This window comes from Halobellus salinus (assembly GCF_014646875.1).
GTDB lineage: Archaea > Halobacteriota > Halobacteria > Halobacteriales > Haloferacaceae > Haloquadratum > Haloquadratum salinum.
The window spans coordinates 1-56,709 of sequence record NZ_BMOC01000012.1 but is presented as its reverse complement, the minus strand read 5'-3'; the positions used below and the strand labels follow the sequence as shown (position 1 = coordinate 56,709).

Annotated in this window: 50 protein-coding genes, 2 tRNA genes and 3 pseudogenes (1 of these 55 only partly in view); 25 read left to right on the top strand and 30 right to left on the bottom strand. The window is 66.2% G+C overall.

The window, feature by feature from the left end:
* The 3 genes from IEX72_RS10130 to IEX72_RS10120 all read left to right on the top strand — a co-directional run.
* Positions 1–210 carry the 3' portion of a DUF5799 family protein gene (locus IEX72_RS10130; protein WP_188787267.1) on the top strand. It extends 237 nt beyond the left edge of the window, so only the last 210 of its 447 coding nucleotides appear in the window; its start codon lies off the left edge, out of view; it ends in the stop codon at positions 208–210.
* 212 nt (positions 211–422) lie between these two features.
* Positions 423–1,532: a DoxX family protein gene (locus tag IEX72_RS10125; RefSeq protein WP_188787266.1), complete on the top strand. Its 1,110-nt coding sequence runs from the start codon at positions 423–425 to the stop codon at positions 1,530–1,532.
* A gap of 87 nt (positions 1,533–1,619) precedes the next feature.
* Positions 1,620–3,137, top strand: coding sequence for an RtcB family protein (locus tag IEX72_RS10120; RefSeq protein WP_188787265.1), 1,518 nt, complete (start codon positions 1,620–1,622; stop codon positions 3,135–3,137).
* A gap of 76 nt (positions 3,138–3,213) precedes the next feature.
* Here the strand turns inward: IEX72_RS10120 and IEX72_RS10115 are convergent, their stop codons facing one another.
* Positions 3,214–4,260, bottom strand: a complete 1,047-nt coding sequence (locus IEX72_RS10115) for a pentapeptide repeat-containing protein (protein WP_188787264.1) — start codon at positions 4,258–4,260, stop codon at positions 3,214–3,216.
* A gap of 247 nt (positions 4,261–4,507) precedes the next feature.
* Here IEX72_RS10115 and IEX72_RS10110 point away from each other — a divergent pair, with 247 nt between their 5' ends.
* The 4 genes from IEX72_RS10110 (at position 4,508) to IEX72_RS10095 (ending at position 7,444) form a co-directional block, all read left to right on the top strand.
* Positions 4,508–6,001, top strand: a complete 1,494-nt coding sequence (locus tag IEX72_RS10110) for a molybdopterin-dependent oxidoreductase (protein WP_188787263.1) — start codon at positions 4,508–4,510, stop codon at positions 5,999–6,001.
* 123 nt (positions 6,002–6,124) lie between these two features.
* Entirely contained in the window at positions 6,125–6,397 is a 273-nt protein-coding gene (locus IEX72_RS10105; protein ID WP_188787262.1) for a winged helix-turn-helix domain-containing protein, read from the top strand.
* A complete protein-coding gene (locus IEX72_RS10100) occupies positions 6,398–6,700 on the top strand; it encodes a hypothetical protein (RefSeq protein ID WP_229663816.1) in 303 nt (100 codons plus the stop codon).
* 21 nt (positions 6,701–6,721) lie between these two features.
* A complete protein-coding gene (locus tag IEX72_RS10095; protein WP_188787261.1) occupies positions 6,722–7,444 on the top strand; it encodes a DUF429 domain-containing protein in 723 nt (240 codons plus the stop codon).
* Between the two features lie 192 nt (positions 7,445–7,636).
* Here the strand turns inward: IEX72_RS10095 and IEX72_RS10090 are convergent, their stop codons facing one another.
* Together IEX72_RS10090 and IEX72_RS10085 are read right to left on the bottom strand one after the other, a co-directional pair.
* Positions 7,637–8,107 (bottom strand): Zn-ribbon domain-containing OB-fold protein, encoded by a 471-nt coding sequence (locus tag IEX72_RS10090; protein WP_188787260.1) that lies wholly within the window; start codon positions 8,105–8,107, stop codon positions 7,637–7,639.
* Positions 8,108–8,127: 20 nt separating this feature from the next.
* Positions 8,128–9,294 (bottom strand): thiolase C-terminal domain-containing protein, encoded by a 1,167-nt coding sequence (locus IEX72_RS10085; protein WP_188787259.1) that lies wholly within the window; start codon positions 9,292–9,294, stop codon positions 8,128–8,130.
* Between the two features lie 172 nt (positions 9,295–9,466).
* On the opposite strand from IEX72_RS10085, the gene IEX72_RS10080 reads away from it, so the two are divergent.
* Both IEX72_RS10080 and IEX72_RS10075 read left to right on the top strand, forming a co-directional pair.
* Positions 9,467–11,047 (top strand): long-chain-fatty-acid--CoA ligase, encoded by a 1,581-nt coding sequence (locus tag IEX72_RS10080; RefSeq protein WP_188787258.1) that lies wholly within the window; start codon positions 9,467–9,469, stop codon positions 11,045–11,047.
* A 553-nt stretch (positions 11,048–11,600) separates the two neighbouring features.
* Positions 11,601–11,831 (top strand): hypothetical protein, encoded by a 231-nt coding sequence (locus IEX72_RS10075; RefSeq protein WP_188787257.1) that lies wholly within the window; start codon positions 11,601–11,603, stop codon positions 11,829–11,831.
* Here the strand turns inward: IEX72_RS10075 and IEX72_RS10070 are convergent.
* Positions 11,818–12,063, bottom strand: a complete 246-nt coding sequence (locus IEX72_RS10070) for a hypothetical protein (protein ID WP_188787256.1) — start codon at positions 12,061–12,063, stop codon at positions 11,818–11,820. The two genes, IEX72_RS10075 and IEX72_RS10070, sit on opposite strands and share 14 nt — an antisense overlap.
* Positions 12,064–12,146: 83 nt before the next feature.
* On the opposite strand from IEX72_RS10070, the gene IEX72_RS10065 reads away from it, so the two are divergent.
* Positions 12,147–12,377 carry a DUF7860 family protein gene (locus IEX72_RS10065; RefSeq protein ID WP_188787255.1) on the top strand — a complete coding sequence of 77 codons (231 nt, stop codon included), beginning with the start codon at positions 12,147–12,149 and terminating at the stop codon, positions 12,375–12,377.
* Between the two features lie 46 nt (positions 12,378–12,423).
* A pseudogene (locus IEX72_RS10060) lies at positions 12,424–12,750 on the top strand (zinc ribbon domain-containing protein); the annotation flags it as partial.
* 77 nt (positions 12,751–12,827) lie between these two features.
* Here IEX72_RS10060 and IEX72_RS10055 read toward each other — a convergent pair.
* The 6 genes from IEX72_RS10055 to IEX72_RS10030 all read right to left on the bottom strand — a co-directional run bounded on the left by IEX72_RS10055 (position 12,828) and on the right by IEX72_RS10030 (position 17,666).
* Positions 12,828–12,900 (bottom strand) — tRNA-Thr (locus IEX72_RS10055).
* Positions 12,901–12,955: 55 nt separating this feature from the next.
* Positions 12,956–13,939, bottom strand: coding sequence for a class I SAM-dependent methyltransferase (locus IEX72_RS10050; RefSeq protein ID WP_188787254.1), 984 nt, complete (start codon positions 13,937–13,939; stop codon positions 12,956–12,958).
* 69 nt (positions 13,940–14,008) lie between these two features.
* Positions 14,009–15,184, bottom strand: a complete 1,176-nt coding sequence (locus IEX72_RS10045; protein ID WP_188787253.1) for an inorganic phosphate transporter — start codon at positions 15,182–15,184, stop codon at positions 14,009–14,011.
* A gap of 67 nt (positions 15,185–15,251) precedes the next feature.
* On the bottom strand, positions 15,252–16,061 hold the full coding sequence (locus IEX72_RS10040) for a hypothetical protein (RefSeq protein WP_188787252.1): 810 nt from the start codon (positions 16,059–16,061) through the stop codon (positions 15,252–15,254).
* Between the two features lie 110 nt (positions 16,062–16,171).
* Entirely contained in the window at positions 16,172–16,558 is a 387-nt protein-coding gene (locus IEX72_RS10035) for a DUF7475 family protein (protein ID WP_188787251.1), read from the bottom strand.
* A 238-nt stretch (positions 16,559–16,796) separates the two neighbouring features.
* Positions 16,797–17,666, bottom strand: a complete 870-nt coding sequence (locus IEX72_RS10030) for a hypothetical protein (protein ID WP_188787250.1) — start codon at positions 17,664–17,666, stop codon at positions 16,797–16,799.
* Positions 17,667–17,811: 145 nt separating this feature from the next.
* Between IEX72_RS10030 and IEX72_RS10025 the strand changes: the two genes are divergently transcribed.
* Complete coding sequence (locus IEX72_RS10025) at positions 17,812–18,363, top strand: phosphatase PAP2 family protein (protein WP_188787249.1); 552 nt, start codon at positions 17,812–17,814, stop codon at positions 18,361–18,363.
* Positions 18,364–18,438: 75 nt separating this feature from the next.
* On the top strand, positions 18,439–18,900 hold the full coding sequence (locus tag IEX72_RS10020; protein WP_188787248.1) for a metal-dependent hydrolase: 462 nt from the start codon (positions 18,439–18,441) through the stop codon (positions 18,898–18,900).
* Positions 18,901–18,973: 73 nt separating this feature from the next.
* Here IEX72_RS10020 and IEX72_RS10015 read toward each other — a convergent pair whose 3' ends face one another.
* From IEX72_RS10015 to IEX72_RS10005, 3 genes and pseudogenes are all read right to left on the bottom strand, one after another.
* Positions 18,974–20,041: a phosphotransferase family protein gene (locus tag IEX72_RS10015; protein ID WP_188787247.1), complete on the bottom strand. Its 1,068-nt coding sequence runs from the start codon at positions 20,039–20,041 to the stop codon at positions 18,974–18,976.
* On the bottom strand, positions 20,041–20,709 hold the full coding sequence (locus IEX72_RS10010) for an HAD family hydrolase (RefSeq protein ID WP_188787246.1): 669 nt from the start codon (positions 20,707–20,709) through the stop codon (positions 20,041–20,043). Before IEX72_RS10010 ends, IEX72_RS10015 begins: the two co-directional genes overlap by 1 nt.
* A 344-nt stretch (positions 20,710–21,053) precedes the next feature.
* Positions 21,054–21,665 (bottom strand): annotated as a pseudogene (locus tag IEX72_RS10005) (ISH3 family transposase); the annotation flags it as partial.
* A gap of 53 nt (positions 21,666–21,718) precedes the next feature.
* Between IEX72_RS10005 and IEX72_RS10000 the strand changes: the two are divergent.
* On the top strand, positions 21,719–22,192 hold the full coding sequence (locus tag IEX72_RS10000; RefSeq protein WP_188787245.1) for a hypothetical protein: 474 nt from the start codon (positions 21,719–21,721) through the stop codon (positions 22,190–22,192).
* A gap of 75 nt (positions 22,193–22,267) precedes the next feature.
* Here IEX72_RS10000 and IEX72_RS09995 read toward each other — a convergent pair whose 3' ends face one another.
* Positions 22,268–22,420, bottom strand: a complete 153-nt coding sequence (locus tag IEX72_RS09995; protein ID WP_188787244.1) for a hypothetical protein — start codon at positions 22,418–22,420, stop codon at positions 22,268–22,270.
* Positions 22,421–22,550: 130 nt separating this feature from the next.
* On the opposite strand from IEX72_RS09995, the gene IEX72_RS09990 reads away from it, so the two are divergent.
* Complete coding sequence (locus IEX72_RS09990; protein WP_188787243.1) at positions 22,551–24,353, top strand: PH domain-containing protein; 1,803 nt, start codon at positions 22,551–22,553, stop codon at positions 24,351–24,353.
* 438 nt (positions 24,354–24,791) lie between these two features.
* Here IEX72_RS09990 and IEX72_RS09985 read toward each other — a convergent pair whose 3' ends face one another.
* Positions 24,792–25,106: a DUF7526 family protein gene (locus IEX72_RS09985; protein ID WP_188787242.1), complete on the bottom strand. Its 315-nt coding sequence runs from the start codon at positions 25,104–25,106 to the stop codon at positions 24,792–24,794.
* Between the two features lie 58 nt (positions 25,107–25,164).
* Here IEX72_RS09985 and IEX72_RS15370 point away from each other — a divergent pair, with 58 nt between their 5' ends.
* Positions 25,165–25,293 (top strand): hypothetical protein, encoded by a 129-nt coding sequence (locus IEX72_RS15370; RefSeq protein WP_268238884.1) that lies wholly within the window; start codon positions 25,165–25,167, stop codon positions 25,291–25,293.
* A gap of 453 nt (positions 25,294–25,746) precedes the next feature.
* Here the strand turns inward: IEX72_RS15370 and IEX72_RS09980 are convergent, their stop codons facing one another.
* On the bottom strand, positions 25,747–34,062 hold the full coding sequence (locus IEX72_RS09980) for a DUF5797 family protein (protein WP_188787241.1): 8,316 nt from the start codon (positions 34,060–34,062) through the stop codon (positions 25,747–25,749).
* 448 nt (positions 34,063–34,510) lie between these two features.
* On the opposite strand from IEX72_RS09980, the pseudogene IEX72_RS09975 reads away from it, so the two are divergent.
* Positions 34,511–34,841: pseudogene (locus IEX72_RS09975) on the top strand (restriction endonuclease); the annotation flags it as partial.
* Positions 34,842–34,941: 100 nt separating this feature from the next.
* On the opposite strand, the gene IEX72_RS09970 reads toward IEX72_RS09975, so the two are convergent.
* The 3 genes from IEX72_RS09970 to IEX72_RS09960 all read right to left on the bottom strand — a co-directional run bounded on the left by IEX72_RS09970 (position 34,942) and on the right by IEX72_RS09960 (position 36,509).
* Positions 34,942–35,120 (bottom strand) — tRNA-Trp (locus tag IEX72_RS09970).
* 53 nt (positions 35,121–35,173) lie between these two features.
* Positions 35,174–35,395: a DUF5795 family protein gene (locus IEX72_RS09965; protein ID WP_188787239.1), complete on the bottom strand. Its 222-nt coding sequence runs from the start codon at positions 35,393–35,395 to the stop codon at positions 35,174–35,176.
* Between the two features lie 139 nt (positions 35,396–35,534).
* Positions 35,535–36,509, bottom strand: a complete 975-nt coding sequence (locus tag IEX72_RS09960) for a DUF5794 domain-containing protein (protein ID WP_229663815.1) — start codon at positions 36,507–36,509, stop codon at positions 35,535–35,537.
* Positions 36,510–36,939: 430 nt separating this feature from the next.
* On the opposite strand from IEX72_RS09960, the gene guaB reads away from it, so the two are divergent.
* Positions 36,940–38,439: an IMP dehydrogenase gene (gene guaB / locus IEX72_RS09955; RefSeq protein ID WP_188787238.1), complete on the top strand. Its 1,500-nt coding sequence runs from the start codon at positions 36,940–36,942 to the stop codon at positions 38,437–38,439.
* Between the two features lie 69 nt (positions 38,440–38,508).
* Positions 38,509–39,693, top strand: coding sequence for an MFS transporter (locus IEX72_RS09950; RefSeq protein ID WP_188787237.1), 1,185 nt, complete (start codon positions 38,509–38,511; stop codon positions 39,691–39,693).
* A 267-nt stretch (positions 39,694–39,960) separates the two neighbouring features.
* Here the strand turns inward: IEX72_RS09950 and IEX72_RS09945 are convergent, their stop codons facing one another.
* From IEX72_RS09945 to IEX72_RS09910, 8 genes are all read right to left on the bottom strand, one after another.
* Positions 39,961–40,524, bottom strand: coding sequence for a thioredoxin family protein (locus IEX72_RS09945; protein WP_188787236.1), 564 nt, complete (start codon positions 40,522–40,524; stop codon positions 39,961–39,963).
* 55 nt (positions 40,525–40,579) lie between these two features.
* Positions 40,580–41,005 (bottom strand): EamA family transporter, encoded by a 426-nt coding sequence (locus tag IEX72_RS09940; RefSeq protein WP_188787235.1) that lies wholly within the window; start codon positions 41,003–41,005, stop codon positions 40,580–40,582.
* Between the two features lie 126 nt (positions 41,006–41,131).
* The gene (locus IEX72_RS09935; RefSeq protein WP_188787234.1) at positions 41,132–42,025 is read right to left on the bottom strand and encodes a DUF58 domain-containing protein; all 894 of its coding nucleotides are present in this window, start codon (positions 42,023–42,025) and stop codon (positions 41,132–41,134) included.
* A gap of 2 nt (positions 42,026–42,027) precedes the next feature.
* Positions 42,028–42,969 (bottom strand): AAA family ATPase, encoded by a 942-nt coding sequence (locus IEX72_RS09930; protein WP_188787233.1) that lies wholly within the window; start codon positions 42,967–42,969, stop codon positions 42,028–42,030.
* Positions 42,970–43,010: 41 nt separating this feature from the next.
* On the bottom strand, positions 43,011–44,156 hold the full coding sequence (locus IEX72_RS09925) for a DUF7502 family protein (RefSeq protein ID WP_188787232.1): 1,146 nt from the start codon (positions 44,154–44,156) through the stop codon (positions 43,011–43,013).
* Positions 44,140–44,505, bottom strand: a complete 366-nt coding sequence (locus tag IEX72_RS09920) for a hypothetical protein (protein ID WP_188787231.1) — start codon at positions 44,503–44,505, stop codon at positions 44,140–44,142. Before IEX72_RS09920 ends, IEX72_RS09925 begins: the two co-directional genes overlap by 17 nt.
* Positions 44,502–46,859, bottom strand: coding sequence for a vWA domain-containing protein (locus tag IEX72_RS09915; RefSeq protein ID WP_188787230.1), 2,358 nt, complete (start codon positions 46,857–46,859; stop codon positions 44,502–44,504). The genes IEX72_RS09920 and IEX72_RS09915 overlap by 4 nt, the downstream gene beginning before the upstream one ends.
* Positions 46,859–48,670 carry a DUF7408 domain-containing protein gene (locus IEX72_RS09910; protein WP_188787229.1) on the bottom strand — a complete coding sequence of 604 codons (1,812 nt, stop codon included), beginning with the start codon at positions 48,668–48,670 and terminating at the stop codon, positions 46,859–46,861. The genes IEX72_RS09915 and IEX72_RS09910 overlap by 1 nt, the downstream gene beginning before the upstream one ends.
* 139 nt (positions 48,671–48,809) lie before the next feature.
* Between IEX72_RS09910 and IEX72_RS09905 the strand changes: the two genes are divergently transcribed.
* The 4 genes from IEX72_RS09905 (at position 48,810) to IEX72_RS09890 (ending at position 52,361) form a co-directional block, all read left to right on the top strand.
* Complete coding sequence (locus IEX72_RS09905) at positions 48,810–49,298, top strand: Lrp/AsnC family transcriptional regulator (RefSeq protein ID WP_188787228.1); 489 nt, start codon at positions 48,810–48,812, stop codon at positions 49,296–49,298.
* Positions 49,295–50,491 carry a pyridoxal phosphate-dependent aminotransferase gene (locus IEX72_RS09900; protein ID WP_188787227.1) on the top strand — a complete coding sequence of 399 codons (1,197 nt, stop codon included), beginning with the start codon at positions 49,295–49,297 and terminating at the stop codon, positions 50,489–50,491. Before IEX72_RS09905 ends, IEX72_RS09900 begins: the two co-directional genes overlap by 4 nt.
* 167 nt (positions 50,492–50,658) lie before the next feature.
* Entirely contained in the window at positions 50,659–51,435 is a 777-nt protein-coding gene (locus IEX72_RS09895) for a DUF7504 family protein (protein WP_188787226.1), read from the top strand.
* A 17-nt stretch (positions 51,436–51,452) separates the two neighbouring features.
* Complete coding sequence (locus tag IEX72_RS09890) at positions 51,453–52,361, top strand: hypothetical protein (protein WP_188787225.1); 909 nt, start codon at positions 51,453–51,455, stop codon at positions 52,359–52,361.
* Between the two features lie 71 nt (positions 52,362–52,432).
* Here the strand turns inward: IEX72_RS09890 and IEX72_RS09885 are convergent, their stop codons facing one another.
* The 3 genes from IEX72_RS09885 to IEX72_RS09875 all read right to left on the bottom strand — a co-directional run bounded on the left by IEX72_RS09885 (position 52,433) and on the right by IEX72_RS09875 (position 53,884).
* A complete protein-coding gene (locus tag IEX72_RS09885) occupies positions 52,433–53,035 on the bottom strand; it encodes a HalX domain-containing protein (RefSeq protein ID WP_188787224.1) in 603 nt (200 codons plus the stop codon).
* Between the two features lie 157 nt (positions 53,036–53,192).
* Positions 53,193–53,648 carry an RNA-binding protein gene (locus IEX72_RS09880; protein WP_188787223.1) on the bottom strand — a complete coding sequence of 152 codons (456 nt, stop codon included), beginning with the start codon at positions 53,646–53,648 and terminating at the stop codon, positions 53,193–53,195.
* Positions 53,649–53,683: 35 nt separating this feature from the next.
* A complete protein-coding gene (locus IEX72_RS09875; protein WP_188787222.1) occupies positions 53,684–53,884 on the bottom strand; it encodes a DUF1918 domain-containing protein in 201 nt (66 codons plus the stop codon).
* A 330-nt stretch (positions 53,885–54,214) separates the two neighbouring features.
* On the opposite strand from IEX72_RS09875, the gene IEX72_RS09870 reads away from it, so the two are divergent.
* On the top strand, positions 54,215–55,651 hold the full coding sequence (locus IEX72_RS09870; protein ID WP_188787221.1) for a PAS domain S-box protein: 1,437 nt from the start codon (positions 54,215–54,217) through the stop codon (positions 55,649–55,651).
* A gap of 254 nt (positions 55,652–55,905) precedes the next feature.
* Positions 55,906–56,568 (top strand): DsbA family protein, encoded by a 663-nt coding sequence (locus tag IEX72_RS09865; protein ID WP_188787220.1) that lies wholly within the window; start codon positions 55,906–55,908, stop codon positions 56,566–56,568.
* Positions 56,569–56,709 lie beyond the last annotated feature (141 nt).

Genomic DNA, 56,709 nt, shown 5'->3' with positions numbered 1-56,709 from the left:
GGGGGCGCATCCGGCGGCGAACCCGGCTCGAGCGGCGGTGGAATCGTGGATTCTCTGAAAGGCGCGCTCGGATTGGGCGGCGGTGGCGGCGTGGATCAGGACCGAGTCAACGCCGCGGAGGAACTCACCCAGGCGTACGCCGACGCCCTCCAGAGCCAACTCGCGTCGAAGAACAAGTGGGAACAGGTCCGGATCGCCTACCAGGAGTGACGGCGAGGTCGATCGCCTACCAGGAGTGACGGCGAGGTCGATCGCCTACCAGGAGTGACGGCGAGGTCGATCGCCCCCTTCGAGCGCGTGGCGGCGGTCCCCTGTCGGTTCTCCCCCGGGGCGGTTCACTGACCCTGTATCCGCACCCGACCGTGGGCCGGCTCCTCCGGTGTGTCGGTGTCTCTTTCACCCCCGGGGACGAACGGATCAGTATGTGTATTCGGGCCCTCCACAGACGCGTCGTCGTCGCGCTTGCGGTCGTCCTCGTGACGCTCAGCCTCGCCGGGCGAGCCGCTGCGCACGTCCGGTACGTCACGCCCGGCGGCGACCCCCTGGCCGTCGCGGAGTTCCTTCGCACGGCGCTGACGAACCCGTTCAATATCGCGCTGCTCGCGGCCGGCGGCGTCGGGGGCGTTGCGGTCGCGGCGGTGTACCTCCGGCTCAGACCCTTCCAGCGCGACCTCGCGGTCTTCCGCGACACGATGGCGGGCTACCGCGACCTGCTGCCGTGGCTCCTCCGGTTGAGCGTGGGGTTACCCCTTGTGGGGGCTGGGTTTGCGGGCTACTACTTCTCGCCGGCGGTGACGCTTCCGTCGCCCACGTTCGTCCGACTGTTCGGGATCGCAGTCGGCTTTCTCCTGCTCTTCGGATTCGGGACACGTCTCATCGCGTTCGTGGGGCTGGTTGGGTATCTCGGCGGGCTGGCGTTCGAGCCGGCGTTGCTCTTGGCCGTCGAGTACGTCCCCGCGTTCGCCGCAATCGCACTCCTCGGCGGGGGACGGCCGAGCGCGGACCACGTGGTTTCCCGGCTCGCCGACGCCGACACGGTCTACTCGCGGATCGATCCCTTCTACCGCGCGGTGGCGGTCCCGTTCGTCGACCGGGTAGATCCCTACCGGGCGCTCGTCCCCGTGATCGTCCGGGTCGGACTGGGGGTCTCGTTCGTGTACTTGGGGATCACGCAGAAACTGATGAACCCCGGCAACGCGACCGCGGTGGTTGCAAAATACAACCTGACCGCCGTCGTCCCCGTGAGTCCCGAACTCTGGGTCGTCGGCGCGGGGGTCACCGAGGCGGCGGTCGGCACGCTCCTAATTCTGGGTGCGTTCACCCGCGGCGCCTCCGCGGTCGCCTTTCTGCTGTTTACCACCACCCTGTTCGGGCTCCCCGACGACCCGGTGCTCGCACACATCTCGCTGTTCGGGCTGGCGTCGGCGCTTCTCGTGACCGGCGCCGGCGAGTGGTCGGTCGACGCGTGGCTCCGCGGCCGAACCGAGTCGGCAGCGGAGTGGGTCGATCGGGTGTCCGAACGGGCGGCGTGAGCGCGGGGTCGCTCCCGCTTCGGTCCCCGGTGTCGACCGCGACCCGCGAAGGGAACCCTTTCCTCCGACCCCGACGTGGATCCGGACATGACCGACGACGCTGCGGTTCGCGAGTTCGACGGGATCCGGCTCGAACGAGTTCGCGAGCACGTCTGGGAGATCCCTCGCGAGGGCGATATGGGCGTCGCTGCCCGGGTGCTGGCCAGCGAGGAGCTCTTAGAACAGATCGGCGACGACGAGACGCTCCAGCAACTGCGGAACGTGACCCACCTGCCGGGGATCACCGAGCCCGCGGTGTGTATGCCCGACGGCCACCAGGGGTACGGCTTCCCGGTCGGCGGTGTGGGGGCGACTGACGCCGAGACCGGGTGTATCTCGCCGGGAGCGGTGGGCTATGATCTCAACTGCGGCGTCCGAATGGTCCGGACGAACCTGACCTACGACGACCTCCGGGGCCGAGAGGCCGAACTCGTCGACGCGCTCTTCGCGAACGTCCCGTCGGGACTCGGCGGCGGCGGCATCGTCGAAACCGACCGCGACACCGTCGAGGCGATCCTCGAACGCGGCGTCGACTGGGCGCTTGAGCACGGCTACGCGGTCCGGGCGGACCTCGAACACTGCGAGGACGGCGGGCGGCGCCCCGACGCCGACGCCGATGCGGTCTCGGACAAAGCGAAGGACCGCGGCCGCAACCAGGTCGGCAGCCTCGGCTCGGGCAACCACTTCCTGGAGGTCCAGCGCGTCACCGACATCTACCGACCGGACGTTGCTGACGCATACGGACTGGAGCCCGACCAGGTCGTCGTGCTCATCCACTGCGGCTCCCGAGGGCTCGGCCACCAGGTGTGCTCGGACTACCTCCGGGACATCGAGCGCGAACACGCCGACCTGCTCGAAGACCTCCCGGACAAGGAACTCGCGGCCGCGCCTGCGGGTTCCGAGTTGGCGGAGGCGTACTACGGCGCGATGTGTGCGGCGATCAACTTCGCGTGGGTGAACCGCCAGTTGATCACCCACCGGACCCGGCGGGTCTTCGAGCGAGTGTTCGACGCCGACTGGGAGGACCTGGAGATGGACCTGCTCTACGACGTCGCCCACAACATCGGCAAGAAGGAGAACCACGAGGTCGCTGTCGACGCCGACGGGCGGCCGGCCGCCGAGGCGGATGCCGTCGACCGCGCCGAGCGGGAACTCTACGTCCACCGGAAGGGCGCGACCCGTGCGTTCCCCGCGGGCCGGCCGGAGGTCCCCGTCGCCTACCGCGACGTGGGCCAGCCGGTGATCATCCCGGGGAGTATGGGCGCAGGATCGTACGTGCTCCGCGGCGGCGCCAACTCGATGGACGTCGCGTTCGGGTCGACCGCCCACGGTGCCGGCCGGACCATGAGCCGGACGCAGGCCAAAAACGAGTTTTGGGGTGAGACGGTCCAGGACGAACTCCGGGACCACGAGGGGATCTACGTGAAGGCCCAGTCGGGCGCGACCGTCGCCGAGGAGGCGCCCGGCGTGTACAAAGACGTCGACGAGGTCGTCCGGGTGTCGGAGGCGCTCGGAATCGGCGACACGGTCGCGCGGACGTTCCCGGTGTGTAACATCAAGGGGTGATGCGGCCGGTGATTTGTTACAACGAGCCGTACAACACCGTCGGATACGCGATACCGGATCCGGACGAGACAGTTCCTTATGATCCGTCTTCGAGCCGGGTCCCGGTCAGATCAGCGTCGGAGAGATTAGTGTCTTCGAGGTCGGCGCCGGTGAGATTCGCGCCGGTCAGGTCAGCGCCGTCGAGATCTGCCTCCGAGAGATTTGCGTCTTCGAGGTCGGCCCCCGCGAGAGTCGCACCGCTCAGATCGGCCTCCTGGAGGTCGGTCGTTCCCTCGCCGGGTGCCTCCTCGGCCGCGGTGAGGTCCGCATCGGTGAGATCGGCGTTCGAGAAATCCGTCCGGTACAAGTGTGCCCCGCTGAGGTTCGCACCGGCAAAGTCGGCGCCGCTGAAATCGTAGGTCGACAACAGTGCGTTCCGGAGATCGACCGCGGTGAAATCCGTGGCGTCGGCCAACGACTCGCCGTACACAGCGGATTCGACGGTTGCGTTCACGAAGTTCACGTCCTCGAGTTCGGTGTGTGTGAGGTCCGCCTGCCGAAGCCACGCGTCTCTGAAACTCGCACCTGTGAGATCCGCGCCGACTAAATCCGCACCCTGGAGCGATGCGCGCACGAACTCGGCCCCGCGGGCGTCCACGGATCTAAGGTGTGTCTCTTTGAGCGACGCATCGTACAGGTCGGCGTCACGGAGGTCAGCCCGCCCGAGGTCCGCACTCCGGAGATCAGCCCGCTTCAGATCAGCGCCCCGTAGCGTCGCATCACTCAGATCGGCGTACGGAAGCTCCGCTGTTTCGAGCGTCGCACCACCCAGGTCCGCGTTCTCGAGGGTCGCGAGCGTCGAGAACGACACCCCACTCAGATCGGCGCCGGCGAGGGTTGCGTCGCGGAACGTCGCGCCGTCGAGTTCGGCCTCCCGGAGGACGGCGTTCTCGAGGGTTGCACCGTCGAAGTCAGCATCGGCCAGGTCGCACCCGCTGAGATCCGCTCCGGTGAGATCGGCTCCGGAGAGGTCAGCTCCGGAGAGGTCCGCACCTTCGAGATCCGCCTCCGCGAGGTCGGCACCCGCGAGGTCGGCGCCGGGTTTGATTCTGTTGACGGGCACGTCAGTTGGTATCCAGACCATTTGCCCACAACTACCGCAGGACCGGGTATCATCTTTGTGCAGACGGGGGCATCCCTGATCGACGACGGGGAGGATCTCGCCGCGACATCCGACCGGCTGGTCCGGCGTGTTTTGTCGACGAGGACGATGGGAGACTGTCGAGAATTCCTGGCCCTCACGCCGTATCTGGTGGATTTTAGGAGTACCCTGAACGAATTTTGGTGGGAGTTTGAACAAGCTACTTGCCCGTCCCGGCCCCGTGTGAGGTATGAAGATTTCACGCACCCACGTACTCTTCGCCCTCCTGGCGGGGGCCACGGGTGTTGCGGGGTCGTTCGCCGTCGCGGGGTACACTCGGCAGTTCGTGGTCGCGCCGATCGACACGCTCGTGGTTCGGCTCACGCCCGGCCCGGTCGTGGCGTTTACCATCGAAAACGTGGGCGACCAGGGACACCTGCTGCACGTCGCGCTGTCCGTCGGCATCGCGGCTGGACTGCTCGGCGCCGCCGGCCTCGTCGGCATCCTCGCCGCCGGACGGGTCCAGCGGCCGCTCGTCGGGACCGCGCTCGGGAGCATCGTTGCGGGCGTCCTCGCGTGGGGGATCACGGCAGGGACGACGGCGGAGCCGGTGCTCGCAGTCGCGGCCGGCGTTCCGGTAGCGATACTCGCTGGAGCCGGTGCGGCTCCGGCCGGATCCGCCGGCTACAACCCGTCCCGGCGGCGGGCGATGGCGTCGGCGGTGGGTGCACTCGGGTTCCTCGGCGTCGCCGGCGTCCTCGGACGCGACCAGTCGGCCGGTTCCGAGGGCGAACCGGGGCCCGCGAGTGCTGATGTCGTCCCGAGTCCCGCAGTCCGGGAACGCCTTCGGCAGGCCGACGAACAGCGGCTCGACATCGCCGGCGACGACGTACCGGGGCTCGTCAGCGAGATCCCGAACTTCTACAACGTCGACATCAACCAGTTCGATCCGGAGGTTCCTGCGGACGACTGGTCGATGTCGATCACTGGGGAGGTCGGCGCGAACACCGAGGTCACGTACGCGGACCTCATCGACATGTCGGTCGAACACCGGTACGTGACGCTCCGGTGCGTGGGCGAACAACTGAACGGCCGGAAGATGGACACGGCCGTCTGGACCGGCACGCCGATCAAGCCGCTGCTCGACGGGGCGGATCCCGAGGGAGCGTGTGAGTGTGCGATGCTCCACGCCGAGGACGACTACTCCGTGCAGTTCCCGGTCGACGCGCTCGAGGACGGCCTGCTGGCGTGGGAGATGAACGGCCAGCCGCTGCCGAAATCCCACGGCCACCCCGTTCGCGTTCTCGTCCCCGGCCACTGGGGCGAGACCAACGTGAAGTGGCTCACCGAGATCGAACTGCTCGACGAGGAGACGGACGGCTACTGGGAACAGCGGGGGTGGCACGGCACCGGCCCGGTCAGTACGGTCGCGAAGCTCTGGGACACGACCGAACTCGACGACGGCCGGATCGAAGTCGCGGGCCACGCCTACGCCGGCACCCGCGGCGTCGGCCGCGTGGAGGTCTCCCTCGACGACGGCGACACTTGGCTCGACGCCGACCTCTCCGAACCGCTGCCCGGCGACGACGTGTGGCGCCAGTGGCGGCACGCCTTCGACCCCGACGGCGTCGACGAGGTCGTCGTCCGAGCCGTCGACGGTGCGGGCACGGTCCAGACCGGCGAGGCGGCCGATCCGTTCCCCAGCGGCGCAACCGGGTGGGTCAGACAGCGGATCGACCGGTGAGTCCGTGGACGCCGTAGCCGTCCGACCCGATAGGTTGGCCGCCGAATCACCCCCGGCACGCGACGAATATGTGTCTTCGAACCGACAGTATAAGGCCTGCCCACGAGGACCACACGACAACGGATGGAGAAGGCACTCTGGTATCTGCTGGTCGGGACGCGCGGCGGGGAGAACCGCGCGCGGATCATCGACGCCATCGACGAGCGACCGCGGAACGCGAACCAGCTTGCGGAGTGTCTTGACGTCGACTACAACACGATCAGACACCACATCGATATGCTACAGGAACACGACGTGATCGAGTCCGGCGGTGACGACTACGGGAAACTCTACTTCCTGACCGACCGGTTCGAGCGCCACCGCGAGGAGTTCGAGCGCGTACTGGAGGCGATGTGAATGGCGAGCGCGATGGAGCCGTGGCTGCTCGTCGCCACCGGGCTATCGGCCGTTAACGCGATTCTCCTCGGGACGCTGACGGTCGTGTGGGTCCGCAACTACCGCACCTTCGGCTCCGGAATGACCGCCGGACTGGCCGGGTTCGCCGCAACGATGCTCATCGAGAACCTCCTCGCGATCGTCTTCTTCTTCAGCACCGGGATGCTGTACGCCGGCGATCCGACCGCCCAGCAGGCGGTCGTCGCGCTCCGCGCGGTCCAGACGGTCGCGCTCGCCGCCCTTACGTACGTGACGTTGAAGTGATCGCCGGGAGAAACACGGTCGATGTACGTTGGCGTCGACGGGTGTCCGGACGGGTGGCTCGCGGCGGTGTACTCCGACTCGGGATACGAGGCGGCCCACTTCTATCGGAGCGTCACGGATCTCTGGGCGGCCCACAGCGACGCCGACCGGATCCTGATCGACGTCCCGATCGGGCTCCGCGAGGACTCGAGCGAACCACGGGCGTGCGACACCGCGGCGCGGCAGACGCTGTCGCCCACCCGCCACACGAGCGTGTTTCCGACGCCGGTGCGGGCTGCCGCCCGCGAGGACTCCTACGAGGCCGCCAAGGCCGTCCAGGAGCGACTGACCGACGGCAGCCTCAACCGGCAGACCTGGGGCATCGCCCCGAAGATCGACGAGGTCGACCGGTTCCTCCTCGACACGCCGGCGGCCCGCGGGAGGATCCGGGAGTCACACCCCGAGGTGTGCTTTCAGGCGTTCGCCGGCGAGCCGACAACGCACTCGAAGACCAAGCAACCGAGACGGGGGTTTTGGGAACGCGTGGCCGTCCTCCGCGCGGTGGAACCCGACGTCTACGACCACCTGTGGGACGCCGCCGGCGGCCTCGAGTGCGACGCTTCCAACGACGACCTGCTCGACGCGTTCACGGTGGCGCTCACCGCACGCGGTGCCGACGAGGAACTCGAAACGCTCCCGCGGGATCCCGAACTCGACCCCCGCGGGTTGCCGATGGAGATCGTCTTCCGCTTCCCCGATTCGTGAGCCGCGCCGGACAGGCGTGAACGCGGCGACCGTGTGCCATCGAGCGGCGCTGCGGTCTCGGGTCACTCCGAGACGATGAATCGCTCCGCGATCGCTTTGCCCGCCTCCATCGGCTTCGGTTCGTCGAGAACGGTCGGGAGCGGAATCGTCCCGTCAAGTTCGTCGAGGACGGCCGCACGGCGGTCCGCCCGGTTACGCTCGCTCGAAGACGTGGACCGGCCACTCCGCCTCGTACGACAGGTCGAACGCCGGATCGATACCGACGTCCTCGGGGTCGCGGACCTCGAGTTCGACGCGGTCTCCGATGGCGAGGTCTTCGAGCGGCGCGGCGACGCGGCCCGTGAGCCGAGCCGACGAGTCAAGTTCGACCACCGCCACAGTGATCGGTGCCAGGTGCTCGAACGCGGATGGGGGCCGGTTGACCGACGTGTACGAGACCACCTCGCCGGTCCGGGGCTGCTCCGAGAGCGTGACTGCCCGGCTGCCACACGCGTAACAGGCGGGCCGAGGGGGCAGCATGTGCGTCTCGCAGTCGGTACACCGGGCGGCCAGCAGCCGGCCGTCGGCCAACGCGTCGAAGAAGCCGGGGAGGGTGAACGCCGAGTCGGCGGTGAGGGCTTCGGCTGTGAGCGGTCCCGTCGTCGTGGAATCGGTGTCTGTCATCGGTGAATCACTCTCGTCGGTCATTCCGCAGCCAGCACGGTGGCGACGGTGTGGGCGTCCGCGACACCGCCTTCGTTGATGAGCAGCGCCGTTTCCGCGTCAGCAACCTGCCGGTCGCCGGCCTGCCCGGTAAGCTGTTCGTAGGCCTCAACCGCTTGCAGCAGCCCGGTCGCCCCGATCGGGTGTCCGCGGGCCTTCAGCCCGCCGCTGGTGTTGATCCGGACGTCAGTCCACCCCGCCGACCGGTTCTTGGGGTCTTCGACGGTCTCGATACCGCGACCCTCGGGGGCGAACTCGGCGGCCTCCGCCAACAGCGCCTCACAGACGGTGAAGGCGTCGTGAACCTCCGCAATATCGATCTCTCTGGCATCCACGTCGGCGTCCTCGTAGGCGGTCGAAACGGCGACGTTCGCCCCCTCGACGAACGTCAGGTCACGCTCCGCGACCGCGAGATTGTTGGCCGCCGACCCGACCCCGGCCACGCGGACGGTGTCAGGGCGGCGCTGCAGATCAGCCGCCACGTCGTCGCTTGCGACCACGACGGCGGCGGCACCGTCGGTGACCGGCGCGCAGTCGTAGAGTTTCAGCGGGGGCGCGACAGCCGGCGCGTCCATCACGGTCCCGATGTCGACCGCGTCCCGGAACATGGCTCGGGGGTTGGCGACGGCGTTCCGGTGGTTCTTCACCGCGATCCGGCCCAGGTCCCGTTCGGTGGCGTCGGTTTCGTGGAGGTATCGCCGCGCGAGCAGGGCGTACGTGGCCGGCGCGGTGATCCCGGAGCGCTGTTCGAGGGCGCGCTCGAAGGCGGCACCCAGCGCGTTCGTCGCCCCCTCGGTCCCGCCGGCGGTCATCTTCTCAACGCCACACGCCAGTACGGTGTCGTGGACGCCCGCGCGAACGTCCCGGACGGCGTTCTTGAGCGCGAGCGCTCCGGCGGCCGCACACGCTTCGACGCGCTCTGCGGGGACGTTCCGCAGGCCGGCCCACTCCGCCAGCAGCGTCCCCTGCATGATCTGGTTCTCGTAGCGTTCGGACTGCGCACCGACGTACACCCCGTCGACGACGTCGGCCGGGTCGGGCAACTCCGCGAACGCCTCGGCCAGCGCCCGCGAGAACAGGTCGCGGCCGGGCAGGTCCGTTTTGCCCAGCGGGGAGGCCCCGACCGCGATGAGGTGAGCTGTGGACATCCTCTGTGGGAAGTCAACTGTTCGTAATAAACGTTCGGTCGTACCCCCACCACGTGACGCGGCCCGCTGCCACCCGACGAACGCCGTTATCGACTCGACTCAGCCGAGTACGGGGCGCACACGCCCCGGCGTGAAGAAAGAACTACGTGTCACGAGTGCGCGTTGGCATCGTATGCACCGACCGATGACGACGCTCGACTTCCTCGACAGGGGGGTCGACGTCTACGGCAACGAAGTCGGCGTGATCGCCCACGACGGGACGGAGTACACCTACGCCGAGTTCGGGCAGCGGGTCGACCGCGCGGCCGCGGCGCTCTCGGATCTCGGGATCGAACAGGGCGACCGCGTGGCGCTGCTCTCGCCGAATACCCACTGGTTTCTGGAGACGCTGTTTGCGATCAACGTGCTCGGGGCCGTCTCGGTCCCGCTCAACTACCGCCTCATCGCCGCGGACTACGAGTACATCCTCGGTGACTGTGGGGCCCGGGCGGTCGTCGCCGATCACGAGTACGCCGAGACGGTCGAGGAGATCCGCGACGCTGTCCCCGTCGAGACGTTCGTCGCCAACTCGGCCGACCGCGTCGACGGCGAGTGGCGCGACTACGAGTCGCTGCTTGAGGACGCTGACCCCGCCGCGGTCGAGCGCCCGGGCATCTCCGAGGACGATCCCGCGACGATCAACTACACCAGCGGGACCACCGGCGACCCGAAAGGCGTTGTCCGGACCCACCGCACCGAGCACTGGCACGCGCTGATCTCCACTCACCACACCGAGGTCACCGACGACGACGCCTACCTCTGGACGCTCCCGATGTTCCACGTCAACGGGTGGGGATACCCCTACATCGTCACCGGCGTCGGCGGGACGCACGTCTGTCAGCGCCATTTCGACGCCGGGGGCGCCTTCGAGCGCATCCAGGACCACAACGTGACCTACCTGTGTGGCGCGCCGACGGTTCTTGACCGGATGCTCAACCACTACGAGACTCACGACGTCGCGGCGACCGGTGACAAACCGGTCAGGATCGCGACCGCAGCCAGCCCGCCACCGGAGGCAACCATCCGGACCGTTGAGGACGAACTCGGCTGGAACATCCTACACGTCTACGGCCTGACAGAGACCGGCCCGCTGATCACGACGAGCAACTCGCCGCGCCGGATCGCAAGCGAGGGTCGCTTCACGATCAAGACCCGTCAGGGCCACGCCATGGTCGGGACCGAACTCCGCGTCGTCGACGAGGACGGTGAGGACGTCCCGGCGGACGACGAGACCATGGGCGAGATCGTCGTCCGCGGGAACCAGGTGATGGACCGTTACTGGAACAAGCCCGAGCAGACCCGCGAGGCGTTCTCCGGCCGTGCTGAGGGATGGTTCCACACCGGCGACTTCGCCACGGTCGACGACCGTCGCATGATCTCGATCAAGGATCGAAAAAAGGACGTCATCATCAGCGGCGGCGAAAACATCTCGAGTGTTGAGGTCGAGGACGCCCTCTACAACCATCCGGACATCGAGCGCGTTGCGGTGATCGGCGTTCCACACGAGAAGTGGGGCGAGACGCCGAAAGCGCTCGTCGTGCCCGCCGCCGGCGCCGACCTCACCGAGGACGCGGTCGTGGCGTTTGCCCGCGACACTCTCGCACACTTCAAATGTCCGACCGTGGTTGAGTTCGTCGACGACCTCCCCGAGACCTCCACGGGGAAGATCCGCAAGGTCGAACTCAGAGAGTCCCACGCCGCCTCCGCGGAGTGACCACGGTCAGTCTATGCTCGGGCTGAGGGTGGTGTGGAACGCTTCTCACACCACCCAGGCATCGCTCAGTATCGTCGGAGCAACGAGCGCGTGATACAGATACGAGCGGATACCCCGTCTGTCGGTGGGGGTCAAGCGGACACGTGGCCCGGTTGTCGGTGTCTGTATAGCCGTGGCGCTTGCCGGTGTGGATGCTACGGACTCGGTGAGATGCCGTCCCCGAGCCACAGGGGGTGGCGGGCGGTGGGTCGCACGGCGACGACACGGAGTTCGACGGGGCCGCAGTGGCCGGGCCACAGCCCCACGAGGGAGACAACCGAGAGTTCCGCCGGTATGTCGCCGGCTCCCCCCGAGTGCAGAGTGGACCCGACGGGCGACGACCGCCCGAATCCGATTGCCGGATTCCCGCGTCTTCAGGCGCGGGCAGAGGGCAATGCACACCGGCGTTGATCGAGTTGGTGCGGGAACGCCTCCCGGGGCGGGGACGCCTTCGTCACGTCGTTCGAACGGCTCGGTTTCGGAACGCCGGGGCGAAATCCGCCGTGTTGAGGCGGTGGAAGACGGCAAGGCCGGTCAGGAAGACGGCGAGGCCGGTCAGGAAGACGGCAAGGCCGGTCAGGAAGACGGCGAGGCCGGTCAGGAAGACGGCAAGGCCGGTCAGGAAGACGGCGAGGCCGGTCAGGAAGACGGCAAGGCCGGTCAGGAAGACGGCAAGGCCGGTCAGGAAGACGGCGAGGCCGGTCAGGAAGACGGCAAGGCCGGCCAGGTTCTCACGCGTCGGTGAGAGTCACAAGCTTTGGTCGGAGCTTGTCAGTAAACAGGAGATACCCAAACAGGAGCGCCATACACCCCATCACCGCGAACCACCCCCCGAGCAGGGTCTCTCCGTCCAACGCCGTGAGGAGTGCAAACCGCTCTATGAAGACACCAATCACCGTCAGACCAACACTCCCGACACCGAAGAGGACAATCTCGACGAGCTCCGGCAGAAGTTCTAACAGAGGTGCTGAGTCCATACTGACACCCTGACAGACAACCTGAAGACTCCTTCGGTTCGGCAGTCGAAAAGATATTATCCAACCGGAATCCAACCACCAGTATGGCCGGACGATACGGCGATATAGATTACGCCAAACTCACCAAAACGAGCGTATTGCTCGGAGTATCGCTGGTAATGGGCGGATTCTTGGGGGACGTGGCGCTCGGCGTGTCAACAGTCCACGCCCCCGGGTGGATTGATACGGTTCTCGTCGATGCGGAGTTCCTCGGCATCCTCGTGGTGTTACTTGCGGTGTTCATCTTCGGCATACTGCTCCCACTCACGGAGTAGGGCACCAACACCCCGGCCACTCGTGGGAGTACGTCACTGTCGACGACCATCGCACTCGTCTGACTATTCGAGCGCTTGTGTCCGTCGGCGAGTCCAACCGTTCACCCACAGCGACAATCGGTCTGGTGAAGCGTTCTGTTGTCAGAAGTGCGGGTACGAGAACCACGCTGACGACAACGCTTCGAAGAACATCGGTCTGCAGTATCTCCGTCGTCCCTAGAAATCACAGATTTCGGGTGTGCGGACGAGACGCGGAGCATCTCGTCAACGTCGGCAAAACGCAAACAACGGAGGCGCACCCGTAGATGTGCGCTTGAATCGCGGGACGCTGAACGTGAGCGGCGAATATTCGCCTCCCACTGTTAGTGGGTAGAACGGGAGTCCACGCGAAAGCCTCGGGGCTTGACCCCGAGGCAGTTTACGGTCATTCGAGAGGCGAAGCCGAACGAAAGCCGGCGGAGGGATTTGAACCCTCGGCCTATTCCTTACGAAGGAATCGCTCTGCCAGCTGAGCTACGCCGGCGCGATGGTAAGGCAGCATACGACGGTACTCCGATGAGCTAAAAAAGGCTTCCGAATCACCGTGCCGTGAGCCGAACGTCGAGGCAGACGTTCTCCTCGTGTGGCGCGTACGATCGGACCACCCGCTCGGTCTCGACTGCGACCTCGTAACCGGGCTCGGCGGCCTCGCGGATCGCCCGTGTTCCGGGGCCGAACGGGTCGTCCTCGTGTTGGATGTCGTAGTAGTGGACCACACACTCCGCGCCGGCGAGTTCGACTGCGGTGTCGAGAAACTCCCCCGCAGTGTGTGGGAGGTTCATCACCAGCCGGTCGGCCCACCCCGCGTAGTCGGTGACGAGCTCGCGCACGCCGCCCTCGATTGCAGTCACGCGGTTGTCGACGCCGTTTCGTCGGGCGTTCTCCCGGAGGTACGCCACGGCGACGGGGTTGAGGTCGCACGCCACGACGTCGGCGCCGCGGGCGGCCATCGGGACCGCGAACGGCCCCACACCGGCGAACATGTCCAGCGCGCACTCATCGTTGTTCACCTGCTCGACAACCCGGTGGCGCTCGGTCGCCAACCGCGGCGAGAAGTACACCTCGGCGATGTCGACCCCGAACTCGTGGCCGTACTCCCGGTGGACGGTCTCGGTCGACTCCCCGACAAGCACGTCCCACTCCCGGACCCGGAGTTCGCCCGAGACCTTCGAGGCACGGTTCACTACCGTGGTGGCGCGGAGGTCGGATGCGACGATCGCGTCCGCGACTTGCCGGGCGCGCTCGGGGTCGTCCTCGTCAAGGACGACGATGTCGCCCAGGCGTTCGTAGGACGGATCGACCCCGAGGACGTCCGCGGGCGTGGTCTGGGTCTCCCGCGCGGGGACATCCCTGTCGACGACTTCGTAGCCCGCCGGCACTGCCCCTCGGTCGGTCACGGGGACGTAGAGGCTCCCCTCCGACGCCGTGATCTCGTAGCGGCGGTCGAGCAGGTCACGGGCCGCAAGCGCCTGGCGGGTCTCCTCGCCACGCTCGGTCGGGACGCGGACACAGGGCACCGGCATACCGGGAGGTCGCGACCGGTCGGAGTAAGCGTGGCGCTTCCGCGCCGTCGGTCGTGGAGCGGGCGCTGCTCACCACACGAACCGGAAGAGTCCCCAGAACGTGACGTACGCGCCGCTGGTCGCCAACACAGGCACGAGGTTCTGCATCAGAATGACCCGGCCGGTCGTTGCGGGGTCAAACAGGTCCGACGCGCTGGGGATGTCCTCCGGGTCCTCCTCGCCCAGTCTCGGCGCTGCCTCCCCGGCTTCTTCGGCGGCCAGGGCGCCGACCGACACTGTCGCGTCGTCGCCGCCCCGAAGGCCGTCCGAGAGCGTCGCCGTCCGGGTGGCCCGTCCCCACCCAAGCCCCACGATCGCCATCGTGGCGATGATCACGAACGACGCCGGAATCCCGATCGCCGACAGTCCGATCACGATCGCCGACGACACGAGGGCGACAACGATCGCCGCGGTCAGCGGGAGGTCGGTGAGGTCGTTGCCGAGGGTGTCGAGCGTCCGCCGGGCGATCGTGAGCGAACCCAGCGCGACAGCACCCGACCCAACCAGGATCAGGAAGTTGAGGTCCACGCCCGCGCCGAAAAGCGGCGCGACCGCGTTTGCGATGTTTGACGTCCCCGACGAGAAGGCCATGAGACAGCTGATCGACACCAACGTGAGCGTCCCGACGAACTCCCGCCACGAGGTGTTCGGCCCTGTGCGCGGCACCGGAATGAACCCGGACCGGTCCAGTTCGACGAGCGACCCCTCGCTGCTGGTGATCGCCACCCACTCGTTGATGGTGGGGTAGACGTACCGCCCGATCATCACCGACACCCAGAATCCCACGAGCGGTGCCACAACCCACCACACCGCGATCTCACCCATCACCGCGAAGTTCAGCTCCCCCGCAGCGAGCGCGAGTCCGGCGATCGCCCCGACCGCCGTCATCGAGGTTGAGGCGGGAACGCCCGCGTAGTTGCCGACAAAGAGCGCCCCGCCGATGAAGAACAGCACCACGATGCTCGTCTCGACGGTGAACACGCCGGGACTCGTCACTAGTTCGCTTCCGAGGGTGTCCACGACCCGCCGGCCGATAGTCCACGCGCCGAGAAAGAAAAACACCGACATCAGGACGCCCGCGAGGAGTTTCGAGACGACCCCCGCACCCACCGCCGGGCCGAACGCCGGCCCGGTGTTCGACCCGCCGATGTTGAAGCCGACGAACAGTGCGACCGCGAGGCCAATCAGGATCAGACTATCGAGCATCGTCACCGCCCCGGGTTTCGCCGCGGCCTGTGACCGCACCGGACCGCTCCGCGAGTGGTGTGCAGCGTCATTTGTGCTCCGACTCTGCCCCCTCGGACGCCGCCTCCTCGGCGAGTTCCGCTTCGATCTCCTCGCGGCTCGGCCGGCGTTCGATCCGGTCGTTTACCTCCTCCAACTGCTCGATGATCGACCCCACCTCGTCGGAGAGCACCCCTTCGACGTTCTCGGCGATCTCCTTGGACATCGTCTCTTCGACGTTCTCCGTGACTCGCTCTTCGACGTCGTCTGTGACCTTCTCGGCGACCTTCTCTTCGACGTCGTTTGTGACTCGCTCTTCGACGTTCTCCGTGACTCGCTCTTCGACGTTCTCCGTGACTCGCTCTTCGACGTCGTCTGTGACCTTCTCGGCGACCTTTTCTTCGACGTCGTCTGTGACCTTCTCGGCGACCTTTTCTTCGACGTCGTCTGTGACCTGCTTTGCGACTTCCTCCCCGACACCCTCGGTGACCTGCTGGGTGACCTTTTCGCCGACGTCTCTCGTCACCTGTTGTGTCACCTTCTCCTCGACGTCTTCGGTGACCTGCTCTGTGATGTGGGCTTCGACGCTGTCGGAGAAATCCTTCGAGACCTGTTCGCCGACGGTCTCTGTTACCTCCTCGGTGATCGTCTCCTCAACCTGCTCGGCGACCTCCGTGGTCATCCATTCAGGATCGAACCGCGACATCTTCCACCCCACGTGGATCGCATAGGAGATCAACGCACCCAACCCGAACGCGATCCCGACGGCGGTCCCGACGGTGAGGATCAGCACGATCGAAAGAAACAGCAGAACGCCGTAGGCGATGTCGACGGCGAAGTCGATCTGATTAGGTTTCATCTACTCACTACTACAACGGGTGGGGTCTTTTGTCCGTTGAATGGCGCTTCCGTCGCCGGGTGTCGGGGGCGCACACACCGCCCGCGGCGGTCACCGGGTGGCCCGCGCGATCAGTCCTGGCGGAGCAGCGCGATCAGGACGACGATCAGGAGCACCTGCGCGGCTTTATCGACCCACCCGAACGTGCCGACGTCGGCGGGGAACGACCTCGCCCCGGCCGCGAAGTTGACGCCGTACCAGATCACAATCTGCCCCGCGGTGAAAGGGACCCCGAGGCCGTAGAGCAGCCGCCGCCGGTAGTTCGCCAGGATTGCGGCGCTGGCGACGAGGAATACCACACCCGCAAACAGGAACGAGAGCCCAAGCGAACTCGGCGCGAACCTGACGCCCAGCAGGAGGTGAATCACGCCAGTAATCGCGGCCAGGAGGATCCCGACGTAGTGCAGCGGGGTGAGCGTCTGGAGGTCAAACAGTCCGGAGTCGGTCGCGGTACTCATATGTGATGATTGAACTCCAAAATCATAAGTGGCCCGTCGGGATCGGACACACTGACCGACACCGCCCGTGGTCGGAGCCGACCCCGTCGGTCGGAGAACCGACAGGATATAGTAGCGTTTGCAACTGATTGCTCGGGAGATCGCACGACTGCGTGCGATCAAGTGAGTACAGACTTGCAGACACCACTATATTCACAGAGAACAAGCCGGATGCCACGGGGCTTGACCCCGAGGCGGTTCACCTCGGCACCCCCGATGCATCCGTCTCTCCGATAGCATACTCGGACTCCCCGCGCGACTCCACGCCCTCGTCGCCGTGCTCTGCGTCGTCAGCGCCCTCGCAGCGGGTGTGATCGCAATCGAGTACGTCGACCGGGTCAGCCCCCACAGGCTGGCTGTCGCGGACATCGGAGGAGACCCAGTCTTCGTGGTCAACACTCGGACGGGCGCACGGACCCACGGGTGGGCCGCACAGTCGGCGTCCGAGCTTGACTCCGGCGAGCCACTCCCCCGCGATTGGACCCACCTCAACGGCGTTGAGCACCCGCGCGACGGCCGGTACGTGGTGAGCCTCCGGAACCAGAACTCGGTCGTCTTCGCGGGGCCGGGATCGGGCGGCAACCCTACGTGGACGCCCGGCGTCGACTCCCAGAACGACCGGATCGTGGAGTCCCGCCGCCGGAACGGGTCGTGGGCGCGGACTCGGACCGACGGCGAGATGGCGTGGCCCCGCGACGCCGACCGACTCCCGCACGGCCACACCCTCGTCGGCGACACCAACAGCGGCCGGGTGCTCGAAATCGACACCGACGGCGACGTGGTCTGGAGGATCGACGGCGTCGGCGTCTACGACGTCGAACGGATCGGGGTGGACGCCACCCGGAACGACACGCCACCCGCCGACGAGTCGAGGCTCGAAACCCGGTCGTCGCGTGGGGCCGCAACCGAGGGCGGGGGTGAGTCGACCGGAACCCCTCTCTCCGGGCTCGTTCCGTCGGTGGTTCGGAACGCCGCCGGGTTCGTCGCGCCGCTGTGGCTGTCGACGGTCGGCCGGGCCGCCACCGTGACTACTGCGGTGTCGACCGCGCTGGCGGTCGCGGTCGGCCACCGGGGTTCCGGTACCGGGCGCCGGGAGCAAAAGCGTAAACCTCGCGTGGCCCCTCGCTCGGGTCGACTCCGATGCACCGACACTCACTCACACCGGTCCGGTCGGGTCGGCGCCCGGCGGACCCACCGGCACGCCGCCCGAACCGATGAACAGCGCGGTAGCCGACCTCCTCGCGTGGATTCTCTCGGTCGACACCGCCGTCGCGGAGCTGCTCGTGGCGATCAGACACCCGATACTGACGAAGTTCATGACATCCGTCACCGGGCTGGGGTCGGCGGCGGCGGCGGCGGTGTTCCTCGGGATCTTCTACCTCGCGGGGTGGCGGCGCGAACTCGCGGTCGGTGCCGTCGCGCTGGGACTCACGGGCGTGGTGGTCCCGGCGTTGATGTCTCTCGTCCAGCGGCCGTTCCCAGCGGAGCCGGTGTGTCAGACCTCGGGGTCCGGGCTCGCCCCCCACTCGTTTCCCTCCGGCCACGCCGCAGCGGTGACGATACTCGCTTTGATCTCCCGCGGATCCGACCACCTGCCGTTCCGGATCGCGACGGCGCTCGCCGCGACGGTCGCGGTCTCGCGGATGTACCTCGGAACGCACTACCTCAGCGACACGCTGTTCGGCGTGGCGCTCGGGACCGCGGCGTTCGCGGTGGGGCGGTCGCTTGGGCCGCGGCTCCGTGATCGACTCCCCGACGTGGAGTAGGGGCCCCGTCGGCCCTCTCTGGGGGGCTCGCGCCACCGGCGGTGCACACAAGTACCGCACGGGCCTACGCAACCTATGCTCTTCGCGACCCACCTCCTGGCCGCCGGCCTCCTCGCCCGCCGGTTCCGGGCCTCGGTCGCGTGGGCCGTCGTCGGTGCGGCGCTCCCGGACCTCGTCGACAAGCCACTGGCGTCGCTCGGGATCGTCGACCTGTTCCACTCGGTGGGTCACAGCGCACTCCTCGCAGTCGTCGTGGTCCCGGCCGCGCTCCTCGGGAGAGCCGGGGTGGCGGCGGCGGTCGGGTGGGCTTCCCACCTCCTCTTCGATGCCGTTCACGTGGTCCTCAACGGCCGTGCGGGCGGCGCGCTGTTCCTCGTGTGGCCGCTCGCGATCCCGCTGGATCCGCTCGCGATCCCGCCGGGAGCGTTCTTCGTCTACTACCTCTGGTCGCCCTCCTTCTTCGTCGAGGTCGCGATCTGGACGGGTGCCGCGGCGTTCGCCGTCCGGGCGTGGCGTGACCGGGCCGAGGCGGCGTGACCGGGTCGAGGCGGCGTGACCGGGCCGAGGCGGCGTGACCGGGCCGAGGCGGCGTGACCGGCGTGGACGGGGGTCAGACCAGCGCCTCGAGCGTCCGGCGGTGGAACCGCACCGCCTCCTCCCGGGAGACCGGTGGATACCCGGGGTTGGTGACCACACCGCGGGAGTCGACGGCGGTACTCGCGACCGCGGCGATCCGATGAACGGGTCGGACGGCCGGATACTCCCGGACCGACTCATAGCCCGCGCGGACCGCCTCGCGGAGCCGTCCCGCCGCGTCGCGTCCAACGTACCAGTCGGCGACCAGGTACTCGGTTTTTGCGACCGACACCGCCGGGCCGGCCGCGAGCGGCCCTTCCCAGTCGAGGACGCCGGTGATGCGGCCGTCCGCGATCAGCGCGTTTCCCGGCCGGAGATCCCACGGGAACAACCGCGGAACCGCCCCGGGTTCCACACTCCGGTCGTCGAGCACCGCTGCTGCGTCGGCGCGGACCGCATCGAACTCCGACGGCAACCGCGCGAGACTCGCCCGACCGAACGCCGCGAGCCACGCACCCCACTCCGTCGCGGCACTGTCGTCACCACCGACACTGTCGTCCGTACACTCGCTCTCGCTGCCGCCCACACGCCTACTGCCGCCGACCGCACCCGCGTCGCCCCCGCCCGCAACCCCGGCCGCCGGATCGACAGACCTGTCGACCACGAGTTCGCCCCCTGCAACCGACAGCGGGCCGTACGCGTCGAACCGAAACGCGTCGTGGACTTCGGCGAGATACCGACCGAACGACCGGGCGACCCCGCGCTGATCCGCCGGGTCAAGCCCCGTGAACGACACGTGGAGGTCGTCGCCGCGGATGCGGTGTGTCGCGAGCCACCCCTCGCCTCCGACGCTGCCGCTACCGAGGGGAGTCGGCACTGGCACCGACGTCCGGTCGCCGATCGCGTTGAGGAGGGCGGCCTCGACGCGGGTGGTTTCGGGATCGGGCGATCGTTGGATCACGCCGGCGTCGGCGTCGGCGTCGGCGAATCGGACGACCGCTGTCCGACGGCGGTTGCCGACGTCGACGGATTCGACACTGTCGATTACGGCACCCGGCCGCACCCGTTCGGCGATCCGATCCACGGAGCGCTGTTCCCCCATTACTCCGCGAGCACGTCCGTGAGATCGATCAGCGAGTCGAGCACGTAGTCCGGATCATACCCTCCGTTGTCGTCGTCCTGCCGGAGCCACGCGGCCCCGAGGCCGGCGTTGTGGGCGCCCGCGACGTCGTACGCCAGCGAGTCGCCGACGTAGAGCGTGCGGTCGGCCGCGACTTCGAGGTCCGTCAGGATCGCCTCGAATGGGTCAACGTGGGGCTTCCGGCGGGGGAGATCGCCGGCGTACACGATCGCGTCGACCGTCGGCTCGAGTCCGAGCGCTTCGATCTTGACTCGCTGGCGTCGTTCGGGGCCGTTTGTGAGGATCCCGATCGGTCCCAGCGCGCGGGCGGCGTCGAGGGCCCGCTCAGCGCCGGGGAGGAGCTCCACCTCGGCGTTGTCGATCTCGTCCAAGAGAGCCGCGGCGACCGCGATCGGATCGACGTCGGAGCGGCCGTGGCGGGCGGCGACACGGGCGAACCCCGCGCCGAGATACCCAGTCCGGTCCCCGGGGTCGGGCGGGCCGTCGAGGGCGGCCCACAGTTTTTCGGGCGCACCGAAGGGGTCGGCGCCGACCCGGTCGAACGCCCGACGGTACGCGGCGTCGACGTCACCGGTTCGCCGGCAGAGCGTGTTGTCCAGATCGAACACCACCGAATCGAAGGTCATCACCTCGGGTACGGCCCGGAGACACTAAACAGCACACACTGGGGTCGCTGGGGCACCGACGAGGTACTCTCACGAGCGGTCGGCAGAGACCGGCTCAACCGTCGAGTCGGTCGTTGAGTTCGTTGGCCTGGGTGATCGCGTCGATGACCTTGTTCGCTAGACCCAGTCGATCACATCGACAGCCGCGTAATCTTGTCTGATGGCGATGACTCAGATCGAACTGGTCGTGGAGCGTCTTCGAAGCGCTGGTGAGCGTGACCTTCGGGATGGACCGTCGCTGTCGGCGGCAGATTGCCGCCGACGCGACAGTGTCGCCACTCACGACGGCTGTCCAGACCGGTGGACAGCTACCGGAAGAACCGGTCGTTGAGTGGTTGGTTCGCTGGAACAGCCCTGCGCACACCGAGCGCTGTCCAGGCTGCCCGCAGCACCATCTCACAGAACTCCGTGAACGACCAGTTCCAGAGGCGGCGCCCCCCGCGGCGGGGCGCCGCCACGTACTTCCAATGGAGATACCGCCAGCTGTTCTGGAGCAGCAGACTCACGACAAACATCACCAGCCGCAAGCCAGCATCCTGAGAACTGGTGAACGCGAGGCTCTGCTTGGCTAATCGGTAGCTCGACTCGATGCCGAAGCGTTTGCTGTAGTGCTCTCGTGCATCCCGTGGCGTATCAATGAACGGCGCGTCAGCGGCGTAGCCGTGACGCGCCACCCCGTGTTCATCGTATCGTCCCTGCTGGTAGACGCAGTCGATGAACACGGGGAACGTCACCTCGCCGGCGAGATCGTGTTCGATCTTGCGGCTCCAGCCTGTGTTGAGTTCCTCTTGGATCGTCTCGCCCCACTTGACGATCGGCATCACGTAGGCGTAGTTGTGCGCGTACAGCAGTCCGAGACAGGTGCTGTTGTAGAACCCGCGATCAAGGTAGACGGCCTTGACGCCGAGGGTCGGGCTGTCGCTGCTGGCCGCCGCGGGCGGGAACTCTTGTGGATGCGGGCCCTCGGTGTGGTATGGATCTCGATCGGTTCGCGTCGGACCGGCCCGCCGACACAGCCCCAGCCGACGCGCGCGTCTGTGTGGTCGCGGCCCGGCCCGATACCTTCCAGCGGTGTCGGCGGGGGTTGTACCCCGCCCCGCGGTCGTACGACCGCACCCGCGAGGCGTTCGAGTACATGGCGTTCTACCGGACCGCCCCGGTGTCGGCGGTGACGCATTACGCCCCGATTGAGGGCCGAACCGAACAGGCTCGGGGCGACGCCGGACCGATGGCCGAATCGGATTGGGCCGAAACCATCGACCCCTTCACCGACGAACGGGTCGTGGTCGCGTTCGAGCTCGGCGAGTTGGTCCCGCTCGCGACGCCGGTCGGGAACGACCGCAACGGGGTTCGTGGCGCGTGGTACTGCGGCGTCGGTGACCTCCGGGCGGCGTCGACAGTGTCGGCACTATCCCAGCGATCACGCAAGTCAGTGAGCCACGACTGAGTCGTGGGCTTCCGCCTTGCACCTGTGGGCCAGCGCGCTCGAGCCGGGCGGCTGTGCCCTCACGCGGCTGTCGTGTCAGATCTTCCGACCATCCCGGTCGGTGGCGACTCCGATCAGATACACTGTCACGACGACGCCGACGAGCAGAACCTCGGTGAGGAGCCCGCCGTAGTCCGGGACGGCTCCGTCGCCCGCGCCGCCTGCTCCGGACGGATCGACTTGGTCCATAACAGTGTGATTCGATCCTCCCGGATTTAAATTCATATACTCGAGCCTCCTGGCGTTTTTATCCACGGGCCTCGAGGCCGCCCTTCCGGCTCCGCATCCTATAGGTACCGTGGATCCCAAGCCCAATCCGATGGGTACCCAATCTCCCCCTGACGACGGTCCCGAACAGGTCCCTCCGACCGACACCCCCGGCCCGGACCGGGACACCCTCGTGTTCGTGGGCGTCCGGACCCTCGTGCTCGTCGCGGTGGTCGCCGTGGGCTACCTCACGCGGCCGATCTGGCACGGGCTGGTCTACTCAGCGATATATTCGCCCACCGGGCTCCTGGTGGTCGGCGGCGGCAGCCTCGCCGCCGTCGCCCTCCTGTATCTCCCGCCCGACCGGCTCCGGTCCGGCGGTCCCGGCTCGGGTGGCTCCGGCGGCCTCGGCGTGACGTCGGACGGCCCCGATCCGATCGGGGAGTTGACGCAGGCAAGCGACGGCACCGCGGCGGCGAAGGTCCGGCTGCTGGCCGTGGTCGTGGGCCTCCTGATCGCGGTCTCCTTCCTGATCGGCGGGATCAGCGGCACGCTCGAACAGCGCACCCTGGCGCAGGAGACAATGGCCGACGCGACCGAGGTTGAGGAGTTCCCCGAAGCCAACCCCGAGAACCCGCGGGTCGTCCCGCGCCGGGTCTCGGAGGTGACGACCCGGGGTGAGGTCTCCTACCGGCAACACCGACTGGGGGCGAGCGACATCGCCAGACGCGAGGACGGGTCGCTGGCGTGGTCGTACCCGATCGAACCCGACGGGTTCCGGAACACGCTCTTGGAGAACCAGCGCGGGGTGTTGCTCTCGGACATGACCCGGATCGACGACCGCCGGACCGAGACGTACGATGATACGGACTTCACCCACGGCGAGGGCATGTTCCTCCACCGGTCGGCGGACTGGCAGCTCAAAAAGACCGACTACCTCGCGCGGTACAACGACGACGCTGTCGAGTTCACTCACGACGGAACGCCGTATATGTACTACCCGAAGACCGGTCACGAGTGGCGGCTGGCGCCGTTCCCACACACGGTTCCGGTGTGGGACGGCGGTGCCCTCGTCACCCCCGACGGCGAGATCCGTCACCTGACTCCCGAGGAGGCGCAGGCGAACGACATCCTTGACGGTCAGCGGCTCTATCCGGTCTCGCTCACCCGTGTTGAGATGGGGTCGCTGGGGTACCGCAACGGGATTGTGAACCAACTGCCAGTGGTGGGCGCCCACAGGGGAGAAGTCGAACTCGCGACGCTTCCAGACGGCGCCGATAACAGACAGCCGTTCATTATCGATCTGGCTGGCGAACGGCTGTCGTACGTGACCGCGATGGAGCCGTACGGCATCGACAGCCGCGGGCTCGACGAGGTGTGGTTCGCCGACGCCGAAACCGGCGAGTACACTTTCTTCGGCACCGACCGCGAGACGCTCACTGGCCCGGAACGCGCTATGGGGATCGCCCGGTCGGAGGACTCACAGACCAACTGGGGGCGGAACTTCGTGGTGACCGAACCCGTGCCCACGATCGTCGACGAGAACCTCTGGTGGCATATCAAGGTCTCTCCTGTCGACTTCACTGACGTTACCCGAAACGTGTTCGTGAACGCCGACTCCGGGAGTGCTGTCGCGGTCCAGACCGACGACGAGACCCGGGCGTTCATCCGCGGGGATATCAACGAGTCGAAGACGGGCGGTGGCCAAGCCGACGAGAACGCGTCCGACGACCGAACGGACAGCGACGTCATCTATTCCATCGTCATCACCAACGAAAGCGGCGACGTGGTCGAGCGGATCCCGGTGCGGTCTGGCCAAGATACGTCGATCGTGCCGCCCGATGACGACCGCGTGACTGTCGTCAACGGGACGGCGAACGCGACCGCGGCAAACGAGACGACTGCGACCGCCTGAACGCGCCGGCTGGCGGCTCCTCGACCCGACACCCAGCAGCGCTCCCCGGCCTGTCGTCGCCGCGATTCCGGCCGGCTGTGATCGCACTACGCCGATGGCCCCAATCTCGACACGCCCATCCGCGGCCGAGGCACTCCCCTTGAACACGCCCCGAGTGGGGTACGGCTCCGGTGCCACCTCGGTGTCGCCGGCGTCCAGCCGGGGGACTCGTCGGCGTCGACGGGAAGCGGGAGGACGCTTGTGCCGTCCGCAGGCGACGCGTCGGCTCCCGCGGCGTCCCGACCACACGTTCTCGGGGCGTAGTCGGTGTGTGGTCGACGGTGTCGCCGACGACCGAACCCGCGTCGGGAGCGGTCAGTTGCCCACGCTCACACCGGCGGCCGGGAGTAGAGACCTCCGTTTCACCCCCGGCCTGGGATCACCGGCCTTGACTGGCGGTCACGAGGGGTCGACGGTCACCGGGGCGGCTGCGGTGTACACGCCCGCAAGCTCCGTCTCCGCGATCGTCGTCGTGACTTCGTCGCCCTCCGCAACCGGTTCCGCGTCCAGGTCGGCGACAACTGTCACTGGCTCGATCGGATCCCGGCGGAGCAGCGCCCACAGGAGTTCCAGAAGCGAGGGGGCGCCGCCGCGGCGACACACCAGGATGGACCGCGAGGCGGCCAGATCCTCCATCGCAGGCTCAAGCTCGTGGTCTGCTGTCTCCTCGGGTGGAATGACACTGATCACCTCGCCGCGGAAGCGCTCGGGCATTTCGGTATCGGTTGATCGGTGCGCTACCGGCTAAAACACCCGGGCCGACACGCGGGTCGTGTTCCAGGACGATCTCGATCGGCTTTTGAACCTCTACGAAAGTGGGGAACGCAAAACAGAGGAGTACGAGCTGCTGCACTCCCACGTTCTCGTTGACATCCTCTTCGCCCTGAAGGGAGGGTTTTAGGATTGCATCTTTCATAACGTTCCATCGACAGTAGCCTCTCGAAGAGCATCGGACGAGAGTACAGGTCCTGACTCGTTGCAGGAAGCGGTCCAATTTGATTTGGGGTGTTAATCGCTCGGGTTGAGTCGACTACTGGTCTTCCTGTCACCGGAAAAGTACTTTCGACAACCTCTTGATCCCGTCTGCGTGAGAAGATTGGGTGGGAGTTCGAGAGTGTCCGGGGGTCCTCGCAGAACACCGCGGCAAGCGAGGGGAATCGAAGCGATGGGCAGCGCTGTCCTGAGCGCGAGTCTGCCCTGACCTCGCACCTGCACCGGGCTACGGTCCGGATTGTGGGGCAGCGTTGTGAGAGTACGCCCGTCAGTGAATCGCCTCGGGGTCAACCCCCGAGGCACTCGCCTTGCTAGTGGAGAGTGCGAGGCCCAAACCCCGCTGTTTAATCCGGGGGGAATGTCAACTGTAGATCCGGTTGAGGAGCTTCCCGTCAAGTTCTCCGTCGGGCTGGAGGGTGAGTTTCTCGTCCTCGTTGATGTCGATTGCACCGATGCGATTGAGGATGTCGATTGCGTCTCTCACTCGCTTTTCGATCCGGTTCCCGCGTCGTTGGTAGCCGATGAGTCGGGTGGTTTCCAGTATCGCGTCGTCTCGAGTCATTCGACCCCCTTCTTTGAGGAGTACTGCGACCGCTTTCGCAATCTCTTCTTTCGGGAGCTCGTCGATTGATCTCGTCGCCGATTCGGTGTTTACTCGAACTGTGAAATCGAGGTCGCTTCGCTTCGGCCACAGGAACTCCCCGTCCTGGTAGATTTTGTTCTGATCCGTGAGCGTGTCTACGCCGCTTTTGAACGCTCGCTTGACCCTCTTTCCGGCGCGTGATTGAGACCACACACCCAGGTACGTTTGGATCGCAGTATCGTACTTGATCGGTCCGTGCTGTCTGACTGTGTCGTAGACTGCGTTGCGGTTTGCTGTACTCTGTCCGCGCTTATCAACCGAGTACCGATCGTTCCACGCTAATGACGGGGCAACGAACTCTGTTAGCGCCTCGTGGTCGAACTTTGATCTGCTCGGGACCGCGTCCGGCTCGTGAGTCGGGACATCCGCTGTTTCGCTCGTGGACGCTGCGTCCCCATCAAGGAGTGAATCCACTTTGTCGTTGATTGCTTGGACCTGGGCTTTTCGATTCGAGGCCCAGTCCGGTGACCAGATGCGGTGGATTGTCCAGCCCAGGTCTTCGAGGACTGCTTGCCGTGTGCGGTCTCGGTCGCGGGCTGTTTTCGAGGAGTGGTAGGCAGCGCCGTCGCATTCGACGCCGAGAATGAATTTCCCGGGTCGGTCGGGGTGTTTGATCGCGAGGTCGATGCTGTATCCGGCGCTGTCGAGTTGTGAAACTACGTCGTGCCCGTCCGATTCAAGCGCGTCGTAGACGGCTTCTTCGAATTGGGAGTCGAAATCGAGCGTGTCGGTGACCTGGTCGTTCCGGGCCAGTGCCTGTTCGCCTTTGCGGGCGTATTCGAGGTAGTTTTTGAAGTGTTGTGCGCCGGTGCTGTTGGATCCGGAGAGGTCGATGTCGCCGGGGAGCATCGAGCACACCACGGCGATGTGCTCTCTCGCCCGTGTGACGGCGACGTTGAGTCGTCGTTCACCGCCGCTTTTGTTCAGGGGGCCGAAGTTCGTCGAGATCGTGCCGTCTTGGGCGGGGCCGTAGCCGACGCTGAAAATCATCCGGTCGCGTTCGTCGCCTTGGACCATTTCGAGGTTCTTGATGAAGAACTCGTCAAGCACGTCGTCTTGACTGACGAACGCGTCCAGGACGTGATTCTCCTCGCGGCGCTCGGCGAGGGCGTCACGGATCGCTTGTTCTTGCGCGCTGCTGAACGCAACGACACCGAGACTCTTGTCGCTGCGGTCTTCGGCGTGGTCTTCGATCAGGTCGATAACGCGCTGGGCCTCGATTTCGTTCTGCCGTGACCCACCGCGGTCGTAGATGCCGTCTTCGACGTATTCGAGGTCCACGCCGGTTTCGACATCGGGGTTGTTCTCCGGGAACGTCCGGAGACTGTTGGTGTAGTAGTGATGATTCGAGAATTGAATGAGTTCGTCAGTGCGGCTGCGGTAGTGCCAGCGGAGGTTTTTCTCGGGGAGCACCGACGCGGTCTCTTCGAGGATGCTGTCGAGGTCTTCTCTGACATCTTCTGTGGTTTCGACATCGGACTGGAAGAACGACGTCGGCGGGAGCTGCTTCGTGTCACCGGCGATGATCGCTTGGTCGGCCCGGATGAGGCTACTCACCGCGTCTTGCGGCATAATCTGTGATGCCTCGTCGAACACGACGGCATCGAACTGGATCGAGTCGGCTTTGAGGTACTGCGCGACCGACAGCGGACTCATCATGAAACACGGCGTCAGTTGCGTGATGAACGACCCGGCTTCGTCGAACAGTTCACGGAGCGGTTTGTGTCGGCGTTGTTTCTCTGCTTCTCGACGGACAAGCACCTGCTCGGAACTGGATGCGTGTTCCAGATTCAACGACGGGCGGCGCTTGGTGACTTCGTGTTGGATCTGTACTTTGGCGAGTTCCTGCTGTTCCTGATCTAACCGGCGGAAGTCCTCGACGTACCGTTCCATTGCGTCAGCGTTGAACGAGCCCAGGTCGGTTTGTTCGTAGACGCTGTTGAGCCATTTCGTGTAGAACCGTTTCTCGAAGGCAGCCACGAGGCGGTCGTGACTGTAGCCACCGCGGAGGAACCGCTCGATGTAGTCCGCACAGATCGTGTCACGGACGGTATCGAGTTGGGCTTCGAATTGGACGCGGCGCTGTAAGGCCGGGACTTCCTCGCGGAGTTCTTGCAGGGTGTCCGCTAGGTCGGGGAGGGGGGCTTGTCGGAACGGTGTGTTATTGACGCGGATTTGGTCGACAGCCATAGCGTCGCGGAAGAATGCGGCTGCGTCGTCGTACTCCGAGAGTGCGTCTTGCACTCGGTCTATCAACTGGTCGACGGGCGGCAGTGTATTGTCGATCAGTGCGTCGGTGATCGGGTCTGTGTAGGTGGTGTCGTAGTCGTCGAGGTCGGCGACCCAGTCTTGTGCTTGCGTCAGGGTGTCCCAGTTCGTATCGCCGCCTTGGTACAGCGGTCCAAGGCGCTGAATGACGCCGCGGAAGTCGTCTCGCCGATCCTCAATACGCTGGATTTCGGCGAGCTTGCGTGTGTCTTCGAGTAGCTGGTCGTGGCCGGGATCGTAGCCGTCGTGAGCGTGATTCGTTATTTTTCGCTTGAGGGACCGGTAACTCGGCTTGAGAAGCTTCAATAGCCCGTAGGCGGCGAGGTCACTGTTGAGCTCCCCGCCGTTAGCCGAAAAGAAGCTCCGCTGATACCGCTCCGAGAGCTCGGCGATGAGCGAGTCACGCTCCCGTTCAAGCTCCGCGAGTTCGTCGAACCGGCCGCCTTCCCGTCCGAACGAGCCGTCGAAGAAGGCGTCTTGCCACGCGACATCCGGCCGCTTCGAGACGTGCTGTAGCAGTTGCCGGAACTCACTGAGCTCCGCGAACGACGCCGGGTGAATGCCCAGCCCGGACGCGACCTCGTCCGAAACCGTTTGCAGTGTCTCGATGGTTTCGAGTTGCTGGTCGAGTGAGTCACGCATCGAGTCGCCGGTGTCGACGCCCCACTGCCGGAGCGTTGTGTGCCGCCACGGGCTCGTATCGTACGTGTCGAGTACGTCATCAAAGCGCGCCAACGTCTCCAACTCGTCAACGGCGGTTTCCAGCGTGTCCTGTCCGATCTGGTGTGGGTCTGTGATGCCGATATCGATCCGTGGGGCGTCCGCGTGGGTGCTCACGATCCCGAACGCTTGGTACGCTGTCAGATCCCACCCAGTCGGGGAGAAGAACACGTGCCGGCCGTACTGGTTGATCATGTCTCGCCGCTCGCGGAGTTTCTGCAGTCGCTTGGGGCGGTCAGTTGCAGGCTTGATCTGTGGCGCTTTCAGTTCGGTTTCGAGGCTTCCGAGCACGTCCGAGTTGGTCGCCTTTTCCCCGTGGACCTCGAGACAGAACCGTCCAAGCCCAACGTCATCGAGCCGGTTTTTCACCACGTCGAGCGCAGCCTGCTTTTCGCTCACGAACAAGACCCGTTCGCCAGCACCGAGCTTTTCGGCGATGACATTCGCAATCGTCTGGCTCTTGCCCGTCCCAGGTGGGCCCTGGAGTACGAAGCTTTTCCCACGCTTCGCCGCCTCGATTGCCTCTTGTTGACTGGAGTCGGCATCGAGAACCTGGTAGGTGTCGATCGGATCGACGACACCATCGAGTTCGGATGCTGTCGGCGTTGTAATATCGCCTTCAGCAGCCTGTATCGGCTCCATATTGCCGTTGAGTGCCTGGATGATCTGACTACTCTTGATTGCGGATCTGTTGCGTTCCAGGTCCGTGTAGAGACTGAATTTGGTGAAGTCGAAAATTCCCAGAACCACGTCCGGTTGGATTGTCCACCGGTCGAAGCCACGCAACGTTTCGTACACCGTCTCAAAGCCAGCATCAATCGCTGTCAGCGAGAGCACGGAGTCTGCTGGAAGGCTGATGTCCCGTTCGGCAGCCAGTTTCTTGCGCAGCGCGGGGTTCAACCGCAGGCCTTCAGCTTTTGTCTTAAGAACGTAATCGTGTTTCTCGCCATCCTGAATGGTCTGCGCTTCCAGCTCGACGGGCGCGAGGAACAGTGGGGAGCGATTTGCCTCGTCGCTGTAATCGACGCTATACCACCGCAGCATCCCAAATGACAGGTACAGCGAATCAACACCGCGCTCCCGGAGGTATTGTTTGTTTTTGAGTTCGATCTGAGACAGCGAGTTCGCTGCTTCGTCTGGTGACCGGGTCGGCAAGAGTTCGTTCGCCGCGAGTTCCGGTTCGTCTTCCGTTCCGTCTGTTGGTTGTTTTCGCAGATGGAGTTCTTCGTTGCCGTTGAGTTCGGCAGCGATGGTGGTCGGGTTTGTCTCTTCGAACGGGAGGGACTTGCTCTTCGTCGGTTTGAACGAGACGAGCTTGTTCCGTCGGGTGAGATCGAGTAACTGGGATTTCCACTCGTCGATTTTGCGATCCAGCTCATCACCGTTCGCAGTAGACGAGTCTTCAACCGATTCGTCATCTTCGAGCTCGGTTATTGTCTCGACGTTTCGATCCCAGAAGATGGTCTGTTCGACCGTGTCGTCGCCGGTGTCAGTACCGGACGCTGCGTCTTCGTCGTGCCGATCTTGGTCTGAGGTAGGCTCGTCGGGTTCGGGGGATACGGTCGTTTCAGACGAATTGTCGTCCTCGCTGGTGGTGGACGGTGGTTGTGATCCGGACTGCTCGCCAGCTGGGTCGGGTTCTGGGGGGAACTCTTGGAGAAGTGCTGAAGCCTCGTTGAACTCTTCCTCTGAAGCGACGGCAAGTGGAAGTGGAGTACCGGAGTCCGGTGTGACTGGGAGGAAGACGCGTTCGTCGGGGTTGATGACTTGCTGTTCGATAAGCACCGCGGCATCGTCGCCGCTCAGTTGCTCGGCTTGAACAGTCTGGTACTGCGTTACGGTTTCGCCGTTACCGAAGGCTTCGCGGTACGCCGACATCGTGTGGGGATTGCGAGATCCCTGCTGTTCGCCGTAATTCGGGCTGTCTTCAGTCGGCCCGCTGCCGAATACGATGTCGTTGACCTTGGATCGCCACTGGTTCATCGGGCGGTCGCTACCGGCGCGATACGCGGTCTGTTCGGATTCGATGAGGCGTTCGAGAAGGGTGGCAAAGGTTCGGAAGAGTTCGTAGTATTCGGCGAGTTCGTTCGGTGCAACCGAGGAACCGTCTGCTTGGTCGGTCGTTGCGTCCTCACGTTCGTCCAGTTGGTCGACACCCGCCGTTCGCCGTGCCTCGCCGATCGAGTCGAAGTAATTGTAGACGACAGTCGAACTGAACGGCGCATGCTCGTTGATATCGTTTACTGACGGGGATGTATCGAGGGTTGCGGCGACCTCACGAAGACCAGCAAGAACGTCATCACGGGTGTACTTGCTTTGTTGTTGGCCGTGCGGTTCGAATCCCGCTTCTCGGACTGCAGCAGACCACGACCCGAAAGCGGCCTCAAACTGGCTAACAGGATATGCCCCCCTATTCGTCATCTCAACCTTTGTCGGCACGTCTCCGAGAGTTGACTGGAGATGCCGGATCTCATCGAGAAGCTCGCCGTCCGTCGGTTGCTCCTGATCTGAATCGGTCTCGATTTCGAGATCCAATTTCGTCTGCGTGCTGTCCTCACCAGTTTGATGATCGCGACTAACGAGCGCTTCAGCCTCGTCACTGGCCCAGATCAGACTCTCTGCGTCACGGAAGTGATACTCCGCAAGTTCGGAATTCAAATACTCGTGAACGTCACTGCCAGACGACAGCTCCCATCGATGCTGGAGCGTTGCGTTCTTCGCCGGTTGGAGGCGAACGAGATCGTCGATCCGCTCCTGCTTTGTCGCGGTTAACGTGTCCGCATCATCCGTCACAGAACCCGGTGTGTCTTCCTCGGCCTCAGTAGAGTCTGTCGGGTCTTCTGAGTCATCCACGTCCGTTTCGTCGTCGAGTTCCTCGCTGTGCTCCCACGCGTACTCTTCCCACTCCCCCAAAATCGTCTCCAGATCCCCCGGGTTGCTCTGTACAGCGTTGTGGAGGGCAGTGAGATCGGCTTGACTGATGCTCTCTTTGTTCCAGTCGTAGCCGCCATCCGCGTCGAGTGAGTCGATGAACCGTGCTCCCTCACCCAGGAGTGCCTCGACAACGTCGGCGTCCAGCGATGTTGCGGTCGCAAATCCGGGGAGCTTGTTGAAACGCCGGCCAAGAGAGCAGAATCCTGCTGCCTGCTCGATTAGTTGCTTGCCATCTTCCCGCGGAACTGCTGCAGCTTCTGTCGGGGGGACACCGACGACGTTGTAGAACATCGCGTGTTTTGGCGTGTCGGCTGGGTTCCGTAGCACACGCCCGATGCGCTGTACGAGTTCCTGATTGACGCCGCCGGTAGCCATGTTGACCGCTACCGATGCGTGCTGCATGTCGACACCTTCGCCGAGCAGGTCACCGGTTCCGATGAGAATCCCAGCCCCTTCCGACTCGTCGAATTCGTCGATTGTTTCACGCTGGTCCTTTTGACTCTGTGACCCCGAAACCAAGTGCACGGCCGAGGGGGTTGCGACTACGTTGTTGAGACGGGATTCCAGTTCCTCGACTTGGGCGTTGCTGTCTGCGAGAACAACGACCTTCTCCGTCGTGTAGTGTTCGGTGACGAGGTCTACAACGGCGTCCAGCACCGGCGAGAGATTCCACTGTTTTGTTCGCCGCGAGAACAACCGAGTGACTAGCTCCCGGAAGTCATCGTCCTGTTGCTTGAGTGTGTTTCCTTCCTTCGTGTGAGAGAACCGGCGGATGTCCTCGTACGTCTCGAGTCGGCGATCCGTATCGAGGGACAGGTCGCCTTGTTTGAGGCGCTCGCGGAAGTCACGGAACGACTGTTCAGCACGCCTTGCGGTTTTCTTCAAGTCGTCACCGACGACATCGTAGGGTGCATAGTGGACTTCCCAGTCGAACGACGGAATGACGCCGTGCTCCCGTGCCTTCGTGATGGTGTAGCGTTTGATCTGCGGTCCGATACTGTTCGTGAGGCGGTCTTTGATCTGGTCGCTGTCGCTACCAGCGTCATCAACGGACCCGGACATCGCCAAGATATCGCCACCGAACTCCTCAAGAAGTGAGCCCCACTCACTCCCGGTTGCGTAGTGGTGGGCCTCGTCAAGCAACACCAAGTCGTACGCGACGCGGTCTTCATTGATGAGTGACTGCGGGGTTCGGAAATGAACCGTCCCCCACTCGAGTGTGATGTCGTCGCTACCGGTGGTTCGCTCTTGAGGGATGTTGAGGTGTCTTTCGAACTCCCGCCGCCACTGTTCGAGTATTAACTCACTATGTGCGACAATGAGCACGTCGCCACTCCCGCTCGAATCAGTGGTGTTGACCAGCCCACCGATAGACTGGTCGTCCGGGTGTAACTCGCCATAGCTGAGTGCAACTGCGCCGAGTCCGAGAACAGTTTTTCCGGTGGCCGTTGCCATATCGACGTAGCCTCGGTGATCGTGCTCCCACCACTTTTGTAGCGCATCGCGCTGGTGGTTCCACAGGGGCGTCATCATTTGGGGCTTGTCCAACAGTGCCAACAGTCCCTCTGACGCGCTGTCTTCGAATTCGCGCAACAGTAGATCGACGTTCGACGCGACCGCCTCGTTGCTGAACAACTGTGTCGTGATGTCGGAGACGGTAGCACCTGATAGGTCGAATGAGACGTTCAAATCCTTTCCGACGTGTCTTGCGAGGAGCTTCTCGATGACGGCTTCAGTTGCTTTCTCGACATCATCGATGCCGAGATCAGTCGTCGAAATATCGTGACTGAGTTCGTTGAGTTGGTACGCGAGGCGGCCGAGTTTCTCGTCGCTGACCTTTTGTTCCAGAACTGACGGGAGGTCGGCATAGCGGCCGGCAGTTTTCTTCAACCCACGCCGGTAGTAGGTCCCTAACTCCTGCCGGAAATCGTCTTTTGAGAGAGCGAGGTCACTGATTTGGATACCGGAGCAGATGTCCTTCGCAGTTTCGTCGATATACGGCGCCCACTCCGTTTTGGGACGCTTGATGAGGAATTCATCGTAGTAGTTTTCACCCGCTGACTGGATCCCTAGCGCACGGTCATCCGCGATATTATCAATATTGCGTCCCATAGTGGAATGTGAGAGAGTGTCTTACGATATGTTACTTGACAACCAGTAATGTAGGTTTCGCTGATACGGATACGAGCGGATACCCCGTCTGCCGATGGGGGTCAAGCGGACATGTGGCCCGGTTGTCGGTGCCTGTATACCCGTGGTGCTTGCCGGTGTGGATGCTACGGACTCGGTGAGATGTCCCCGAACCACAGGGGGTGGCGAACCCGCGGCGGGTCGCACCGCGATGACACGGGGTTCGATGGGGCCTCAGTGGCCGGGCCACAGCCCCACGAGGGAGACAACCGGGAGTCCCCCTGGCGTGTTGCCGGGTCCCCCCGAGTGCGGGGTGGAACCGACGGGCGACAACCACCCGGATCCGGTGGTCGGATTCCCGCGCCTTCAGCCGCGGGAGGCGGGCAAATTCACAGCTGCAGAGCCGCACCAGAGTCCACACGCCATCGCAGTGACTGTTGAGGACGGTATCCATCGGTGTGTGCACTGTGAGACTTCGGGCACCGACCACGGATACACGGCATTGCGAGAACTGTGGCAGTCACGTCACGACCGAGCGCCTGGAGGGAACGCCCGTCTGTACTGGCTGTGCGGTCACTGAACGGTTCGCGCTCAAACCGAAGTACTTCTACGACGAGAACAATCTCGAAACGTTCCGCGGGAAGTACGAGCAGATGCTCATCCAGCAAAAGGCAATGGAGAACAGACCGCTAACGGGAGGAGGCGTTCTCGCGGTTCTGTTGCTCGTCCTCGGTACGCTACTCGCGTCCGGCATCGTGTGACCGAGGAGCGAAGAGCAAGCCGGTCGGTGTCTGACCGCTTGATGTAGCGCTCACCTGTGGTTAGTAGCGACAACGACCTCTACAGTACTTTTATATGGAGTGGGGTCGGAGGGATTTGAACCCCCGATCGACTGATATCTCCGGTGCGCGCCTCGGTACTCCAGAGGGTCGTCGTCGCGGTCGATGATCAGTCGGCCGCTCGGTATATCAGTCTGGAGTCTCGTCACCGGGCGCTTTGCCTCTGGAGTCAGTCGCCATACCGGGCTTGGCCACGACCCCGCTGCGTCACGATGTACGCCGATCCAACCTAAATGGATTACGATCGGTGGCGGCTACCGATCCGTGTCGGACCACGAACACTCCTGGCACTTGTACGCGGTCACGAACTCGGTCACGCTGGGCATGTATCCGACGGAGAGGACGTTCTCACCGCACTCAGGACACGCCATTTCGGCGTCCTCAATGGATTCGGCTTCAAGCGGGCGCTCGCCTTCGACGAGTTCTGCGAGTCGCTCGGGCGTGACCATCCGGCCTTCGACGACGCGGTTGCTCATACCACCGTCACGGTGTGGAGGGTCCTAAATCCGTCGTGCTCGGTGCCGAGCCGCAACCCCGCCCGGGTCGTGCGGTCTGCAATGATGAACTCTCGGTCGTCGCCGACCTGTGTGAGCGGCAGCCCAGATCGGATCCGTATCAGAGCCACGGCGACCGAGAGCCGTCAGTCTCGGGGTAGCCGTAGCCGACGTCGCCGCCTGATTCCGCGTCGTCGTCCGCCGCGTTGGCATCGGACGCCGCCTCCTCGGCGTCGCCGCCGTCGGAGACCGCCTCCGACAGCGACGCGAGGGCGCCGGCGGCCGGGGGTGCCGCTTCCGGCTCCGCGGCAGGGTCGCCATCGTCGGCGACCGGGTCGTCTCCGACCTCGGCGCCGTCGGCGGTTTCCGCCGAGGGATCGTAGGCGAAAAGCGCCGTCACCCCGAGAACGCCCAGTGCGACCGGCGCCTGGGTTGGCAACAGCCCGAGTACGTCGATCGCGAGCATCCCCAGCGCCACGGAGCTGCCGAACCGGAACCGGTCGAGGTCGACCGCACCCCGGAGGGTCGGGCCGAAGACCGCCACCGCCAGCGCGAACCCGACGCCCACGCCCGCGGCCGCTACAGCCCGACCGATCGTCGCGAGGTCCGGCTCCACGACGAGCGCCGCGCCGCCGAGCTCCAGGCTCGCGACCAACCCGAGCCCGATGATGATACTCGGCGACGGGAGGTACTCACCGACCTTCGCAGAAGCGGTCTTGGCGGCGACCGCGAGGATCACGAGCCCCGCAAACCGCTGGAATACCTCGAAGTTCAGCACCGTGCGCAGCGTCTCCGCAAAGAGCGCCTCAACGCCCGCCACCGGGAGCAGTAGGGCGCCCAAAAGCAGGATCGACGTGATCTGCTCGCGGCGGGTTCCCTGCATCTCGGCGAGGATGACGGCGACCGTCGCCGACCCCCCGAAAATCAACAGCCCGGTCTCGAGGATCCCGAGCGGGCTGCCCAGCGCACCTGCGATGATCAACGCGGGGAATATACCGTCGACTAACGGCAGCGACATAACCGTGGCCAGGAGTCGGGTTCCGCGGCCGACACGCTCTTCGAGTCGGAGCGCAACCGGATGTCTGGAGACGCTCATCCCGCGTCAGCGGCCGTCACCATCGGCCGAACGGCAACACGGGCGCAAGCCTGACGACGCCGCACCGCAGGCTCGGCCGGATTCTCCGAGGTTGACGTTCGCGGGGACCGCATTCCCGCGTTTGAACGACTGCATCGGGGTAAATGTAACGTTCGCACCGAATTCGGAGGTCAGCTGACCCGCGGTGCGCGATGCAGTGGGACACTCGGAGTCCATACATAGGTTTGACACAGACTGGTTATTAAACGTTGCGTGGGACGTATGCCCACAGCGCTTGAGCGACGCGACCGATCTATGCTGGAACCACGGAATTCGTGAGAAATTCCCACACGATGCGGACGAACGTTCACCGTCACAGCGCATCGCGCGGGAGCCGCCTCGGGGCGGGCGTTCTCGCAACGCTTTTGCCGATCGGCTGTGGACCGTTTATATGGCGAACGACGTTTCGAAGACCGAGCCGTTCTCGGAGAAACTCCGCGTCCCGGAGGCGCTGACGTTCGACGACGTACTGCTCAGACCCGCCGAGAGCCGGGTTGAACCCGATGCCGCAGACGTATCGACGCACGTCTCGAAGACCGTTGAACTCAACACCCCCATTCTCTCGGCGGCGATGGACACCGTCACCGAGGGCGAGATGGCGATCGGGATGGCCCGTGAGGGCGGGTTGGGCGTTCTCCACCGGAGCATGGACGACACACGAATGGTCGCGGAGATCCGTCGGGTGAAGCGCGCCGATGAGCTCGTGATCCGCCGGGACGACGTCGTGACCGCAGCCCCGACCCAGACCGTCCGCGAGGTCGACGCGATGATGGAACGGGAGGGTGTCTCCGGGGCGCCCGTTGTCGACGACGACGACACCGTCCTGGGGATCATCTCCGGCACCGACATCCGGCCGTATCTCGAGGTCGGCGAGTCCGACCAGGTCCGGGAGGCGATGACCGACGAGGTCATCACTGCCCCTCGCGAGGTCGACGCCCGCGAGGCGCTTGAGCTCATGTACGACCACAAGATCGAGCGAGTTCCGACCGTTGACGGCGACGACCGGCTGGCGGGGCTCGTCACGATGCAGGGGATCCTCCAGCGCCGCGAACACGAGACCGCCGCCCGCGATGACACCGGGCGGCTCCGCGTCGGGGTCGCGGTCGGGCCGTTCGAGTCCGACCGCGCGACGGCTGCGGACGACGCCGGCGCCGACGTGTTGTTTATCGACTGCGCACACGCCCACAATCTCGACGTCCTCGACAGCGCCCGCGACATCAAGCAGTCGGTTGACGCGGATGTGGTGGTCGGCAACATCGGGACCAAAGAAGCCGCCGAGGCCGCGGTCGACTTCGCCGACGGCCTGAAGGTGGGAATCGGCCCCGGTTCCATCTGCACCACGCGCGTGGTCTCGGGCGCCGGAATGCCCCAGATCACCGCGGTCGCGGAGGTGGCAGATGTGGCCGCCCCCGAGGGAGTCCCCGTGATCGCTGACGGCGGGATCCGGTACTCCGGCGACGCGATCAAGGCGATCGCTGCGGGTGCGGACGCCGTGATGTTAGGCTCGTATTTCGCCGGCACCGAGGAGGCGCCCGGCCGCGTTATCACAATGAACGGCAAAAAGTACAAACAGTACCGCGGGATGGGGTCAGTCGGTGCTATGAAATCCGGCGGGGGCGAGCGCTACCTCAAGGAGGCCGACGAGGACGAAGAGTTCGTCCCCGAAGGCGTCGAGGCCGCGACGCCGTACAAGGGCACGCTCGCCTCCGAGCTTCACCAGCTCGTCGGCGGGATGCGTTCGGGGATGGGGTACGTCGGCGCCGCGACGATCCCGGCGTTCAAGGAGCGCTCGGAGTTCGTTCGGGTTTCGAGCGCCGGGCAGGCCGAGGGCCACCCGCACGACGTGATGATCACCGACGAGGCGCCCAACTACAGCCCCAAACGGGACTAATCCCCCGGTCGACCCGCCGGTGGGAGATCGATCACAACCGATTATTCGCCCCGTTCCGAGCACTGATAGATGACTCGCCGACTGTACGGAGGCCTCTTGGGGATGGTCTTCGCCGTCAACTTCGGGCGCGTCGCCTTCGCACCGCTCGTCGAGCCGCTACAGGCGGCGTTCGGCGTCGGACCGGCGACCGTCGGTGCAGTCGTCTCGCTCGTTTGGTTCGGCACGGCGCTGCCTCGATTGCCCCTGAGCTACGTGCTCACGCGGGTCTCCCGGCGCCGGGTCGTGGTCGTGGCCGGACTGTGCTTGACCGGGGCCGCGGTGCTCACGGCGCTGTCACCGGACATCCGAACGCTCAGACTCGGCGTGGTGGCCGTCGGTGTGGCATCCGGCACCTACTTTGTCTCCGCGGTGCCGCTCATCAGCGAACTCTACCCGGACCGCGTGGGCAAGCGTGTCGGCATCCACGGGACCGCGGCGCAACTCGCGGCCGTGGCCGCGCCGACGGTGGTCGTCTCCGTGGTTGCGGTCGCGACCTGGCGTGCGGTGTTCTGGCTGCTCGCCGTTGCAGCGCTCGCCACCACCGTCGTGTTCGCGATCAGCCTGGGGCGAACCGATGGGGTCCGGGAGGCCCCGCCGGCGCGGAACTTCCGCGGTGTGCTCGGTAACTGGCGGGTGATCCTCACGGGGATGCTCTTTGTCAGCGCCGCTGGGTTCGTCTGGCAGGGGCTGTTCAACTTCTACGTCTCCGTTATGCTCGCCCGCGGACTCGAGACAGGGACTGCGAACGCACTGTTGACGGTCGCGTTCGCGGCTGGGATCCCCGCCTTCTGGGTCAGCGGAACCCTGGTCGACCGGTTTCCAACGGTTCCGTACATCCTGGGGCTGGCCGGGGTCTTCACCGCCGGTGTCTTCGGACTGACCGTCCTCCGCGGCACACTCGCTCTCGGCGCAGTCTCGGTCGTCATCGGATACACCATCCACGGGCTGTTCCCCGCGCTCGACACCTACGTCCTCTCATCGCTCCCGGCCGACACCCGCGCCGGGACCTTCGCGGCCTTCAGCGGGCTCTCCATCGCCATCGAGGCGTCCGGGAGCGGCGTCGTCGGGGTGCTCGTCGGGGCCGGCTATCCCTACGCCGTGGTGTTCCGCAGCTTCGCCGGCGGCCTCGCCGTCCTGCTCGCGGTGTCGGTGGCGCTCTACTGGACGGATCGACTCCCCGCTGACGACCGCGCTGTGGGGGCAGCCAAAGCGTAGGCGCCGGACGCGTCGGTCACAGAGGTACAAGGAGGAAGCCCACGGCTTTACCGTAGTTGCTGAAGTAGCGGTTGTAACACATTCGTGAGCTTCTCTCACGAGTCCTACGTCTCGTGCACCGGGTGCACGCCAATCTAAGTCCCGATCCCGCCTGGCTGTCCAGACGTACGACGCCAAATCAGCAACCACTGTTCAGTCGTGGGTCACTGACGCCGGATCGCTCTCTGTCGCCACGGACGGTCGTCTCGCAGCCTGCGACGGTGACGCCTACTCGTCCGTCCACTTGATCGAACAGCCCTGCGAGGGGGTCGCGTCCAGGGGAACCGCCTCGCCGGCGAGGAGTGCCTCCACGGCCTCGCGCATCTCGTACCGTTCGGGCTCCTCGCCCGGCGACATCGCGTCGTCGAGCCGGGAGTGCAGCGCCAGCCTGAACGTGTCGCCGTCACGCTCGAACAGGAACGGGTCCGGCGTACACACCGCACCGTACCGGCGCGCCACGTCCTGTGATTCGTCGCGGAGGTACGCGGTGAACTCGACCTCGCCGGCCGCGACGCGCTCTTTCATCCGCTCGAAGGAGTCGTCCGGGTACGCCTCGGCGTCGTTGGGGTTGACGCCCACCAGCGCGAGGTCGTCGTACGCCCCCGCGAGGTGGTTCAGTTCGTCCACCTTCGCCTCTGCGTACGGGCAGTGGTTACACGTGAACACCAAAAGCAGGGCGTCGTAGTCGGTGAAATCCGAGAGCGCACATGTCCCCCCGCCGGCCGCGGGCAGCTCGAAGGCAGGTGCCTCGTCGCCCGGTGACAGTTCGGAGTCGGATTCGAGTAGGACCATACGCCAGTTACGCCGCTGATAGTGAAAGAGGTTCTGCGTCGATCGGCCCGACCTGTCACTCCACGCTGACCAGATAGACCGCGACGACTCCGAGGAGGATGCCGACGGCCTTCCGCGCGGTCAGCGACTCGTTCAGGAAGGCGATCCCGATACTGGAACTGAGCACCAGGAACATCCCAAAAATCGGCGAGACGACACTGACCGGCCCCAGGGACAGCGCGCGGTAGTACGCCAGAATTCCGACGAACAGACACGCCCCCGCCAGCAGGACATACTTCTGTGCCGGGTGGGTCGCGTACGCTAAGGCCTCCTCGCCGTTATAGATGACAACGAGCACCGTCCCGACGACGAGTACCCCATTCGAGTACAGCGCAGCGACGTTGCTGGGCATCCGGACCGATCCGGTGGTCGCGACGCTCAAAAGCGGGGGGACCAGCGAGTACGCGACGAGCGCCAGCAGCGCCCACGGGAGGTAGCTCATACGCTATCTCGAACTGCACGCGGATTCACGGTTTCGGTCGGATGGACCGGCACGTCGCTCACCGGCGGCGGTCGGACGGACCGGCACGTCGCTCACCGGCGGCGGTCGGACGGACCGGCACGTCGCTCACCGGCGGCGGTCGACCCGACTCCCCGCCGCGTCCCGGTGCCAGACCCTCGCGAACGTGTCGAAAACATCTGTCCCGGTGTCGACGACGGTGTGTTCGGCCCGGAGGGCGCGGGCCCGTGCCGCGATGTTGGCAACGTGCGATCGGAGCCGGTCCCGGTAGGCGTCGACCGTCGGCCCCGCGAAGTACGCTCGGTGTGTTGCGCCCGTCTCGGGGTCCTCGAAGACGGTATCCCCGGTGGCGTCGGGGTCGCGTTCGCCGGGCGCGACCGTCTGGACCAGGAGGACGTCGCTGTCGCCGACGGCGGCCAGTCCGGCTTCAATCGCGTCGGGGTCTTCGAGGAAGTCGCTCACGACCACCACGAGCGACCGCGAGGCGATCGTCCCGGCGTACGACTCCACAGCGCCGCGGAAGTCGGTCCGGCCGCCGGGGTCGATTCCGTCGAGAACCTCGAGCAACCGGAGGAGCTCCCCGCGGGTGGACCGGTGGCGGTCCAAGCGGTCGACCCCCTCGCCGATGGTGGCAACCCGGAACGTGTCGTGACCCGCGGCGGCGACGGACGCAAAACCCAGCCCGATCTTCGCGGCGAACTCGAACTTGTGGGCGTCGCCCTCGCCGTACGCCATCGACGCCGACGCGTCCAGGAGGATGTGGACCGTGAGGTCCCGCTCGGCCTCGAACTGTTTAATGAAGTACTCGTCCGTTCGGGCGTGGACCCGCCAGTCGATCAACCGGACGTCGTCACCGGGGGTGTACCGGCGGTAGTCGCTGAACGTCAGCCCCTCGCCGACGTTCGAGGAGCGCTGCTCACCCTGCCGGCGGGAGTCGGTCTCGCGGCGCAGCGTGGCCTCCAGCCGCGACAGTTTCTCGAGGAAGTCGGTGTCGAGCGCCATCGTCACAGGAGCGCCGCGACCGCGTCGTCGGGCGTGATCCCCTCCCGCTCGGCGCGGAAGTCGATGACCAGCCGGTGTCTGAGCGCCGGCCGGGCCATCGCCTCCACGTCGGCTTCCGAGACGTGGGTGCGCCCGGCAAGGAACGCCCGGGCCTTGGCGGCGAGCACCAGCCCCATGCTCGCCCGGGGGCTCGCGCCGAACTCGATGTTCTCGGCCTCACGGGTCGCCCGGACCAGGTCGATTGCGCGGTCCCGGATGTCGTCGGCGATCGGCACCTGCCGTGCGAGGTGTTGGGCGCGCTGCAGTCCCTCCCGTGACAGCACCCGGTCGACGCCTGGATCGGGCGCGCCGGTGGTGTACCGCTCGACGATCTCGCGTTCCTCGTCGCGGCCGGGGTACTCCATCAGGATCTTCAGGAGGAACCGGTCGGTCTGGGCCTCCGGCAGCGGGTATGTCCCCTCCTGGTCGATGGGGTTCTGGGTCGCGAGCACGAAGAACGGGCGCGGGAGCTCTCTGGTCTCCCCGGCGGTCGTGACCTGTTTCTCCTGCATCGCCTCGAGCAGGGCGGCCTGGGTCTTCGGCGTGGCGCGGTTGATCTCGTCGGCGAGGACCAGGTTCGCGAACACCGGCCCCTTCTCGAAGACGAACTCTCGGGAGCCGCCGGCCTCGCGGATGATCTCCGTCCCGGTGATGTCCGCGGGCATAAGGTCGGGGGTGTTCTGGATCCGCGAAAACGAGAGGTCCGTCGCCTCCGCGATCGTGCGGATCAGGGTGGTCTTCCCGAGCCCGGGATTGCTCTCGATCACGGCGTTGCCGTCGCAGAGCAGACACACGAGCAGCTGTTCGACCACGTCGGTCTGGCCGACGATCCGCTTTCCGACCTCCCCCCTGAGAGCGGCCAGCCGGCGCTGGATCCGGTCGATCTCGTCGTCGGAGCCGTTCATGCGCGTTCGTCGCTTGCGGTACTCATACTGTGTGGGTGTTGTTACGCCGTGTCGTCATCGTTCTGTGTGTCTCCGTCGTCGAACTCCCTGATCCGGAGGTTATACTCCCGGACGAGTTCGGCGTCCTCGATCCGCTCGTCGCCGGCGTACCCGGCCTGCTGGCTGTCGAACTCCCCGCTGCCGCCGGCGCCGCCGGTCCCGCCGCCGGGCGCGGTCGGCCCCTCGCCGTCGCCCTCACCGGTTCCGGGGACCGTGATGTTCTCGACCTCGTCGCCGGCTTCGACGTCCTCCGCGTCGCCGAGGATGTCGTCGCCGTCCTGGAGTTCGTCGTCGTCGGGCTGCTCGACGTTGGAACCGGGGCCACTGCCGCCGGCAAGCACACCCGCGAGGTCGGGGTTGATCACCGCGATTTGCACGCTCGCGACCGCGACAACCGCAACGAGCACAACTGTGACACTCAGTCGCCGGGCGTCAACCAGTTCCAGCGTCGACGTCTCTTTGAGGGTCGCGATCACGTCGGCGTAGAGCCGCCGCGCCATCTCGGTGTCGCTGCCGCCGTCAACCGCGTCGCGGGCGGTCCGCAGCGCCTCCCGAACCGGCGGGTTCGCCGCCTCGAACCGTTCGACCGACGGCCGGCGAAGTCGGAGCAGGGACGCCCCCACAAACCCGACGCTCCCGACGCCGACCGCCGCGATCGACGCCACCCCAACGGTCCGTGGCGCGACAGGGCCGACTGCCGGGACGCCCCGCAGCACCGCGAAGACGACGCCGGGCAGCGGCACCGACCCCGACAGCGCCGCGGGCGTCGCGAGCGACAGGAGGAGGTTCGCGACCACGGCCACGAGCGCACCTTCGACCGCGGCGTGGACGAGCGCGGCCTTCCAAACCTCCCGCCTGACTGCCGACAGCGCCGCGGCGATCCGATCGGTCGTGGCGCTCGGGGCGCTGGTGCCGTCGGAGTCGGAGTCGGAGTCAGCGCTCCCGAGGCCGAAACCGGCGTTTCGGGCTTCGCCTCCGTATCCGGTGCCGTCGGTGCCCTCAGCACCGGCATCGACCGCGTCATCACCACCCACATCGTCGTTGCCGGACGGGGACTCCCCAGATGGGGACCTGTCTGACCACTCGATCTCGTCGAGCCACTCGACGGGGTCGCCATCTCCGTCGGGGTCGTCACTCGGATCCGACATTCTCACACTCCTCGGGCAGGCTGACGTTCTCCCCGCGCACCTGGTCACAGACCGACCGAAGGTCGTCCCGGGCGTCGTTGCGTTCCGACCGGACCTCGGTCAGCGTCTCGTTTCGCGCGCTCAACCGCCCCCGGAGCGAGTCGACCCGGTTTTCGAGCGTCTCGATCCGGTCTCTCGCCGAGGCGAGGTTCTCCCGGAGCTGTTCGTTCTGGGCTCTGAGTTGCTCGTTTTGGGCACCGACCTCCGTCACGCCGGCGCTGTACAGCACCGTCGCTCCCACGGTCCCCGCCGCGAGGACCAGGATGGTCGCGACCACCGCGAGGCTCAGGGGCCGGCCGACGAACGTCACTGGGCGCCTCCGTCGGGCGTGGTATTTCGGCGACGGACTTGAAGCCGCCGGTAGCTCACTTCCAGCGTAAAGAGCACCAACCCGAGCACGAGCGGGAGCCACGTCCAGTCGGTCTCGACCGGACGGATCCCGCTGGCCTCCTGGGCCGCAAAGCGCGCGATCCGCGTGCCCTGCGCCGCGGTGAACTCCCGACCACCCGTCTCGTCGACCAGCCGATCCAGCTCCGGCGCCGGCCCGAACGCGGCGTACTCCCGCGGGTAGTTCGCGGCGTACGCCGCGCCGAGCACCTCTACGTACCCCGGCTCGGTAGGGGTCACCGACGCCCGGAACGTCTCTTCACCCACCCGGCGGAACGCGGGTTCCTCGACCGCGGGGCGGTCGCGCCCGCGGTACGTCACCGTCGTCGACTCGCCAACGCGGGTGTCGGGGATCCCGGTTATCCCGGTGGCTTTCCGCTCGGGATCACCGATAACGTAGTTGGTGCTCCGGGTGAGGAGAAGGGAATCCGGCTCCTGGAGCAACCCGCCCAGGGTGCCGTCGCCGTCGTGGGCGGTGAGCACCGCGACCCGGCCGAGCCCGTACCGCCAGGACGCGAGCGCGGGCTGGCCGTTCGACCCCGCGACGAGGTAGTCCGCGCCGCGCCGGACCGACACGTCGTTGAACGACTCGGGCGACGACGTGAGCGTGACGCCCGACGTGACGAACGCCCGCCGGTCCAACACAACGAGCCCCGACCCGCCGGCCGCGCCCGCGCCGCCGAACAGAATCCCCAGCCGCGTGGTCTCGGTCGCCCGGAAGTAGCTCCCGCCGCCGCCGCCCGCGACCGTCCGGAGCGTCCGCTCGTTGAGTCGCTCGCCCGCACCGACGGTGATCACTCGGACGCCACGTTCGGAGAGTTGTGCTGCGGCCGCGGCGGCGTCGTCCGGGTTGTCGCCGCCGTCGCTCACGACGATGACTGTCCCCCGGCGGTCGCCGAGGAGTTCGCCGCCGCCCCGGACCCCCGCGGCGATGTCGGTCGCGCCGCCCGCGCGGAGCCGCCGGATCTTGTCTCTGAGTTCGCCGCGGTTCTCCGAGAGCGGTTCGACCGCGGAGACGCGGTACGCCTGGAAGTTGAACCCGACCAACCCGACCTCGTTCTCGTCACCGAGCTGGTCGAGTACCGACAACGCGGCGGCTTTCTGGACCCGCATCCCGTCCTCGGCGCTGCCGGAGACATCGACCACCAGGACGATGTTGGTGGCGCTGCGCTGGCCCTCGCCGATCGACACCGGGAGCATCGACGCGAAACTCGACCCCCGGTAGCCGCCGCGCTCGAACGCGTTCGGGCCGCCGACCACGAACAGCCCACCGCCGCCGATCACGAACTCCTGGAGGCGGTCGACGTTCCCCACCTCGGTAGCTGGCGTGTCCTGGACGACAACCGCGTAGTACGGCGAGAGATCAGCCGGGACCTCGTCGGCGGTGTTGACGTCGTAGAGCCCGCCGAGATACTCGCTGAAGGGGTACTCCCCGTCGGAGACATACAGGATCTCGGGGCGTTCAACCACGCGGACGGTCTTTCTGAACACGTCGTTCTCGGAGAACCGGTCGACGGTGTCGACCTCGGCGGTCACCGTGTGGGTGCCGTTGGTCTCGAAGGTGTGGTTGAACTCGACGGTCGCGGGCGCGTCTTCGACCGTCCGCTTGGCGACCTGCTCGCCGTCGACCCGCACCGTGAGCGTCGCGGAGACGTTCCCGCCGACACCGTCGGCTCTCGCAGTGAACCGGTTCTCGACGCCGAGACTCGCCTTCTCGGGGCCGGCGACCGTCACGTACCGCTCCGCGGTCCGGGGTTCGGGCGAGACCACGGAGACCGACGCGTTGACCGACCGCGCGAGCTCCGTCGCGGCCCCCAGCGACTGGCCCCCGGTCACCCGGCCGTCGCTGAGGAGCACGATGCTGCCGTTCTCTTCGAGGTTCGCGGCGACCGCGTCGCCCACCGGCGAGGAGTCGTTGGCGCCCACCGGCACCCGCCGGACCGCCACCCCCTCGGCCTCGATGTCCTCGGAGAGCCGGTCGGCAACGTCAGGCGTGACCGCCGTGCTGTCGGAGCGATCCACGAGCAGCGTGACGCTCGGATCCCCCGTGGTCTGGCGGGGCTGGACCGTGTACGGCCCCGCGGCGGAAAGCACCACCAGGGCGACGACCACGACCCGGACCGCGAACAGCCACTTCCGGGACCGTGGCGACGCCGTCCCCGACGCCCCCCGGTACAGCAGCGCCCACACCGCGGCCGCGGCCGCCGGGAACGCGAGCAGGAACGCCGGCCGCGACAACCCGACCGACAGCACGTCGGTGAGTTCGACCGCGACCATCAGAGGTCACCCCGCCTGCGGAGCGCCACCAGTTCCCCCAACACGGCTGCAACGACACCGAGTGCGACGAACTCGGTCAGCGGGTCGGGCGCGGTCCGCTCCTCCTTCCGGGTTGTCGGGCCGTCACTCGTCGACGCTTCGACGTCCGGGGCGACAACCGCCGACTCGCCAGCATCGAGCAGCGACGCGCTGTACCGAACACCGCCGGCGGTGTAGAACCCCGGCTCCGAGGCCGAGAGCGACGCCGCGGTCACCTCGCCGCGCGGCGTCTCGACCGTGGTTTCGCCGTCGAGCGGGAGCCGGTCGCCGGTCGCGAGGTTCAGTCGCGGCAGCGACTCCCGCCCCGCCAACGCGAACACGCTCCGCTTCCAGAAGACCGGGTACTCGAAGTCGTATTTGAACGTCGACGCCGACTCGATGTAGCCGTAGTAGAGCACCCGGCCGCCGTCGCGGGTGTCGGTCGCGACGATCGGTGTCCCGTCGGTCGTCGACAGCACCGCCCGGCCCGACCGGAGTTCGCCCCGGAGGTACCGCTCCGGCGGCGGGAACGTGAGGTCGCGGGTGAGTTCCGCCTCGGCGGGCGTCGCGAGCGTCTGGGTCGAGGCGACGGTGTCGGGGTCGATCAGTAGCAGGTCGCCGTACGCCCCCACCGGCATCGACTCGCCGGCCTGGATCCCGACGCCGCCGCCCGCCGCTACCGCGTCGCGCCCGGCGGCGACGTGTTCGTCACCGATCTCCCCAGCATCGACGCCGGTGTAGAGCACCACGTCGTAGGCGTTGTTGGGCAGGTCCGGCACCGACCCCGGCGGCGCGACTCTCGTCACCTCAACGGGATCGATCACCGACAGTGCGGTCTCGAGATACCGGTTTCGGTCGTTCGCGACCACCAGCACGTCGACCGTGGCGTCCGCCGGCGCGGCCACGTACGCGACATCGTCGATCGGAAACGAGTCCCGGGGTGAAAGCTGGACCTCGCCGCCGTCGGGCGGGACGGGAACGGTGACGGTGCGGACGTCGCCCGGCGCCAGTTCGACCTGCTCCTGCTCGTCGCCCAGCGACACCCGGCGGGTCACGGTCTCGCTCCCGAAGTTCCGCACCGAGACCGTGACCTCCTCGCCGGCGAAGCTCCGGTCGACGATCCCGACGTTGTCGGCGCCGCCGCCGTCGAACTGCCGGAGGTCGACCGTGAGCCCCCGTGCTTCCGCCGCCCGAACCGCACTCCGCCACTCGCTGGCGCCGGCGAAGTCGCTGACGACGACCACCCGCGCGTTCTCGCCTGCGAGGCTCGTCGCCCGCGAGATCGCGGTCCGGAGGTTGCCGGGCGCGCCGGTCGGCCGGAGGGTTCCGAGGGTCTCTTCGGCGTCCGCCGCCGTCCCTGCGCGGAGCGGCACCGACGCCCCGTCGTCGGCGACCACGATGGAGGTTGTCGACGTGGTCGCGTCGCCGGCGGCGTCGACCGCGCGCTCGAACCGGGTCGCGCCGTCGGACTCCGTGTTCATGCTCGCGGTGGCGTCGACCACCACGACCGTTTCCTCGACGGTCTCCGATTGGGCCGCCGGTACGTACGGGGTCGCGAGCGCCAGGGCGAAGAGCAGGATCGCGAGCAGTTGCAGCAGGAGAACGACGTTGCGTTGCAGCCGCCGGAACAGCGGCCGCGACGACGACGTGCCGTCGGCGTCGACCAGAAAGCGGGTCGTCGGCAGCCGGAGCCGGCGGGGGTCCGGCCGGATCAGATAGAGGACGACGACGGGCAGCGCCGCGAGCAGGGCCGCCAACCCCAGCGGGGAGACGAAGACCTCCGAGAGGACCATCGTTCGGGAGGCCGGCCCCCGGGGTATTGGACCTTTCCCACTCGGCGTCCCGTCGCGCCCCCGACAGGTCCGCTCCTCGGCCGGTCCCGGCGTCCCCCGGAGAGCAAACCATTTCAACCGGGCACGCTTCGGATCCAGTATGGAAGCGAAGCGGGAACTGCTCGACCTGTTGCTGAGTGACGCTCGCGAGAGCACCGAGGACATCGCGCGACAGCTCGGCACCGACGCAGCAACGGTCGAGGCGCTGGTCGACGAGCTGGAGTCGGAGGGCGCGATCCGCGGCTACCAGGCGGTCGTCGACTGGGACAACGTCGACGAGTCCCACGTCCGCGCCGAGGTCGAGTTGAACGTCGAACTCGACCGCGAGACGAAGTACCGCGACATCGCCACCCGGATCGCGAAGTTCTCCGAGGTCTCGTCGCTCCGGCTGGTCTCCGGAAGTTACGACTTCGCGGTCGATGTCGAGGGCGAGTCGATGCACGATGTCTCGCGGTTCGTCTCCGATCAGATCGCCCCGATCCCGGAGGTCACCCAGACGGTGACACACTTCGTGATGACGACGTACAAGGAACGCGGCGTCTACTTCGGCGACGGCGACGACGACGATCGTCTCGCCATCTCGCCATGACCGCCGGCACTGGGGAGTCCGAGGACGAACACACCGGGGAGTCGAGCCACCTCTCCCAGCGGGCGCAGGAGACGCCGCCCTCGGGGATCCGGCGGTTCTTCGAGTTGGCCGAGGAGATGGACGACCTGATCTCGCTCGGGGTCGGCGAACCCGACTTCTCGGCGCCGTGGGCCGCCCGCAGCGCCGCGATCGACTCCCTGGAGCGCGGTCGGACCTCCTACACCGCGAACCGCGGCCGACGTGACCTCCGCGAGGCGATCGCAGACCACGTCCGGCGGTACGACCTCTCGTACGATCCCGACGAGGAGATCCTGGTGAGCACCGGCGCGAGCGAGGCGGTCGACCTCGCGATGCGGGCCCTTGTGGATCCCGGCGATACCGTTGCGGTCCCACAACCGTCGTATCTTTCCTACGGGCCGACCGTCTCCTTTGCGGGTGGGGAGGTGTTGCCGGTGCCGACGCGCCTCGAACACGAGTTCGCACTGACATACAGTGACCTCGAACGCGCCGGGGCGGAGGCGGCGTCGGTGCTGGTGCTGTGTTACCCAAACAACCCGACCGGTGCGGTCATGACCCGCGAGGAACTCGCGGACGTCGCCGAGTTCGCTCGCGAGCACGACCTCTTCGTGGTCTCCGACGAGATCTACGCGGCGCTCAGATACGATGACGACCACGTCTCGATCGCGACCCTGCCCGGAATGGCCGAGCGGACGATCGTGTTCAACGGGTTCTCGAAGGCCTACGCTATGACCGGGATGCGGCTGGGGTACGCGCTGGGACCGCCCGAGATCGTCGGTGCCATGAACCGGATCCACCAGTACACGATGTTGTCGGCGCCGACCACCGCGCAGTTCGCCGCGATCGAGGCACTGCAGAGCTGTGACGACGCCCTCGCGGAGATGCGGCGGGCGTTCGACCGGCGACGCAACTACGTCATCTCACGGTTCAACGAACTCGGGATGGACTGCTTCGAGGCGAAAGGCGCCTTCTACGTCTTCCCGGAGTGTCCCCCGGGGTGGGAAAACGACGAGGCGTTCGCCGAGGAGTTGATCCACGAAGAGCGGGTCGCGCTGGTTCCCGGCAGGGTCTTCGGCGAGGGCGGCCGCGGCCACCTCAGGGTGTCGTACGCGTCGGGGATGCCCGAACTGAAGACCGCGCTCAACCGGATCGAGTCGTTCGTGAGCCCCGACTGACCGGGCCCTGTCCGCGACCGCTCGCCGGTGACCCACAGACGCGCCGACGCTTCCCGTGCCCATAGACCAGTTCGCTCCGCCGCGGTTTCGACGCGCACCCCCGGCGAACCTATCACCGGGAAATCAAAACCTATTAACGGATTCAACCTCGGCGTACACAACGAACGATGCGCAGAGGCGGTGTCAACGGGGCTGTTCCGGGCACTACTGTCGGAGTCGCGACCGCTCTCGACGAGCTGAAATCCCGGGGGAGCGCGGTCTTGGTCGTCGGGACAGTCCCGGCATCCGCCTACACACGGCTGTCCGCGCGGCTGCTCGGAGAGGGCCCAGACCGGCGCCGACTGGTTGTCGAGCACCGCCCCAGCCCGGACCAGCGGTTCGATCACGTCACCCGCTGGACCCCCGAGTGGACCCGCGTCTTCAGGTACCGGATCGCGTCCCGCCGGTCGACTGCGGCCGCCGACGCTCCGGAAACCGAAGGGGAGTCTTGGACGTCCGAAGCTCCCGACACCGACTCGGGTGCGACCGCAGACTCGACCGACAACGAGGGGTACGCGGCAGTGGCCGAGTCCGTCAACGGGTCGGTTGCGGACCTCGGGGCCGCTGTTGGGGGTGCAATCGAGTGGTTCGACGACGTCGTCGGCGGGCTGGATCCCGCGGAACTCCGGGTCGCGTTCGACTGTGTGGTCCCCCTCCTGTCGGCGTACCCCAAACGGACCGTGTTCCGGCTGTTCCACCTGCTCACCTACCAGATCCGGAGCGTCGGCGGGATGGGCCACGTCCGGGTGTCGCGGCCGCTGGACGCCGAGAGCGTCCGACTGCTGGCGCCGCTTTTCGACGCGATTATTGAACTGCGCCTCGACGGGACCGAGGCGGTCGACCGGTGGCACTTCCGTGACGCCGACGTCACCTCGGAGTGGCTCCCGGTCGCCGCGAGCTGGTAACTCTCCCCAGTACGTTTTTGCCCCTGTGCCGGAACGGGCGACACGATGCACCGGATCGCCGGCGCCTCGGAGCGACGGTCACCCCCGGCTCGACACCCCGGCTCGTCACCGACACCGGGTTCACCCGCGAACTGGGCGCCGACGGCGACCTCGAGGGCGACGTCGAACGGTTGCTCAAACGGACGTTCTTCCTGGACCGTCTCACCCGGACCGAGGGCTTCTACCGGGTTGACCTCAACGAGCGGACCGCCCTCGAGCCGGACCTGGCTCCCGACGTTGGGCTCGACTTCGCCGACCTGTACGGCCGGTCGATCGGCGCACGGCTCGAAGCGTACCTCGACGTGCCCGACCGGACCATCGAGGCCCACGCTCCGCGGTGGAAGCTCACCGCCTACGTCACGCCGACCGCATCGAACGTCGAGTCAGTTCCGTTTCTCGCCAACGACCTGGTGACTGTGACCACACCGACCGCCGAGCCAACCGGCGGCTCCGCCACCCAAGCCGCGGCCGTCGACGGGTTCCTCCGCCGGCCGTCGTCGCCGTCTGCCGGTCCGGATGCGACGCCGGATCCCGCCCCGGCCCCGGGAACGGGGACGTTCACCCGGAGTGCGGACACACAGAGCGGACAGCCCGGACCCGACCGAACCCGGACGTACGTCCGACCGCCCGAGACCGACGCGCTCGAACAGGCGTGGGTTGGCCCGGGGACCCCCATCGGCGCGAGCAAAGCCCTGGAGGCGGCGTACCGGAACCGGCTCTCACGGGGCCCGTTGAGGGGGACATCGGCATCACCGTCGTCTGCAACGACCCGCGGATGGCCGCCGAGCGCGACGCGGTCGAGGCGGTGTACGGGTCCCGGGAGTCGCTGCCGTTCGACGTGCGCACCTACTACGAACTCCCCGCCGACTCCCTTCGAGAGGTGCTGAAAGCCGACACCGAGTTCCTCCACTACATCGGCCACATCAACAGCGAGGGGTTCGAGTGTCCCGACGTCGCGCTACTCCGTGTCGGACTCGTCGTCGAACGCGAACGCGTCGCCGAGGTCACGGTACATAACGTCGATTTCGTGGTCCTCGTCGACGGTGGCGAGCGTCTCGTCGAGGTCGGCCCGGAGTTCGGCGACCCGCTCGGACAGCTCTTGATACTCCTCGTTGGTGTCGAGGGTGGCCGGATCCTTCTCGGATTCGAGCAGCGCCTTCTTCGACGCCAGCGCGAACAGTTCCTGGATCCCCTCGTCGTAGGTGTTGCGGAGCAGGAGGTTCTCGACGGTGTCTTCGAGCGCGTCCCGGGCGACGGGCTTGACGAGGTAATCGTCGAACCCCATCTCGACCACGTCGAAGTCGGGCTCCACTGCGGTGACCATCGCAACCCGACAGTCGACTCCCCTCTCGCGGATCGCTTCCAGCGTCTCGTCGCCGGAGAGGTCGGGCATCCGCCGGTCGAGCAGCGCGATATCGACCTCGTCGTCGAGTTCGTCGACGGCCTCGCGGCCGCCGTAGGCCACGCGGACCCGGTACTCGTCTCTCAGCCACGTCGCGTACAGGTCGGCCAGGTCCCGTTCGTCCTCGACGACGAGCACTAGCGGCGGGTCAGCACTCATAGATGTGGGTGCGGTGGTCTGGGTCCACCGATATATACTCCTTCTCGCGGGAGTATATCAAAATTCCTTTTATCATCCCGGAGGCGCGTGCTGTGATCACTCACCACGGTTTCGGGACGTCGGTCCCACGGCCGTACCGGGGGGCCCACACGCCCAGTCATTCGTCGCCCCGGTCGGGGTCAAGCGTTGCCGCGCGGCCGAGCGCCTCGCGGGCGTTGTCCACGGCAGCGTCTTTGGTTGCGGGGTAGGCTTCGACCTTCGCACGCAGTGTGATCCCGTCACCCCGTCGGACCTCGCCGCGAAACGCCGCCTGCTTGTCCACCCGGAGAAACAGTTCGGTGTTGTCGGTGACCCGGTCGTCGAGTTCGTCGAGCAGTCGCTCGAACTCCGGGAGCTGTGCCAAGCGGGCCAGGACGTACCGCACACCGTCGGCGTTCTCCACCCGCGCCGAGAGGACGACGATCCGGTCGCCGTGGTGGCCCTCGCTCTCGATCCGCTCCACATCGAACTCATCGGGCAGGAGTGTCCGGAGGGCGCGTTCGACCCGCGTGACCTGTTCGGTCTCATAGCAGAACGTCCGCAGGTCGACGTAGTGAAACGGGATCCGGGGCATATACGGGATTCACACCGCCGACGGGAAAACTCCGTCTACTCCCCGTCGTCGTCCGCCGCCCCGGCGGGATCGAGCTGATCGGCCGCGATCCCGACCTCTTGGCCGTCGTCGAAACTGACGGTGTAGGTCGCGTCGCCGAACATGGTCTTGACCACCTGTGTAATGCTCCCCTCCTCGCCGTCGAACTCGCTGTGTTTGTCGTGCAGTACTACAGCGTCGTTCTCTTCGAACTCCATACGCGAACGCGACGTGCGGCGGTAAAAAGTCGACTGGTTCGGCGTCGACACCGGTGGTCCGGCCCGCAACGGGCGGGCTCTCCGAGTCGGTCGGGGTTCGGTGCCGCGAGCACCGCGCGGGAGGCGGCAGGCGCGTTCAGCGACGGATTATCACCGATACACGAGCGTACTCGAAACGGTGTCGCTTCGACTGGAGACACACCGGCGTGTGTATCCGGTCGCACGCTCAGCCACACGGCGTCGCGCGATCGATCGAGCAAAACACCTGCAAAAATTGCCACAGTCTACGGGTGCAAAACAGACACACCTGCACTGGGCGTACTACCACCAATGGGAGACGATACGGGCCCCCGCCGGGACGACGACTGCGAGCGCGACTGGTATCGGACGCTCGTTGAGGAGGTAGACGACCTCACGACGGTCATCGACGCCGACGGGACAGTAACTTACGTCAGCCCGGCGGTCACGCGCATCCTCGGATACGAACCCGACGACCTGGTCGGCCACGACGTAGACGAGTTCACCCATCCGGAAGACCGAGACCGGAACGCCGACGCCTTGGAAACCGTCCTGTCGAACCCATCGGGATCTGAAACGGTCGAAGTCCGGTTCCGCCACGCCGACGGCTCGTGGCGCTGGATCGAAGCCACGATTCGGAACCGACTCGGTGACGGCGTCATCGATGGGGTTCTCCTCAGTAGTCGGGACATCACCGAGCGGAAGGAGTACCAACTCGAAGCCGAGGCGCTCGCCGGGGAGTACGACGCCCTCTTGAACAACGTGGAGGACGCCATCTTCCTGATCAACGTCAGAGAAACCGCGGACGGCCTCCGATTCGAATTTGAGCGTCTCAGTCCGTCCTACGAGCGCCAAACCGGTATCACGACCGAGGCCGTACAGGGTCGAACACCACTGGAGGTGTTCGGTGAGGAGCAGGGGGCCGAGTTGGCAGCGAACTACCACCGGTGTGTCAACGCCGGCGAACCGATCTCGTATCAGGAGGAACTCCGGGTCGGTGACGGAGCGCGCTTCTGGCAAACGAAGATTGCGCCGGCGGTCTCCGACGGCAGGGTCACCCGTCTCGTTGGAATCACTCGAAACGTGACCAACCGCGTCGAGCGAGAGCGCTATCTACGCCAGCAGAACGAGCGTCTCGAAGAGTTTTCGAGCGTTATCTCCCACGACCTGCGCAATCCGCTCAACGTCGCACAGGGTCGTGCCGCACTCCTCGCCGAGCAGGTGGAGAGCGATCACCTCGAATCACTCCGGTGCGCGCTCGACCGAATGGAGGGAATAGTCGAGGACACACTGACGCTTGCCCGCCAGGGTGAGATCATACGCGAGACTGAGTCGATCAGTTTGACCGACCTCGCCGGAAAATCCTGGGCGACGGTCGACACCGCGGACGCAACCATCGAAATCGCCGACGATGTGTCTTTCCAAGGCGATCACGACCGGTTGCGGCACGTTTTCGAGAACTTGTTCCGAAACGCCGTTCAACACGGTGGACCCGACGTGACTGTCCGCGTCGGGTCCGATACCGAGGGTCAGATCTACGTCGAAGACGACGGACCGGGCATTCCGGTGGCGGAGCGCGACGAGGTGCTGGAGCCGGGACATTCATCCGCACACGGTGGTACCGGGTTCGGGTTGACTATCGTGCGGCGGATCGTGGAAGCTCACGGCTGGGCCCTGTCTGTGACGGATGGAACGGACGGCGGCGCGCGGTTCGAGGTCGAGATGACAGACCACGCACGGTTCGAGTGAGCGGTCACCGACAGTCCGTGGCCACACCTCGGAACGCGCGGCCCGACCCACCGGACACAGCGTGTGCGACGAACCACCCCCGTCGTTCGCAGGAGGCCCGGAATATCTCGACCGACGAACCCAACTCCGGCGCCGGCTGGAGTGAGCGTTTTGACGGCCAGTTCGGTCCGGACGACGTGAAGCAGTCCGTGCAGACTGGTCTCTGAGACACCGTTGACCGGGAGTATATATACGTCCACCACCTTCCGGCGGGTATGCCCACCACGCGACGCGCCTACCTCGCCGCGGTCGGTGCCGCCGCCGCAGTCGGAACGACCACCGGGTGTCTCGGCGGCGGCTCCGCCAGCGCGCTCCCCGACGGGTGCGACGTCGGGTCACTCGAGTCCGTGTCGTCGCTCCCGCGGCCGGCGCTCGGCCCCGACGACGCCGCCGTGACGGTTGACGTCTTCGAGGACTACGCCTGTCCGCACTGCCAGACGTTCACCCAGGACGTCTATCCGGAGATCAGATCGAAATATATCGATCCCGGCGAGATCCGGTACCGGTTCTTCGATTTCCCGATCCCGGTCGACGACGAGTGGTCGTGGCGCGCCGCCTCCGCCGCCCGTGCGGTGCAGGACCGCGCGGGTGCCGGGACGTTCTTCGCGTTCGCGAAGGGCGTCTACGACAACCAGGACCAGCTGTCGGACGAGGGCCACCAGGTCGTCCACGATGTCGCCGAGGACCTCGACCTCGACGGGTGTGCGGTCGCCGCGGCGGCCGAACAGGAGCCCTACCGGTCGATCGTGGAGGCCGACAAACGGGCGGGAACGGATCGCGGGATCCCCGGCACGCCGGCGGTGTCTGTCGACGGCGAGGTGCTCGATGGGTACGGGTGGGACACCGTCGACACCGGTATCCGGCGCCGGCTGGAGTGAGCGTCCCGGCCGGAGCCGCCACGCCGCCGGGCCGCGTTACGGAGAATCGAGGAGAAAGCCCCGTGCTTTAGCGCTGTCTCTTACCCATAAGTTAATCGAGTCCCAAACGGACGTTTTAGACGCTGTCGAACCCAATCTGTC

What these genes read in the sequence shown, in the direction of transcription:
- IEX72_RS09930 (WP_188787233.1), bottom strand. Translation starts at nt 42,969, where the DNA reads ATGAACGGCTCCGACGACGAGATCGACCGGATCCAGCGCCGGCTGGCC.
- IEX72_RS09885 (WP_188787224.1), bottom strand. Translation starts at nt 53,035, where the DNA reads ATGAGTGCTGACCCGCCGCTAGTGCTCGTCGTCGAGGACGAACGGGAC.
- IEX72_RS09870 (WP_188787221.1), top strand. Translation starts at nt 54,215, where the DNA reads ATGGGAGACGATACGGGCCCCCGCCGGGACGACGACTGCGAGCGCGAC.
- IEX72_RS10025 (WP_188787249.1), top strand. Translation starts at nt 17,812, where the DNA reads ATGAACAGCGCGGTAGCCGACCTCCTCGCGTGGATTCTCTCGGTCGAC.
- IEX72_RS10050 (WP_188787254.1), bottom strand. Translation starts at nt 13,939, where the DNA reads ATGCCGGTGCCCTGTGTCCGCGTCCCGACCGAGCGTGGCGAGGAGACC.
- IEX72_RS09875 (WP_188787222.1), bottom strand. Translation starts at nt 53,884, where the DNA reads ATGGAGTTCGAAGAGAACGACGCTGTAGTACTGCACGACAAACACAGC.
- IEX72_RS10105 (WP_188787262.1), top strand. Translation starts at nt 6,125, where the DNA reads ATGGAGAAGGCACTCTGGTATCTGCTGGTCGGGACGCGCGGCGGGGAG.
- IEX72_RS10085 (WP_188787259.1), bottom strand. Translation starts at nt 9,294, where the DNA reads ATGTCCACAGCTCACCTCATCGCGGTCGGGGCCTCCCCGCTGGGCAAA.
- IEX72_RS09900 (WP_188787227.1), top strand. Translation starts at nt 49,295, where the DNA reads ATGACCGCCGGCACTGGGGAGTCCGAGGACGAACACACCGGGGAGTCG.
- IEX72_RS09965 (WP_188787239.1), bottom strand. Translation starts at nt 35,395, where the DNA reads ATGAGCAACCGCGTCGTCGAAGGCCGGATGGTCACGCCCGAGCGACTC.
- IEX72_RS09940 (WP_188787235.1), bottom strand. Translation starts at nt 41,005, where the DNA reads ATGAGCTACCTCCCGTGGGCGCTGCTGGCGCTCGTCGCGTACTCGCTG.
- IEX72_RS09915 (WP_188787230.1), bottom strand. Translation starts at nt 46,859, where the DNA reads ATGGTCGCGGTCGAACTCACCGACGTGCTGTCGGTCGGGTTGTCGCGG.
- IEX72_RS10070 (WP_188787256.1), bottom strand. Translation starts at nt 12,063, where the DNA reads ATGGACTCAGCACCTCTGTTAGAACTTCTGCCGGAGCTCGTCGAGATT.
- IEX72_RS10100 (WP_229663816.1), top strand. Translation starts at nt 6,398, where the DNA reads ATGGCGAGCGCGATGGAGCCGTGGCTGCTCGTCGCCACCGGGCTATCG.
- IEX72_RS10080 (WP_188787258.1), top strand. Translation starts at nt 9,467, where the DNA reads ATGCACCGACCGATGACGACGCTCGACTTCCTCGACAGGGGGGTCGAC.
- IEX72_RS09985 (WP_188787242.1), bottom strand. Translation starts at nt 25,106, where the DNA reads ATGCCCGAGCGCTTCCGCGGCGAGGTGATCAGTGTCATTCCACCCGAG.
- IEX72_RS10065 (WP_188787255.1), top strand. Translation starts at nt 12,147, where the DNA reads ATGGCCGGACGATACGGCGATATAGATTACGCCAAACTCACCAAAACG.
- IEX72_RS10020 (WP_188787248.1), top strand. Translation starts at nt 18,439, where the DNA reads ATGCTCTTCGCGACCCACCTCCTGGCCGCCGGCCTCCTCGCCCGCCGG.
- IEX72_RS09905 (WP_188787228.1), top strand. Translation starts at nt 48,810, where the DNA reads ATGGAAGCGAAGCGGGAACTGCTCGACCTGTTGCTGAGTGACGCTCGC.
- IEX72_RS09925 (WP_188787232.1), bottom strand. Translation starts at nt 44,156, where the DNA reads ATGTCGGATCCGAGTGACGACCCCGACGGAGATGGCGACCCCGTCGAG.
- IEX72_RS09995 (WP_188787244.1), bottom strand. Translation starts at nt 22,420, where the DNA reads ATGGACCAAGTCGATCCGTCCGGAGCAGGCGGCGCGGGCGACGGAGCC.
- IEX72_RS09950 (WP_188787237.1), top strand. Translation starts at nt 38,509, where the DNA reads ATGACTCGCCGACTGTACGGAGGCCTCTTGGGGATGGTCTTCGCCGTC.
- IEX72_RS09960 (WP_229663815.1), bottom strand. Translation starts at nt 36,509, where the DNA reads ATGAGCGTCTCCAGACATCCGGTTGCGCTCCGACTCGAAGAGCGTGTC.
- IEX72_RS10000 (WP_188787245.1), top strand. Translation starts at nt 21,719, where the DNA reads ATGGATCTCGATCGGTTCGCGTCGGACCGGCCCGCCGACACAGCCCCA.
- IEX72_RS10095 (WP_188787261.1), top strand. Translation starts at nt 6,722, where the DNA reads ATGTACGTTGGCGTCGACGGGTGTCCGGACGGGTGGCTCGCGGCGGTG.
- IEX72_RS09895 (WP_188787226.1), top strand. Translation starts at nt 50,659, where the DNA reads ATGCGCAGAGGCGGTGTCAACGGGGCTGTTCCGGGCACTACTGTCGGA.
- IEX72_RS09935 (WP_188787234.1), bottom strand. Translation starts at nt 42,025, where the DNA reads ATGGCGCTCGACACCGACTTCCTCGAGAAACTGTCGCGGCTGGAGGCC.
- IEX72_RS10035 (WP_188787251.1), bottom strand. Translation starts at nt 16,558, where the DNA reads ATGAGTACCGCGACCGACTCCGGACTGTTTGACCTCCAGACGCTCACC.
- IEX72_RS10120 (WP_188787265.1), top strand. Translation starts at nt 1,620, where the DNA reads ATGACCGACGACGCTGCGGTTCGCGAGTTCGACGGGATCCGGCTCGAA.
- IEX72_RS09980 (WP_188787241.1), bottom strand. Translation starts at nt 34,062, where the DNA reads ATGGGACGCAATATTGATAATATCGCGGATGACCGTGCGCTAGGGATC.
- IEX72_RS09945 (WP_188787236.1), bottom strand. Translation starts at nt 40,524, where the DNA reads ATGGTCCTACTCGAATCCGACTCCGAACTGTCACCGGGCGACGAGGCA.
- IEX72_RS10125 (WP_188787266.1), top strand. Translation starts at nt 423, where the DNA reads ATGTGTATTCGGGCCCTCCACAGACGCGTCGTCGTCGCGCTTGCGGTC.
- IEX72_RS10040 (WP_188787252.1), bottom strand. Translation starts at nt 16,061, where the DNA reads ATGAAACCTAATCAGATCGACTTCGCCGTCGACATCGCCTACGGCGTT.
- guaB (WP_188787238.1), top strand. Translation starts at nt 36,940, where the DNA reads ATGGCGAACGACGTTTCGAAGACCGAGCCGTTCTCGGAGAAACTCCGC.
- IEX72_RS09990 (WP_188787243.1), top strand. Translation starts at nt 22,551, where the DNA reads ATGGGTACCCAATCTCCCCCTGACGACGGTCCCGAACAGGTCCCTCCG.
- IEX72_RS10110 (WP_188787263.1), top strand. Translation starts at nt 4,508, where the DNA reads ATGAAGATTTCACGCACCCACGTACTCTTCGCCCTCCTGGCGGGGGCC.
- IEX72_RS09910 (WP_188787229.1), bottom strand. Translation starts at nt 48,670, where the DNA reads ATGGTCCTCTCGGAGGTCTTCGTCTCCCCGCTGGGGTTGGCGGCCCTG.
- IEX72_RS10115 (WP_188787264.1), bottom strand. Translation starts at nt 4,260, where the DNA reads ATGGTCTGGATACCAACTGACGTGCCCGTCAACAGAATCAAACCCGGC.
- IEX72_RS09880 (WP_188787223.1), bottom strand. Translation starts at nt 53,648, where the DNA reads ATGCCCCGGATCCCGTTTCACTACGTCGACCTGCGGACGTTCTGCTAT.
- IEX72_RS10090 (WP_188787260.1), bottom strand. Translation starts at nt 8,107, where the DNA reads ATGACAGACACCGATTCCACGACGACGGGACCGCTCACAGCCGAAGCC.
- IEX72_RS10015 (WP_188787247.1), bottom strand. Translation starts at nt 20,041, where the DNA reads ATGGGGGAACAGCGCTCCGTGGATCGGATCGCCGAACGGGTGCGGCCG.
- IEX72_RS09865 (WP_188787220.1), top strand. Translation starts at nt 55,906, where the DNA reads ATGCCCACCACGCGACGCGCCTACCTCGCCGCGGTCGGTGCCGCCGCC.
- IEX72_RS10045 (WP_188787253.1), bottom strand. Translation starts at nt 15,184, where the DNA reads ATGCTCGATAGTCTGATCCTGATTGGCCTCGCGGTCGCACTGTTCGTC.